Genomic DNA, 57,671 nt, shown 5'->3' with positions numbered 1-57,671 from the left:
GAAGCAGCAGAGTTTGCAGACGCGAGCGCTTCATCATTTTTTGAGGAGCGTGCGATCAAGGAGTCACCGCTCATAGACAGTGAAGACTGGCTGAGGGTTTCAAATCCTGGATTGCTACAGTTTTGATAAAACAAAATTAAAACAGATACTGAGACTGCAGTAAGAGCCCATTTAAATCCTTCTTTCATACTTTTCCCCCCTCGGATCAGGTCCGAGTCTGGCTTTTCGGAGAGCACCTCATGAGTCTGAAGATGGTCTTTCAGCGATAATGTGTCTTAAAGAAAAAACATAGAGATTGTCGCTGGCATCGAACTCAAGATTTTCTAAATATGTGAATAAATCTGTGTTTTCGCGAAAAACACAGAAAAGGCCACCGAAAAGACAATTGATCTCGAGATCCTTTAGCGGGCCCCCGATAAGCATGAGTGGTTCCAATAGGAAGGGTCGCTTCCATAAATGCGAAGGGAGTAGTATTTGCGCGGGGTATTCAATTTATTAAAATCGATGGGTATCTTATTAAAAACGGTGGCCGCATTGCCGTTGGTAGGATGTTCATTGGATGCGACTCTTGTAAGTTCTGAGAGTCTTAATAAGTTGCCGATTAGCTGGACTTCAGAGCCCGTCATCAATATTCAAAATCCAAATACGGTCACGGTCGATGGTTCCTGCAAAGAGGGACTGGAATCCTTTGAAATTTTGAATCCTCCGCCCAAAAAAACCGTGCAGTGTAAAGATGGAAAGTGGCAGGTTGAAGTCTCCATTGACCCAATGACACCTGACGGAACCATTGAGGTGATTACCGACCTTGAACACCCAAAAACGGGTGATCGCGTGGTTATTCCAGTGACCAAGGACACACAAGCTCCGGTCATTGACAATGTTGTTGTTGCCGGCGGCAAAGCGAAAATTAATATCACAGAACCGACGGTCCAAATCATTTCCAGCGCGACCGATATTCATGAGGTTCTTTTTTCTGAGGGCGCAGGCTGTGGTGGGACCGGTCCGTGGAAGTCTTTTCAGAGTCTTAGTTCATTCGCGCTTTCGGATGTTACTGATGGAAATAAAAATCTTTCGGTGTTAATTCGAGATCGAGCTGGCAATACTTCCAACTGTGTGAACAAGTCTGTTCTTTTGGATCGAACAGCGCCTGCGCCGACGATCACCTCCTTGGTTTCAGCGAAGACAAATGCATCCCCCATTGCTGTGACGGTCGATTTCGGGGAGCCTATTCAAGAGCTTCTCGCATCGGATTTTTCTGTTGAAAATGGTGTTGTGGGCGGGCTTGTGGACTTAGGCGCAGGCAAATACAATGTAAGTATCACGCCTGTCTTAAAAGGATCGGTGAGTATCAAAGTGGATGCCGGTAAAGTATTGGACGAAGCCGGAAATTTCAACGTCTCTGGGAATCAATTGTTCCGCGAGTATGATTCTGAAAAGCCCTCGGTGACAATTACGACGGACGCCGGCGACAAAACGAATGGAATGTTCGACGTCACCATCAAGTTTTCCAAGAAAGTGACTGGCTTTGTCAGCGCAGATGTTCACGTCGCCAATGGGACGCGACTTTTTTTGAGTGGATCTGACGATGAATACAGATTCACAATCAACCCTATCAGCAGTGGTATCCCTGTGAAAGTCTACTACGCCGAAGATCAGGCACAAGACGAATTTAGTAACTACAATACCGCCTCCAACTGGCTAACGGTGGACTATCTGGCGGGATCAGTATCTGCGACTTTAGAAACCGAGGTAACGGGAACCCACGTTGCTGGGGCTTTTCCGGTCTCTCTTAAAATGTCGCGTACAACCGATATTGTGAAAGAAGATCTTGAAGTGACGAATGCCACTATTGAAATGTGGACGCCCTCGTTAGATAAAAAAGAAATTACTTTCAATGTCGTTCCCTCGGCCGTCGGTAACGTGCAGTTGCAGTTATCGTCCGGGAAAGCTCAAGACGACTATGGGAATTTCAATTCAGACTCGAACATCTTAAGTGTTGTCTTCGACAATGTTCCCCCGGGCGATCCACAGAATATGTCGGTAACTCCGACTTCGCCAGCCAAAGGAAACCCGGTGGTCAGCGGAAATGCGGAAGCATTGGCTAATTTTAAAGTATATTCGAATGCTATTTGTACGGCAGAGCTCACTTCAGGCGTTGTTGACTCTTCTGGAGATTTCTCTAAAGGAACAATTGTTCCCGCCAACACGACAACCCACTTGTATGTGCAAATTGTAGATGCCGCGGGAAATAAGTCCAACTGTGTGTATGCGGGAGCATTCACCGAGGATTCCACGCCGCCCAAGTTAAGTATTTTTTCTAAATCTTCGGGCGAGCAAGACGATGATCTCAATAGTCGGTTGGTTATCGAAGGCGGATGTTCCGAAGAGGGCAGGACAATCACCTTTGTCGGAAGTTATGTTCAACCCGTAGCCCCAGTACAATGCCAGGGAGGACGTTGGGAAGCACAATTCATTTACTCGGGATATTTACCCTTGAAAGTTCAGCTTCAGGATGCTGCAGGAAATGCGGCCGAGGTGACGTGGACCTATGACTCGCGAAGTATCGCAAAAATGGGTGATGGAATTTGGGGGCATGCGTTTCTTCGTCCTGACGGTTACGTAGATATTTGGGAGGACCCCGGATCGGGAAGTTCATTTGCCTACTTAGACCCTGCACTTAAAAATCCAAGTACTCAAGTGATACGAGTTTACGGTGCGAAAAAGTGTGGGGCTGCCATAACCGAAACGAACGCCATTATTCGTTGGCAGGCCGACGGTTCACAAGGCCAAGATGACTCAGTATATAGATGTGAAGTGGCTCCGTCAGGAGGAGCTTTAAGTGCAAGCAAAATATTTAACAATGCGACTTCTTTCGCTGCGCTACAGCTTGGCGGTTCTGTTCTGACTTGGGGATTAATAGATACTGGGGGGGATCATCTGCATGCAACTTTTGGCGTGAAAGGTGGAACCGTCACAAGTGGGGTCAAAGCCATCTACAGTGGTGAAGAAGCATTTGCAGCCATCAAAACAGATGGCTCCGTGGTCACCTGGGGGGCCCCAACTCGCGGGGGAAATCATACCCATGCAACCTACGGGGCAAAGGGTGGAAGCCTGTCCTCAGGCGTCGTTAAAATTTTTTCTAATAAATTGGGCGGCTTTGCTGCACTGAAGTCCGACGGCTCGGTTGTCACTTGGGGAGATCTGTGGTCTGGAGGAGATCACACAAATGCGACCCATGGTACCAAGGGAGGAGCACTCACAGGTGGAGTGAAGCAGATCGTTGCCACCTATGCCGCGTTTGCGGCATTGAAATCCGATGGCTCTGTTGTGACCTGGGGAACCGCTAGTTATGGCGGTGATCACACTGATGTGGTTCACGGCTACGGCGCCAACGGCGGCACCCTAGATAGTGGAGTCATAAAAATATTTGCCAACAAAGCAGGTGCCTTTGCCGCCTTGAAGGCGGATGGCTCTGTGGTGACTTGGGGAATAAACTCATTGGGTGGAAATCACACTCATCCCACTTTCTTTGGGGCAAAGGGTGGCGTTTTAACTTCGGGGGTTGTCCATATTTACGAAAACTCGGAATTGGATGGTTCTGATAATGTTGGTAACGGCGCCTTTGCGGCTTTGAAGTCCGACGGATCCGTTGTCACTTGGGGAAGTGACAGTGCTGGGGGTGATCATTTGAAATCAGGCTACGCGAATAAGGGAGGAACGCTGACCTCTGGAGTGGTGAAGCTTTTCCCGAATGGTGACGGGGCCTTTGCTGCGTTAAAGGAAGATGGCTCAGTCGTCACATGGGGAAAACCGGCGACAGGAGGAGATCATACTTCGGTGACCTATGGGGCGCGTGGTGGTTCCTTGACTTCGGGAGTGATCGACATTGCGACTAGCAAGAGGGGATTCGCAGCTTTAAAATCCGACGGCTCAGTCGTCACCTGGGGCCAGGTAGAAGATTACACGCAAGGGAACTCGCCGGGACTGGCTTCCGGAGTTCAAAAAATCTATAGCACCGACTCAGGATTTGTGGCGGTCAAAGGGGCCAGTCAGTATCACTTCTGGGGATGGTCAGGCCCAGGATATTAATAGACGATAAAGCATCCTGTGTTTCGATCATGAAACACAGATTGTTCCCGCAACTCCTCAAATTTTCTTTATAAAATGAAGATGCTGTCGATGAGAAGACAAAGTGAGGTATGCAATGAAAACAGCAATTCTAAGTCTTGTTATTCTTATGTCAACATCGACCCACGCCAAAGAGGCCAAACCCACTGCGAAAAAAGATCGTGATATAGCTTTCGTACGCGACAGTGGAGAGTTTTTTTGCAAATCTTCCTTCGAAGATGGATCGGGTCAAATTTTTAACTTCAGTGTTGCGGACTTCTTGAAAGAAAGCTGCGATCTGAATCGTCCCTTTACTGTTTTCCCTATGGACCCAAAAAAGGATGTGCTTCAGGTTTGTTGTACTCATAAATAATCCCGTAAAAGCTTTTACGGCCGTGTCTTTGTCATAAACACAGTCAATCCTAAATAAGATTCCCGGTGTGATCTCAGATCTGGCGAGGCAGGCTCTTTTATGCGAGATTAGGGCAAATCGTAAACGGGAGTCTTCCTATGAAAAAAATGCTTATCTCTCTTCTTGTGGTATGCAGCGGCCTTCAGGCGCTGGCGGCAAGCTCTGAACAAAAAGATCTATCCGAGGCGAAAACGCTTCTTTGCGTGTCTCCAGGCCTGGGTAACTTTGCTTTGGTTAAAATGAAATCCAAGGCACCTAAATATATTTCCAGCCGCAGCAATCCTATCGAAATTATAGAACAATCTTCGTCGGAAGTGACCTATCGCCTTTTGGCGACGGGACGTGAATACACTCTGGCATTTGCTTCTGCGCTCGAGTGGCACGAAGACGTCGATGGTCGTCTATATCCGGTTCTGGTCGGAGAATTTATCAACGGTGACCTCAGATCGCCGATTAAGTGTACGATTCAAGATTAATTAATAGAGTGGGTCGCATTTCCCCTCCCGCGGCCCCTTTTTCTTGCTACTCAGCTTCTGAAAAGATCGGGGAACTTGACGTGTTAATCGTCGCTACTGAGCTTTTCCATCTTCGGTCGTTTAAAGAGTAAAATCGGATCGCAACCTGGTCCCCATCAAAAACCTTAATTCCCGCTAGAATATCCTTCTTTAAGACGCGAGCGCCATTAAGTGACACTTCCAGCGACTTGTTGTTTTTAAACTGGTCAAATTTCAAAAGCAAAGAACGGGGCTCTTTTTTTACTGGCGCCAGCGAAGCGGGGACTCGTTTTTTTGAAGTATCGTCGTCGACTTTCCAGAAAAGATATCCTCCGAAAAGAACTGCGAAAGACAGAGTCAACAGTGATCGATTCAATGACGAAGTCCTTGGTTTTTCCGTCAAGACTTCGTAAAGAGTGATGTGCTGTTGCATGGATGGCTTTTTTTCACTGATCTCGGATTGTGCTGTCAGACTTTCTGTGGACTGATTTCCTTTGCTGAGGTTGAGTCCAGAGGCGCTTTCACCAATATACTCGCGAAGCGTTGCTGCAAACTGATCGACCCCATAATGCGCATCCAGACTTTTCAGAGACGTTTCAAAAACCGCCGCCAGTTGCAAGGCAGAAACTCGGCGTTGTGGATCGGGATCCAACATCGATTGCAAGATCCGAGCATCTTCAGTGCCCACATCGAGAATTCGTTTTTGTACCTCTTCAAGAGACCACTGTGAAAGAGCTTGGATGGTTTCTAACTCAGTCGAGGTTGAGAAAAAACGTTTTCCTGTCAAAAGCTCGTAATAAATAATCCCCAGGGCAAAGATATCAGAGGCGGGCGTGACGTTTTCCCCGCACAATTGCTCGGGACTCATGTAGGTGTATTTACCTTTGATGGTTCCCGCTTGTGTCAAAGACTCACTATCTGAAGACTTAGACACACCGAAGTCGATAATTTTGACCTCACCACCGCGACTGAGCATGATGTTGTGAGGACTCAGATCGCGATGAAGACAAATCTGCTGATGGCTTTGCAAAGAAATATGCCCATGCATGTAAGAAAGCCCCAGAGAGACTTTCGCCATGATATAATAAACCATACTTGTGGGAAAAAAGCGTCCCAGCAGGGTGACAACGCTCATAATTTCTTTAAGATTCACGCCTTCGATATATTCTTGAACAAGATACAAATTTCCTTCATGAGTGCCCATTTCCAGGGTTTGCACCAGGTTTGGATGATTCAAGGAAATAGATAGTTTCGCTTCTCTTAAAAAAAGTTTTGAATAAAACCATTTGTCGTCGGCTTGTGCGCCAATTCTTTTAATGACGAAGAGTTGTGAAGAAGGATCGCCAATTTTTCGTGCAAGAAAAATATCCGCCATGCCACCAGAAGCCAACGATCTTAGAATTTGAAAACGGCCGATTTGCTCCATTTTGGTTCCTTTTATTAACTGTCGGTCGAATTGAAGTGTGTACTTATAAAAAAACACAGTTTGTAATACTTGGGTAGCCATACAACCTCTAGAAAACGTCTAGTGCAGACGATGAGACCTGTCTATAGGGGGAAGTATGAACTTTATCTCAAAAAGAAAAGTGCAGTGGAGCTTTGCCGCATTAGGAAGCGGCGTCGTGATTATACTGGCTTTTCAAAACTGTGCTCCACAACAGTTTGGAGCCATGAATGAAGCATCTCTGTCTTCCAATGGTCAGGCATCTGGCATTCCCATATTTTATGGGGAAGGATCCGATCGTGGGGATATGAATCAGGGTGGGAGTGGTTCGCCCCCTTCGCAAAATCAGGGCAATGAGCCCGTTGCTAATCCTGCCAATCCTTCAACACTACTCAACAGCGCTATCGTCGCGACAATCTATAGTGAGAACGACCTGAAGACAGGTCTAAATCAGTGTGCGACAGCCGCCAATCCCGCTGCGGCGAAGGTGGGTTATTGGGATCTGGGTAACTATTCTTATTGTGATCAGAACAATATTCCTCAATGTCGAAATGGTTCCCAAAAAGTCGTGTGGACTCAGACGGAAATGAACACTGTTTCTAACGGTGCTCCTTCTAAAAAAATTGTCTATCACACAGTCTGTGTGAAAGACAGTGCAGAGCAGGGATTTCAAATCGTTTCAACGGCCTATAGTGCCTCAACTGACGGAGTGAATGTATGTGCGACAGCTCAAAATGCGGAATTGAAAGCCACGGGATATTTTGATTTAGGAGGGTATTCTTACTGCGATAGAGACCAAATCCCCATGTGTGCAAAGGGTTCTCACAAAGTCATTATGTCGGCAGTGCAGATTCCAAACACCCGAACTGTGAAATATCACACGGCGTGTGTAGTTAATGGAAGCACTAAGTCGCAAATCGTGTCTACGATGTACAGCGAGACGGAATATCCAAGTGAAAAGAACACGTGCATCTATCCGAATGATCCCTTGGCCTTAGCGCAAGGATATTTTGATGAAGAGGGTGTGGCTTATTGTGACCTGAAAGGTATTCCTCAGTGTGCTGGAGATGCCAAGAAGGTTATTTTGAGTGCAACTCAATCTAACAACGGGAACAGTATCAAGTATCAAACAGCCTGCGTGAAAAATTCTTCGGCTGGAACTCGCATTGTCGCGAGCATTTACAGCGAAGGATCAGCGGCAGGAGTGAACACCTGCAGAACAGCGTCAGAGCCACTGGTCGCGCAAGCGGGATACTTCGATGTCGAAAATTACGGGTATTGCGATTCAAAAAATATTCCGCAATGTCGTAACGGCTCTAAAAAGTTGGTTATGTCGGATGCGATGCTTCCCGATGGAACCATTAAATATTCAACTGTGTGTGTACAATAATCTTATGGAAGTGCGGGAGTCATCCCGCACTTTTCTTCGCATCTGGAAAGAGCCATCATGAATGTGAGATCGAAAGATAGAGGGCGTCGCGGGAGCAGCCTCATACAAGTTCTAATTGCCTTGGGTTTAACGACGATGTTGGCTTTGGGAATTGCCACGGCATTAGGTGACGGTTTCAAAGGCCAAAAGGCCCTTTCCATAAAGTCTTCGCTGATACGTTTAGATACGCTTATCAATCTGCAGTTTTCTTCTTCCGAAAATTGTACGCGGGCCTTGGTGGGACAAGTCGTTCCGACAGACGCGGCTCCCAATGTCACTGGCGTGATTATTAAGGACCCGGCGGACGGTCTCAAAACGTGGCTGCAAACGGGCTTTAGTGAAGATGGATACACGATCAAAAAAATTTCATTCGAAGGTCGCCAGGCAATGTTAGAAAACTATATTTTAACAAAGCTTTTGATTCACGCCGAAGTGACTGCCAGTGCGACGATGTTGGGGCCCAGCTCTTTCAAACCCATCGTGATTCCACTTATTTTAGAAGTAGAGCCTGGCACGAATAAAGTAAAAAGCTGCGGCGGAGAAAGTTCCGTTGACTACACCTGTGTGATGCAGGGAGGAAGCATGCTCAATCTTTGGGGCGGCATGAACTCCCAACGGCGATGTTTTTTTCCTGGTGATTTAAGTGGCACGGTTGTCTGGATGCCAGCGCAGCAGAAGTGTCAGTACCCCGATGAAGACGTCAGCATTAAAACGAATGTGGCTGCGCGCAGCCCCGCTTATTGCCACGGGGAGGCGGTTCCTTGTTGCCGCAAAGGCTTCAAAAGAACCCGCCTAGGCGAAGCCAGTGCGGGCGCAGAAAAGACCTATAGCTGTTACTTCGTGAAAAAGAATTTCTGTCTTGAGGCCGGTCAAAATGGCTGTGAGTGCAATTAGTAACGGACCGTCTGCTGGCAGTCGAAATTGACTCGAGAGAGCGCCATCGGATACGGATTTAAATAAAAGACATTCGAGTCTATAAAAGCCATCGAGGCTTTCAGGGCAAAAGTTCCAGTAGGAATGGGGCCTGCGGTTTCTACTTCGGGAGCTCCTAGTTCCAAAAAGATCGCGTCAAATTCAAAAATATTGGAGGGGCTTCCTTGAAGCTCTAAAAGAGTTCCCGACTTCATATCCTTCAACTCATAGGCTTCGATACCGCTGACCTTTTTGCCCAGACTATCAAGACCTTCCACGCTCATAAAAATTTGGGGGGACGGCAAGGCCTCTGAGAATGAAATCTTCAGGGAATGTATTTGGGAAATACTTCCTGTGGATGGGCCCGCCTCAATCGTGGTCGGACCCTGTGGCGTGCAAACGGTTTCGGTCGTCATGGCAGGGGAAAACAACGGAATCCACATCAAGAGTGATACAAAAAAATAATTATTCATATATTTCCTTTACAACCGAGGAATGTAGCTGAGATTCGATGGCTCTTAAATTGAGAAGTTTTTCTGCGGCGACATTTACAGGGTTGTGCGTTCTTTGCACAACACGAATATTAGTTTTGTAACCAGGGTGGTGTGTTTTTTTTAAAAAACACAGTATGTCGTGAGCACTTCTATTTTCAGTAAAAAAAAATCTGACCCGAACCGAAGAGTTGTTAAAGGTTCTTGATGGAATGTTTTAATGGGAGAAGATAGGTGCTTCGAACACTATTCTGTACAGCACTGGTATCGTTTGCTCTGTGGGGGCTTTCTGGCTGTGTGATTTCTTCAGAAATGGGAATCTCGGCGGTTGAGAAGGCGCCTTCTACTCCGTCTGTGGAACCAGCTCCGGAAGACGAAAAAATCACGGCGACTCTTCCGCCATTCCAAATCAATGAAAATACTGATAGCACGATAGTCCTTATACTAAATCATCCGGTACCGGTGGAGACCCTTGTATCCTGGGAAATTCAAGAACCAAGCGCCGTCGATTTTTTTCAAAAGACGTCGGGCAGCTTTACCATCGCCAAAAATGGCAGTTCAGGGACCTTCAATTTGAAGCCGATCAACGATTTAGTCTTTAAAGGGGATCACATTTTCTCTATTAAGCTGTCATCCTCGCTACCGCAATTAACTTTTGAAGGAAGTGGCAGCGGAAAATCTTTTCCCTTTGATCTTTTGGAAGATGAAGTAAAGCCTAAAGTTTCTTTTAGTGTCGCCTCTCAAAGCGTCAGCGAGGGCTACAGCACGGGGTCCGTCCGTATTTCTATGTCAGGTGTGCTAGCTGATGCCTTAGCCATTTCCTTTTCGGTGGGTGGTACGAGCACTTCTTTGACCGATCATGATCTTAGTTCGGGCTCGGTGCAAATCCCGGCCGGCTCCACTTATGTGGATCTTCCTTTTACTATCCATGATGACGTGGACATTGAGGGGACTGAAAGTCTTGTGATCACTTTGCAGAATGTCGGTTCTTCTTTGGCAAGTTTGGAAGGAGAACTTGTTCATACTGTCGTCATCACAGACAATGACTTTCCTGAACCTCTGCTTTTGTTCCCGGCTCAAATCACCCTCGCGCCAGGGGAGCAGACGACATTCACGGCCACCGGCGCCAGTCCACCTTATGTGTTTTCATTGATAGGGGATCCCGCCGCAGGCACGATGGACCCTGCAACCGGCGTGTTTGTCGCAGGAACTTATTCCGGGGAAGTACAAATTCGAGTGACCGATGTTGGGGGAAGCACCCAAGAATCCACGCTCACCGTTTTTTCGCCGACCCAGTGGGGGACTTTAAAATTGTGGTTGAATGCGGGAACCTTGTCGTTGACGGATGAAACGGCCGTTCAAACCTGGAGTGACTTTTCAGGGACGGGGAATCATGCGACCAATGGGACTGTCGCCACACGTCCTGTATTTAAAACCGGAGTTTTAAACGGCCGATCTGTCGTGCGTTTTAATGGCTCAACACAATTCTTGGAAACAGCGACGTCTCCAGTAAGTGGCGCCGCAGCTCGGACGACCGTGACCGTGATTGCGAATGGCGATATTTCTCTTGGTGATCGGCAAGTGATTGCCGGCTATGGCAATACTTCAAGTTTTTTAAACTATTACGGTCTAGCTTTTGCCAACAAGGCAGAGCATACCAACCGAGGCGCCGGCATGGGAAGTTACTATCATTCCAGCAGCGACGCGAGTTACACATATCCAAGTCTCAATAGTAACGGTTCGATGTCATCTTCGATTTTCGGTTCTAGTGAAGCGATGATTTTGGTGCAGCAATATGATGGAACGACGGACCGTCTCTATCTGAATGGAAAGCTTTTGGAAGAAAAAGGCGTGACGTTGACTACGGCGGCGTCCACAAAAATACAAATCGGTCGTCTGCGTGCTGCCGATGGGTATTTTAAAGGGGACATCGCGGAAGTCTTGGCGTTTTCTGATGTTCTGAACCTGACTCAGCAAAAGCAGCTGGAATGTTATCTGGCGAACAAATACAAGATCACTTTAGACGCATCGGCCACTTGCCATTCTGGTCCTTTGAAACTGAGTGCAGTTCCGGGTGTGAATCGTGGTAAAGTCGTGAACACCTCAGGCCAATATTCCTTTAAAGCGGCCGGAGGCAGCCCTCCGTATCAGTACAGCCTTGTCTCTGGCGGCGGCAGTGTCAACGCCGGGACGGGAGTTTACACTGCGTCTTCTTCTGCCGGAACCGCGACGATTCAAGTGACAGACTCATTGGGCGGTGTCGCGACTCAAAGTATCTCGGTCGTACCACACGCGCTGCCGATGGCCTGGTTTAAAGCCGACAGCCTTTTAGATTCTTTGGCGAATGATAGTAAGGTGACCCGCTGGGAAAATATGCTCGGCGAAGGGTTCGACTTTTCACAAATTTTAAGTAAGGCACCGACACTGAAAACAAACATTCTGAATGGTCAGCCGGTCGTTCGTTTTACTGGGACCGAGTGGATGGGGTCTGCCGTGATGCCGCCACTGCAAAATAATCCGCGCTCGATCATTGCGGTGATTGCCAATGGAAATTCTTCCATCGCTAAAACCCAGCACATTGTCGGATATGGAACGAGCTATCAAAATACGAAACTTTACAGTCTTTGCTTCCGAACCACGGATCAAAGTTTTATAACGATGAACTATCAGAATTCGTCGTCGATCTCTGCGGCGGCCTCGTCGGACAGCCCCCTTTTGATTTCTTCGATATACAACGGTACGAGCCAGGCGCTATATATTAATGGCGTTTTAAGCGTCACCAATTCACCCGCCGTGGATACCGCCAACGCAGCGATCGCTCACGGGTTGAATATAGGTAAAGACTTCTTCGGGGATATCGCCGAGATCATGGTCTTTAATCGCGATCTAACCTCGGAAGAACGCCAAGAAATCGAGAGCTTGCTGAAGGCGAAATACGGTTTGCCCTGATTCGATTTCCTAACCGTATTGATGTGGTTAGGATGAAAAACACAGTTTGAAATCCTCGATCCTGTTTTTGGTTGATTTTTTCTCACATTTAATGCTACAACGCGTCACGAAGATATTGCCTCTATGGCAAGGAGTTCTTATGAAGAAAGTATTTTTGACGTTAGCGTTGTCGGTGTTTGCTTCCTCCTTCGCGTCTGCCGAAACAATCACCTATGCGAATAGTGAGGGATGCCAGATCGAAGTGGAAAATCGCCGCAACGGCATGGTGCTTTATATATCGGCAGATGGAGATCAGGAAATCATCGGAGTGACTCATGATCGCACAAAAGGCAGCTTTGCTTACTGCGCAGACCAGGCATTACAGGTTCACTCTTATGCGGGAAGTGCGGGTGAATTGATTATGTTGTCGTGCAGTGCTCATAAGAATGATCGAGCAACCACACGAGGTCGCGCTGACATTGAATTTATCGGTGAGGAACTAAAGTCCGTGCGCTTGGAAGGACATGTTAAAAAAATGTTCGGTTGGAAAAAAGACGCGCAAATTAATTGCGTGGATTTAGAACGTCAATAAAGATTCCAAGAATCTGGCAGTGCCTATGCACTGCCATCCACCTTTCGGGTTAGTGGCACCATTCCCATTGTAAGCTGATAAACTTCCGTTTTTTTAGTGCCATCTCGACTTAAAAATTGTTGCTGTTCTTTGATGAAATCCACCATTTTTGTTCGAAGATATTCGAAGTCACTCGGACACATCGCAATCACCATCGAGCTGAAAAATCTTTCTTCGAACGAAAGTTCCTCGACGGTGGATTCTAGTTTGGAAATATGACTTCGTCCTTTTTTCAAGGTCGCTTTTCTTAAATCACCTTCGCTGATGTTTAAGGTATTATCGAAGGCAACGGACAGTCGGCCAAATTTGTTGTACCGAATTTCTCCGATAGCTAAAAGGTTATCAATGGCGGCCTGAACTTCTTTTTCCGAGATGCCAAGACGTGCGGCCATCCACGCAGAGTCCTCGCGGAAATCATCAGTGCTAATCAGTTCTAAGAGAGCTTCAAAATACCACTTATTAGAAATCTCAGTCAGTTGACGATTTTCTGCAAAGAAGAGTTTGAATTTTTCTTTATCATGAGACCTGAGGACTTCCTGAAAATGAGTATCTTCATGGAAAAGATCTTTGATTTTGCCCAGTGTTTTTTTCGATAAAGCTCTTTTCCCTTTTAAGATTTCATTCAGCGTGGAGGGCGCCATACCCAGTTGCGCGGCAAGATCTCTCTGCGAAAAGGACGGGTGCGTTTCCTGTTTTTCTTGGAGGACTCTTTGTAAGACCTGCTTGATGTCGTATTTGAAAATTTCTGACCAATTTTCCATCTAGTCTCCATAGTTGAGAATTCAAAGTGGGGCTTCAAAAAATGCTAAATTCTCTAGGGAGTCAATTTAAAGAGGCGGGGGCATATTGCATCAGTGTGTTTTTTTTTGAGAACACACTTTGCTCGCGTGAAAGTTCAAACCCGCTCAAAGACCTGCCGAAATAGTAAATTCAATGGGGGATTTGATGAGAAGAACGATTATCAAAATGGGAATTCTTTGTATCCTTATTGCGGGGTTTCAAAATTGTGCTCCGGGTAATTTTCAGTCAGATAACCTTAGTGGTACTTTCAATAACTCATCAAATCTTGAAACGGGAACGACCAATGATCAAGGTCGCCCTCAGTATGTGACCCCCACCTTCCAAGACCCTGTTCCGCAGATTGTGAATACGCCTTCTTCTCCTTCTGCGACACAGGTTGATTTAAATTCATGTGCTAATGAGTTTGAAGAGGCCAAAGCCTACTGCGATGGGCTTTTTGCTCAAAGTAAAACAGCATGCAGTGTCGTTGCCTCAGGGCAAACTGTTTATAAACTTCATGGCTTTGGGCCCGCCGCCGTCAAAAACATTACGTGCGGAGTGCAGGCCGTTCCGCCAACAAGCAGTCCGCCCGTTGTGACTCAGCCACCAGTGGTGACTCAACCATCGGCAAGCACTCCCGCCAGCCAGGGGCTGTGGAGTCCTAATATTCATGCAAATCCTATGATTATCGTAACCGATCAGACCGCGAAAGAGAATGGTGGACTGAGTTCTGTGACAGCCGTTCCGGGATGTATTAATAAATCTGTTTTATCTAATGGGGGTTCCTGCCAAGAAAGCGGCGTGTACAGAGCGACGGTAAGCGGAAAAAGTGTGAATATCGCCTTAGAGCCGGGGACGATAATCAGTATTCGCTATCGCCTCAAGAGCACGAGCTCTGGAGCCACACAAACTTTCTCTTTGCGCAATATGTACGGTGGCAGTATTGCCCGAACTGTGCGCATGTCCTTCAGTGCCGTTCCCGGAGACATGTCGCCGACCGGGGCACGTTGCGCTGTGCAGGGGGCGGGAACTCTGAGTTTAGGCGTTGCATCGCCGAATACCTGCGTACTTCCGTCATCGGCAGACGGCTACTATTATATAAATTTGCAGGCTTTGGAAACCGGCCTATCCTTGGCAAAATCGCTTTATCTTGAAAAACGCGGGACTTTGTTTGATTAAAATATCACGCTATCAGGAAGGCCCAAGCGGGCGGCAATAATACGAACTATTTCCGACGCGTTTTCTTCTAAAGCGCGTTCGGTCACATTAAACACCGGCCAGCGACGGTTCTGCTTAAAGATCTTTTCGGCGTACTCAATTTCCTTGGCGATATGGGCCATCGAAGCGTATTCGCCACCAGGATCCTGCCCGAACTTTTCCAACCGACTTTTTCGGATTCTTTGGAGCGAGTCCATATCGATGATCAAACCCACAATACGACGCTGATCAATTTTGAACAGCTCTTCGGGCAGGGGCGTATCTAACACTAAAGGCACGTTGGCAACTTTCCAGCCCTTGTGGCTCAAAAAGATAGAAAGCGGTGTCTTACTGGTGCGGGAAATTCCGACCAGCACGATGTCGGCTTTATCTAATTCTGCAAAGGTCTTTCCGTCATCATGTTTCACGGTGTATTCGATCGCTTCGATGCGTTTGAAATAGCGTTCATCGACCGCGCGCAAAGCTCCGACATGGGACTCGGAGTGTTCTCCGAAGAAGGTGTCCAAGGTGCCTAAAAGCGGACCTAATAAATCAAAATAGGGAAGGCCTTTTCCTGACGCCATCTCGCGAATTTTGTTTCGCAGTAGTTGGCTCGCCATCGTGTACACCAGCATCCCGCGACGCTCAAAACATTCTTCGATTATAGCTTCGGCTTGAGTTTCCGTGCGCACGTTTTTACAACGAATGATGTTGATGTCTTTGGACGAGTATTGCACCAAAGCCGCACGAATCATCGTGGCAGCGGTTTCCCCCGTAGAGTCAGAAAGAATATAAATCGTGTAGGTTTTGTTTTCGCTATCGCTCATTAATCGGCAAACCCATTAATCAAGGCGCGGCGTACGTTTTCGATATGCTCTTTCAACCACAGATCCGCAAACGTTGAAAAAAGAATGAAAGCAAAATCAGGACTAGCCTTGATCAGCAGGCAGGTTGTTTTGTTTTCGTGATCCAAATGCTGCAACTGCAGTTTTTCGAGCATGGCCCGCGCGTCGGTTTTTAAGACTGACAGCATCGTCATTGCCGGAATTTTCACAATGGCTTTGCCGTTATTTTTTAGAAGTTGAGTGGTGCCTTTGCAAAAGGAAGCCTGCGCCTTCCATTGTCCGTCGTGATTTTCCAAGAGAACGCCCGCCTCAAAGAGCATCGCCAGACGCGAAAAAACCACGATGGCGCGATCGATGTGATCTTCCGGAAGACCTTGCGAAATTCCGCGCACCAAAGACAGATCGCGCGAAGCCTCAAAAGCAGCGTCGTTCTTTTCGGATTCTTCCACTTTGTTTTCAAAATCGTTATCTAGAAAAGATTCTAGACGTCTTTGCACTTTTGAAATTTTTGAAACCAGTGTTTGAGATAGTTTTTCCATGAATAACGCTCCTCACTTTCATTGTGAGAAAGAAAAGGGCGTTAATCAAGCACGACCGTGAAATCTTCGAAGCTGTGATGGGTTTGCCATTCTTGTTGAACTCTCCCAGCACTTTGTCCAGGAGGAAGAAAAAGACGCAAAGAAGGCTCTTTCAATTTATGCCAAATTTCAAAGCCTTGAGTGATCCAGGTATTTAAATCATCTTGCCAAGGAATGATCACAACCCATTTGTTGGGTAAAAGCTCTTCTGAAGAAATCATCAAAGGTTGTGTGGTCTTTACCGCAAATTGCGGAAGTTCGGTCTCGGTTAAAACTTCTTGAAGATAAGAGGGGAGTGCTGGAGACACGTGCCGAGAGGCCTTAGAAACTTGGAAATTCAAATACCAATCCAAGCGAGCCGTCCACTGTGACTTTTCCAGATCAGGCACGATCCACAGCTCGGCGCCGGGATTGAAGGCACTGGCCTGGGAAAGCACGCTCAATGCCATTAGTGGGCCTTACTCACTTGATCAAGCAAGCCATTGACGAAGCTTGCGGATTCAGTGGTGCCAAATTTTTTGGCGATCTCAACGGCTTCATTGATGGCGATATTTTCTTTGATGGGATCTGCAGCGAACTTCATTTCGTAAACCGCGACGCGCAGGATATTGCGATCAATCGTCGCCATGCGCTCCACTTTCCAGTGGGCGCTGGAGGCTTGAAGTTTAGAGTCGATCGCCGCTTTGTGAGATTGAACACCTGTCACCAAGAGATCGGCGTAAGAAATCACTTCCGGATCCACGGACTGTTCGAAAACATCAAGAAATGTTTGGTAGCTGATCTGAGGTGCGAACTCAGTTTGAAAGAGGATTTGGAGTGCGAGTTCGCGGGCTTGTCGTCTTGCTGTCAGTTTCATTATTCGGCTTCTTTTCGTTTTCTACAAAGTTCATCGCTGTCAGACTTAATTGTGGATTATTTGCATCGACAAAATCAAGTAGTTCAGCATCTTCCAAAGTCTCGACAAATTCTTGAACGTCTTTGAAAGTTCGGTACACACTCGCGAAGCGGATGTAAGCCACGTCATCGAGTTGCTTAAGTTCGGCCATGACCTTTTTGCCAATTAAGCGTGAAGAGATTTCTGATTCCCCACGATTCACCACCCAAGCAGAGATTCTTTCCACCACTGCATCAATCTGCGCCAAGCCCACAGGGCGTTTTTGGCAGGCCGCTTGAAGACCTTTTAGGATTTTCTCTTTGCTATAGGGTTCACGGCGTCCGTCCTTTTTGATGATGAACGGAAAGGCAAGCATGATAGTTTCTACGGTTGAAAAACGAGCCTTACACTCAAGGCATTCACGACGGCGGCGGATGCTGCCATCTTTTTGCACTCGCGTGTCTAGTACTCTGTCATCAGCATGTCCACAGAAGGGGCATTTCATAGTCTTTGGTCCCGCCTTAAACTCGCCTGGAGATTAGGGAGACGCCGCTAGAGAGTCAATCACCAATTCACTGCGCTTGGGCCAGTCTTGCATGTCTTGATGCGTCATCCACTTAACACCACTGGTAAATGTTCGCTACACTGAAGCTCAGAAGTGAGGTGCGTGTGAAGACTTTTCTCATCATGATTTTGCCCTTGTTCATGGGCGCTGTCGCTCTAGGACAAGATTCTCAGCCGGTCGTTGGCAGGGAGGCTGCCGCGAAGTACTTCCAAAAGCGCGATCCCGCACAGAATTATGGTGGCTACGGGGGCGGTCCCCAGGATCATTATCTGGCTTTGCATGTCGGGCGCTACATGAGTTCTCAGTCGTATGATTGGGGAAAATTCGGGCAGGAAGATGACATCGGCAAAATGAATTTAGGAGTCACTTACCGCGTCGGCGAATGGCAGAACTCGATGGATTTGAACTTGCGCCTGGACTACACCGAATTTGACGTGGGTGGGGAAAAGCCTTCGAAATTATCCTTTTTGCCTCTTTTAACTTTTCCTGATGCTTCTTCGCGTTTCCCCCTTTATTTCGGGGCGGGGATCGGGCTGGGAGTTTTTTTCAAACAAGCTTCCAGCAAATCGGCCCTTTCTCTCGATTATCAACTGGTGGCCGGGGCCCGTTTCTTCGATATTTTTGAAAACACTGGCTTCTTTGTCGAAGCTGGATTAAAAAACCACATTCTTTTGCTCTCTTCAGGCCAGTTTAACGGAACTTTCCTTGCTGGCGGATTGGTATTTACGTTTTGAAAATTCATAAGCACTTAGTTGGAACCATTATCGATGCCCTTGATGAAGTCTTTGAACAAGGACAGTACGCTGACAAAGTAATTCAGCGCAATCTGAAAGCCCAAAAACAATGGGGCTCTCGCGATCGTCGCTTTTTCGCCGAAAGTATTTACGAAATCGTTCGTTGGGAACGTCTACTGGCGTACCTGGTCGATGACAATGATTTCTGGAAAATCTGGGCCGCGTATTGGATTCGCCAGGGGAACGAACTTCCTGACTGGGACGAAGTCGCTGATGTGGATGTGAAGCAGGTGCAGGCGCGACTGAAGGACATTCCCTCCTTCGCGATCGCGCAGTCCATTCCTGATTGGATGGCCGCCCGTTTGGAAAAAGAGTTGGGACCGGAATACAAAGAGACTGTGCGCGCTTTGAATCAGCCGGCAGAGGTTTTTCTTCGTACCAACACTTTGAAGACGACACCAGATGCGCTTTTGAAAACTTTGACCGAAGCGGGCATTTCTGCCACGAAGGTCTCGGCGGATCTACCTCACGCCTTGAAGTTGACGGAACGGAAGAATGTTTTTATCACGCAACCTTTTAAAGATGGCTTGTTTGAAGTGCAAGACGCCGCTTCGCAAATGATTGCTCCTTTATTGGATGTGCAACCGGGTCACCGTGTGGTCGATGCCTGTGCCGGGGCCGGAGGTAAAAGTCTGCACATGGCTTCGCTGATGCAGAACAAAGGTAAGATCATTTCTTTGGATATTCACGAGTGGAAATTGCAAGAGCTTAAAGTGCGGGCCCGCCGTGATGGTGTGGACGTGATTGAAACCCGCTTGATTGATACCACGAAAGTCATTAAGCGCATGTATGATTCGGCGGATCGAGTGTTGTTGGATGTTCCTTGTTCAGGCATCGGAGTTTTGCGCCGCAACCCTGATACAAAGTGGAAACTTTCAGATGAGGAAATCGATCGTCTGCACGTTCTGCAATATGAAATTCTGACGAGCTACGCTCCCATGACTAAAAAAGGTGGTAAGCTGGTGTACGCAACCTGCAGTCTGCTGCCGAGTGAAAATGAGAAGCAGGTCGAGAGATTCCTTGCAGAACATGGCGACAACTGGACCTTGATTAAACAAATGCATCTGCGTCCAGAGGTTGAAGGCTATGATGGCTTCTATGCCGCGCTTCTGCAGCGTAAATAGCAGGTCTTGTCGGGGATGCGAAGGATGTAACTTTATTCTTCGCAGAACTCTTCCGATAGAGGTTCGGTGAAGAATCTGTTTTTCGTCCTGATAGTTTTGATTTCTGGTAGGGGAGGGCTTGCCTATCGGGGCCTAGCTTAATTACGATCTCGCAACCTATACCAAGAAGACCGTCGACAATGGCGAATCCAGTTCTTCAAACTTAAAATTCTGAATATTTCCAATGTTTCTGCTGACAGAAGAGTGGTAACGCAATGCATACCAATTTCTTTGGCACGCTTCTTTTTCATTTGAAAGCTCGTATTCACCTTGATAGAACCCTCGCAACAATTTAAGGGGGTCCATAATGATTCGTTCTCTAGTAGCAATGGCATTGACTTTGGGGATGGCTACTTCTGCTTTCGCAGCAGACAACGCGTATTTCGAAATCAAAAAAGTAAAAGTAACTGACGTGACAGAGCAATATGCTCAACAAGTTGAATTGTTCGCTAAAAACGCGAATGGTTTGAATGCAGATTGCAACTCTTCACAAATGCCTTTGGCGCCTAAATTCACTGGCGACAAAACATTGGGTTCTGTGAATCCTCTAGACGCTGTTGAATTGATCGTAGATCAAATCATCAACATCGGTAAAAAAATCTTCAACGTGATCAATGCGGGCCGTCCTGTTGTGAACATCAACTTGGATACTGCGAACGCTCTTCCTAAAGGTTTGACTTGCTGGTCTGATCTTTCTGGCTGGAACATGCCTCAATCTAAAGTTTACAACGTTCAATACGAAAACGGTTTCGGTATGACGGTTGTCGACTTCACTTACCGTGTGACTTACACTGCCGGCGGTTCTGCTGACGGTATCGGTAAATACATCACTAACGCGACTTTCCAACCTGCGAACGTATCTGTTGGTTGGGGCTTCCAATTGGATGCAACAGCTGTGATCCCTTCTGTATTCAACACAGGTTCAAAGCGTGATCCTGTTGCGGGAATGCAAATGAACATGGAATGGAAAGTGACTTCGCCAATGGCTCACGAACAGTCTACTGAGACTTATTTCGTTAGCGGCGAAAATAAACTCGTTCACATGGAGTAGTTGTTTTCATGATGAAGGCGGGCGTCAGCGCTCTTCTTCGTTGCGGATAAGGAGCTCTTGAGTTTCCTGATGCAAATTGAAATCCGTTCGCGGAAATAAAAAGGGCCCTTAAGGGGCCCTTTTGTTTTTGCAGCATCTAGAAGTAGATTTTTAATCCTGACCTAATCCCTTGGCGATCGGTGACCGTGTCATCCGCCGCCGCAGGGATTTTTGTTTTCTGGTTCTCCTTATACCAGGCACCGAAAATGCGCACGGCTTTAAAGTCTATAAAAAGCCCGGCCTCGGTGTAGCTTCCGCCCACATCTCCTAATTCATCCGTGGAAGTGGGAAGGAAATAACGATACTTTCCATCGATTCCAAAATACTTTGTTAAATAAACCTGAAGAGACGCCTGGCCAAACTGTTGGGAAAGACGGCCGTGGGTATTACTTTCGCGAGTCCGCTGACCATAGTGAATCGTGAATGAGGTGTTTTGAATGGAGTTGCCGAGCAGACGGATGTTCAGCATCCCCGCAAGGTCATGGAAGTCTTCTTCGGTGTTGTTTTCATATTCCGCTGTCAAACCCACAAACTGAGCGTAAGCCGAGGCCTCTCCGGCAAAGGATGTGTAGGAATTTTCTACGCCCGAGTCCAAAACTTCGGTTTTGAACGAGTTGTAGGAACCTCCCAGCATAAACTCATAAGGCGAGGGCGAGTTCATGGAAAGCCACATATCCATCATGCGATTGCGTTGCTTCATTTCCAACCATTCGGTCAGGGACCAGCGGCTTTTTTCGCGATTCGCGGCTCGTTGTGTGAAGTCGATACCACTTCCCCAGCGAGATCTGGATTGCGCCTCGGAGATGCCTGAAAAGGCGATAATGCACAGTAGAAGCAAAGATGAAAACCTAGACATACCCTTATTTTCCCGCTTTTATAAGCTAACGTCTAAATATTCCCACGTTGATACATTTTTAACGTCTCAGAAAAGGATACGTTGTGGTTCATGATTTCGACCCGTTTGCGTTAAGAATTTCCGGTGATTTTGGCATCCGTTGGTACGGTCTTTCCTACATGATGGGATTCATTTGTGCTTACTTGTTGATTCGTTGGTTGGCGCAAAGACAGCGTTCGGGGCTGGCACCAAACATGGTGGGTGATTTTATCACCTACGCGGCGATTGGAACTTTGGTGGGCGGGCGCCTGGGATACGTGTTCTTTTACGGCATCGATCTGCTGTGGAAGTTCAAGCCCGAATTTCCTTTCTGGGGAGTCCTTGCCGTCAACGAAGGTGGCATGGCCAGTCACGGTGGGATCATCGGAATCGTCATCGCCTGTATGTTGTATGCGCGAAAATATGGTGTGAATACTCTTTATCTTTTTGATCTTGTGTCTGTCACTGGGCCTCTGGGCGTTTTCTTCGGTCGTATCGCGAACTTTATCAATGGCGAGTTGGTGGGGCGAGAGTGTGATCCTTCCTACCCATTAGCGGTGAAATTCCCGCAGGATATTTACACGTGGCCTAATCAGAACTTTGCGAAGCTGGGTGAACTCACTCCTGTTATGGAGAAAATCGGTGTCGCTCGGGATCAATGGTTGGAGCTCGTCGAAAAATATCGTTTCGATGGCACGGCCCGTGAACAGGTGTATTCCTTGATGACGAAGGCGATCGACGCCATCCAAAATGGCAATGAGGCCGCGAAAGAGGCCATTGCGCCTTTGTTGACACCTCGTTATCCCTCCCAATTGTTTGCGGCTTTTGGCGAAGGCTTATTGCTTTTCGTATTGCTTTTCCTGCTTTGGAGAAAACCACGCAAGCCGGGGTTCATCGCGGCCTGCTTTATTATTTTTTATGCAATTGTGCGTATTGCCGATGAACAATTCCGGATGCCCGATGCGCATATCGGTTTTCAATGGCTGGGTTTGACTCGTGGTCAGCTTTTGAGCATTGGTATGTTGATCTTGGGCTTTGTGATGATGTTCGTATGGACTCGTGCAAGTTCCTTAACGATTCCAGGCTGGGGTCGTGGACAATCGATCAAGTTGAATCGTAAGTAGAGTTTTTAAAAGAAGATTTTTATCGACATCGTTATCGTGGCCATCGATTCCCATCGACCGCCACGGTGACGGCAAGCAAGTGCGTTGGCTTGATATAAAAAACTCCCCGGAGGATAGTCCTCGGGGAGTTTTCTGTTTTTAGCGCCACAAAGCAACGACAGTGCCGGATTTTGCCGACTGGTTGCCGGCGGCATCAACGGCCGTGAACTGATAGTTGTAGTAAGTATTCTTTTTGATATTGCCATCACTGTAGCTCAGGGATGTCGTTTCAGCGATTTTCACCCCGTTACGATAGACGAAGTATTTCACGACTTTGACGTTGTCCGTAGAAGCCGCCCATCCCAAGTTGAAGCGGGCCGATCTGTTGCGGTTGGATGTCGTCAAAGACAGCGTCAGGTTTGTAGGAACAGAGGGCGCAATCGTATCAACAACAGGTGTTGGAGTCGGGGTTGGCGTCGGCGTCGGGGTTGGTTCCGGCGTTGTTCCCGCCACCAAGGTGTTCGAGTTTGCATCCACCGTTAAAGGGACGTTGGCCGCTGATAACAAAGTATTCCCCACACTTGGATTGACAATGTTGAAGGCCGAAGTTGTCAACGCACTTCCTGCCGTGGAATCCTTCATCGTTAGGTAGAACTTTTGCGTATTGATGTCGGTCGCCGCTAAAGAGGATATATCAAAATAGAAACTTCCCATTTTTTCAGCCGTCGTTCCATCAAAGGCGTAGTTACCGCCACGACTTGCAAAGGCAAAAGGCGCCCACGAAGCCGAAGGACTGCTGGCTGTGTTTGCCGAAGAGCCAAATTGCAACGCCATCTGTGTGCGCATCGCATGCGACATCTTTACTTCAGCTAGCAAGCGCGGAGTATAAGACGTGTAAGTGGAATAAAACACGAGACCGCTTTGGGTAAGCTGGATTCTGCCCGTCGGCGCAAAGCCGGGAACTGTGGAGGTGGCGCGGAAGGCATCGTAAGAGGCCCAGATATAACCTTGGTTTTTCCAAGAAGCTCCGAACGAGTTGGCGATTTTAAATGCACCCAGCTCGGCGGCTTCGACAACGCCATTCCCATTGATGTCTGTCCAGATCGTATCATCGTAACCGACGATGACCATGGCATGGCCCGAAACGGTGCCGTTAATATGAGTGGCAATCGCTTGTCCCACAAATGGATTTGCGGCGGCTTGCGGATTGGCTTGCACCGTTCGATACACCCAGCTGTTAATGTAAGTTCCGAACGAAACGACATGGCCGTTGGCCAGGATTTGTTTCACTGTGGCCATGTCGGCATCAGTATTGATGCGCGCATAGCTAAAGGGTTTCATCCGAGAGTTGATCGCACGCTTCCAATGTTCCGAGTTCATGCTCCACGCACGATAGTCGCTGTCATAGGGAAACTCGGTCAAAGTTGCGGCGCCATGTTTTTCCATAACGGCGAAAGCATCAGACAAGGATGAGCCATTATCGACTCCGCCATTGATCATATTGTAAGTCCACTTTGGCGAATAAAGACGCGCACTTTGAGTTTTATTGTCACAGCCCAGCGTCAAGCAGACCTCATGACTCATGAGATAGTAAGTGGTCGCAAAGGCCACGCAGGAACCCAAAGTTCCCTGGCTGACAATGGGTGGGAAAGAAGGCAAAGCCGAGTTATCCACTTGAGCAGGAGCGGCCCCCAGAAGAGAGTTTGCTGCACTTTCAATAGAGGGAGAAGGTGCGGCAGCTTGAAGAGAGTCCTCAATATCAACTTCAGGTTGGTTGGTCGGCACTTGCAAAGGAGCTTGCCCGCGACGTTGTCTTTCTTTATTAACGCGTTCCAACCCTAGACGGTTGGGGCGAACTTTTTTAATTTTCCGGCGTTGAAGTTTTTGCTGCTCTTCCTGAGTCATTTCTTTCAGGCCCGGGCGAAATCCCGGATTTTGTGCCAGAACGGTGGAGGGAGAAACGTGCAGAGTGAGTGTCAGCGCAATTATTCCGCCGACAGGTTTTAAAAAATTTTTCATTTCTTTTTCTCCAGAGGTTTTTAGATCCGCATCCGCGATAGACGGTGCGACTTCGTCACAATGTTAAGTAGCAGGGACGCAATTTCCCTAAAGAAATGAACAGCGCAAATACGAATGCGAGGTCATATACTGGAGATTTGTCGATAATTTCTGCGAGAAATAAAAAAGAAAACGGCGGAAAGAATATTTCCGCCGTTGAAGCTCAGTCTTTAGTCGAAGTCTTTGACAGGACCTCTATTTGAAATCAAAGGTCGCCAGATCGGCGCGAGAGATTTCTTTTTGTTCTCCGGTTGCGAAGTTTTTCACCGTTACGGTTTTGTTTGTCACTTCGTTACCGCCTAAAATCAAAGCGTAATGCGCGCCGATCTTGTTGGCCTTTTGCATCTTCTTTTGCATTTTTCCGGAAAGGAAGTTTTCAGTTTTAAATCCGCGCGAACGAATCTCGTGCGCCACTTTTACGCTTTCTTCTTCGCCCAGATCGTCAGCTCCGACGACGGCAATGATGACTTCTTTTTTGGTCGCAAGTTCTTTCGGAGTCAGATCGGCCAAGCGATCAATGCCGGCAGCCCATCCCACGCCGGGAGTTTTAGGGCCCCCCATTGTTTCAATCAGGCCGTCATAGCGTCCGCCAGCAAGCACGGTGCCTTGGGCTCCCAATTTCGTTGTCGTGAACTCAAACACAGTATGGCAGTAATAATCCAGGCCACGAACCAGGTGGGAATTTACGTTGTAGGGAATTCCCAGCTTCTCAATTCCCGCTAAAACTTTTTTGAAAAAATGTTGGGAAGTTTCATTAAGATATTGTTCCAATTTCGGCGCCAGGGCATTGAGCTTTTTATCGCCCTCATCCTTGGAATCCAAAATCCGCAAAGGGTTTTTCTCTAAACGCATTTTGCTGTCGGCGGAAAGCTGATCCTGATGCGCGGTGAAATACTTCACCAGTGCTTCGCGATAAGCGGCTCGGCTTTCGCTGTCGCCAAGAGTGTTGATTTCCAAAGTGCACTCGGTAGAGATTCCAATTTTTTTTAAGATGTCCCAAGCCATGGCGATGCATTCAACATCGGCCAGGGGACTGTCATAACCTAAACACTCTGCGCCCAATTGATAAAATTGACGGTAGCGTCCTTTTTGGGGGCGCTCATAACGGAACATGGGACCCGAATAATAAAACTTCAAGGGCAGGTTCTGCATCATTCCTTCAGAGATAAAAGCCCGCGCCACGCCCGCAGTCCCCTCAGGTCTTAATGTGAGGCTTTCTCCTCCACGGTCGGTAAAATCATAAGTCTCTTTATTCACGACATCAGAGGTTTCGCCCAGAGTGCGATGAAAAACGTCAGAAAATTCGAAAATGGGGGTTTCAATCTCTCCATATCCGTACAAAAGAGCCTTTTCATAGGCAGATTCTTCGACAAAACGGAAAAGAAGACTGTCCTCGGGAAGCAGATCTCGGGTGCCGCGAACTCGCTGAATTTTATTGCTCATATTACGTCCTCAATACTAACGGAATGACCTCTAGGTTATATCAGAGCGCCGGGCAGTGCGCAAAGCTATTGCATTTAGGTAGGTCCGCGTTTTTAATAGAAAATGACATGGAATCAGGACAGAAAATGAAAAAATGGGTATTTGCAGGAGTGGCCGTTTTAGTCGTCGTTATCGGCGCGGTGGTCTATCAAACGATGTTCAGTCGCAGCGCCGCTTTAACCGGTGTTGAGGTTGATTGGCGCCTTTTAGGTGAAATGGACTACATAACCGGAAAGTCGTCATCAGAACTTCAAGCTCTGCACGGAAAGGGTGTCAAGATTCCGGGCTTCATGGTCCCCTTGGAAGATGAGCAACGTGACGTCGTGGAGTTTTTGTTAGTCCCCAGTCCCCAGGCGTGCATTCACGTGCCACCACCACCGCCGAATCAAATGGTCTACGTGAAAATGAAGAAAGGCACAGAAGTGGCCGTCGGTCCGATCTGGGTCTATGGTACTTTGAACCTGGTCACCAAGAAATCCATGTACGGAGACGCGTCGTTTGAACTTATCGGCGATGCCGTAGAACCCTACAAATAATTTTCTCGAAGGAGTTCGTATGATTAAGATTCTTCTGCTTTCGACAATGCTTTTTGCAGCCCGCGAACATGGGGCCCACGTTCACGGTGCGGGAAAAGTCAGTGTGGCTTTTGATGGAAAGAACGGAAAAATTGAACTTCATGTTCCTGCGGAAGCCATCATGGGGTTTGAACACCAGGCGAAAACCAAAGCCGACAAACAGAAAAAAGAAAAGGCTTTGGCCAAATTGGAAGAAAAAATCGCTGAAATGATTGTTTTAGATCCCGCTTTGAAATGTGCAATTAAAAAAGACATATTTGAAGTGAACCAACAGGATTCTCACGCCGAAATTGAAGCTGAATTCAATGTAACTTGTGCGACTCCCGTGGCCGGAAGTACTATCACCTTTAATTTTACCAAACAGTTTTCCCGTTTGAAGAAGGTTCAAGTGGATGTGCTGGCGGATGGCGTGCAAAAGTCACTGCAGGTACAGAAGAACGGAGACAGCGTTGAGCTCAAGTAACATCCTGATTGAGGTGCGTGATCTGCAATACACCTATCCGGGCCAATCGCAACCGACATTGAAGATTCCCGAGTTTTCGGTCTTGCGCGGGGAAGAGCTTTTTCTTTATGGTCCCAGTGGCACTGGTAAGACCACGTTGTTAGAGTTGTTTTCGGGTGTTTTAAAGCCGACGCAGGGAAGTCTGAAAATTTTGGGGTTTGATTTCGGAAAGATGACCGATGCCGACCGCGATGCTTTTCGCGCGGAGCACATGGGGTATGTCTTTCAAAACTTCAATTTGATTCCGTACTTGAGTGTTCAGGAAAATATCGAATTGCCGTTACACCTTAGCCCGGCGCGGAAAGCGCGTCTGGGAAGTGTTGACACCGAGATGGTGATCCGCGCGTTGTGTGGCAATCTGGGAATTGGTGATCTTCTGGGTAAAAAAGTGTCTCAGCTGAGTGTGGGACAACAGCAGCGGGTCGCGGTGGCGCGGGCTTTGCTGGGAAAGCCCGACTTGATTTTAGCCGACGAGCCCACTTCGGCCCTGGATACAGATCATCGTGAAAAGTTTCTGAAGCTGATGTTTGAATTGGCGGATCTCTATGGAACCACTGTTGTCTTTGTTTCGCATGATCGCACCATGGAAAAACTTTTTAGTCGCAGCATCTCGTTAGACTCCATCAATAGGGTTGGATAATGGTCTTTCTTAAACTTGCTATTAAATCTTTAAAGAATCGCGCTTTTGCAACGACCTTGACCGTGCTTTCAATTGCCTTAAGTGTGATGCTTCTTTTGTCCGTGGAAAGAGCAAAGCGGGCCGCTGAAGAAGGTTTCACTCAGACGATCAGTAAGACAGATTTGATCGTGGGCGCCCGCAGTGGTTCTTTGCAGTTGATTCTGTATACGGTTTTCAACATGGGAAACGCCACTCACAATATTTCCTACGAAACTTATCAGGATCTTAAAAAGCACCCTGCGATCGAATGGACGATTCCGTACTCGTTGGGCGATGGTCATCGCGGTTTCCGCGTCGTCGGCACGACGGAAGATTTTTTTAATCACTATCATTTTCGCGGCAATCAAAAAGTACAACTTGCCCAAGGGGCCGTCTTTAAAGACTTGTGGGATGTAGTCATCGGTGCGGATGTTGCGCGTAAATTGAAGTACCGCTTAGGGGATCGTATTGTGGTCGCTCACGGAGTCACTAAAGGGGAGGGCATTCAGAATCATGCCGACAAACCCTTTGTGGTGACGGGAATTATGGAAGCGACCGGAACCCCTTTGGATCGCGCTGTTTACATGTCTTTGGAAGGCATGGAAGCCCTGCATATTGATTGGGCGGATGGGGCGGCTCCGACGGCGGAAAAAGCGATTCCTCGCGAGCAGTTGCATAAAGAAAGTTTGAAAGTTCATACGTTGACAGCTTTTTTCGTGGGCGCAAAGTCACGCATTGAAACTTTGAAGCTGCAGCGAGAAATCAATAACTACAAAGAAGAACCTTTACTGGCAGTCATTCCGGGGGTCGCCTTAAGTGAATTGTGGAATGGTCTTTCTTATGTCGAAGGCGTTTTAAGAATTATCTCTTGGATGGTGGTTCTTGTTGGGCTTGTTTCGATGCTGATTGCCTTAACGACAACCTTAAATGAGCGTCGCCGGGAAATGGCGATCCTGCGTGCGGTCGGGGCAAAGTCCTCGCAAATCGTGGGGTTGTTGGTATTTGAATCAGCTTTGCTTACGGTGGTTGGTATTGTCTTGGGAACACTTTTTTCTTGGACTTTATTGGCAGTGCTGCGCCCGTGGATCGAAGGGGAGTTTGGTCTTTATCTGGTGGGGCCTTGGCTCACCAGCATGGAACTGCTTTATATTCTGATCACTTTTGTCGGTGGAACTTTGATGGGTTTGATCCCCGCGTTGCGAGCGCAGGGATTGGCTTTGAAAGACGGCCTGAGTGTGAAGCTTTAAGCGGCCTTGACTTTAACTTTGTCGGCCGCCTCGGCTTCGTAATCCGAATACGGTGTTTTCACTTCAACGAGAGTGCCGTCTTCGGCGCGGTAGCCGCGAACCTTGAACATCTTAAGAGCTTCAGAGCGACCTTTAACCTCGGCGGCACCAGCCAGTTCGGTTTTAAAATCTTCGCCAATTTTTTCTATCACGGTATCTGAGATCAACAGATCCGCACCGAAGGCTTTGGTTGAAGCTTCGATACGAGAGGCCGTGTTCACGGTATTGCCGATAACGGTATACTCCATACGCTCGTCAGAACCGATGGTTCCTGAAATTGCCAGTCCGGCATGCAGCCCCATTCCGATGTTGATCGGAGGCTGGCCTCGGCCAATGCGTGTCTCATTCAGAATTTCAAGGGCACGACGCATTTCCAGACAGGCGCGAACCGCTTTGTGAGCGTCCCGGTCCGAACTTTTCGGAGCCCCCCACACGGCCATGATCGCGTCTCCGATAAATTTATCGACGACACCGCCGTGTGAGTTGATGATCTTCACCATCACTCCGAAGTATTCATTCAGCATTTCCACAACTTCTTCTGGCGAGCGCTTTTCCGAGAAGGCGGTAAAACCACGAATGTCCGAGAAGAAGACGACCACGTCTTTGGATTGTCCACCGACACCAATGTCTTTACCGATCAAATCCTCCGCGACGGAAGAGCCGTGGAACTTCGAGAAAAGACTTTTCACTTTGTCGCGTTCTTTAAGACCTTCGGTCATGTGATCAAAGGCTTCGGCCAAATCACCCACTTCATCGTGGGACTTCACCTGAGTGCGGGCTTTCACATCGAAGTTACCCTTAGAAACCAGATTGATCATATCCGCCAGTTTTTCGATGGGCGAGGTGAGGGTCATAGAGAACAAGAAGATAAAGAAAATCGCCATGGATATCGCCGAACCCGCCACGAAAATCGCTCGGCGTCGTACTTCGCGCGACACTTCCAGAATTGTTTCTTCGGAGGTCTGTGAAATCACTGTGGCGCCGAAAGAAGTTTTCACCGAGGCGCCGAAATAGTTCTTTTCGAAATCAGGATCGATAAATTTTGTCTGGTATTGAGGTGATTTTTGCGCAAGAGCCTTTTTTACAAAAGGATTGTTGCTGACATTCAACCGCGCCATGGCTTTTTGTTCATCTTTGTGCGCCAAGAGTTCGCCATAACGATCCACCAGATACTGAGTTCTTTCAGAAGGGTCGGTGAAGGGCTTTTCCAAAGGAGCCAGCGTGATGTCCGCCAAAGCCACGTGAGTGATTTTTCCTTGGGCATCACGAATCAAGGGAATACCGATCGTGATCATCGCGGGGGCTTTCGGATAAGAGGCGTTTTTAAGTTCGACATTCCCTTGGGCAACATTGCGGATCGGGAATTTCTGCCAGGAGCGAACATTGATGATGTAGTTGCTGCCCAAATTATAGGGGCGTAGAACATCTTCTTTCACTCTGCGAACCACGGTTTGTACCGCAGTTCCATCAAGTTTCAGAATTTCTAAAGAGACAAAGTTTTTATCTTTAGTGAAGTTGAATTCAAAATCATTGCTGGCGGCATTTTGATCAGAGGTGTCTTTCATCAAAACCGAGGCCGTGACACGGGTTTTGTCGACCAACGAACTGACGATGTTTTCCACTTCCTTGGCTTTGGCCGCTGCGGACTCTAAGTTCGCGATATCGACCTGCTCGGAAGCCTTTTTCTCGAAGTAGTCCGAAGAGATCCAGGTGATCGTTCCTGTCGCCGCGACCAGGATCAGGATTGTCACCGTAATGAGTTTTGTCGAAATAGGTATTCTCATATCATCTCCCAGAGCTTAGAAAGCCCACTCCGCGAAAATATTTAGATAGTTTCCGACGATGGTTGATTCATTGGTATCTCCGTCTACGGCGAAATTGTCTGATGCCGGAATCGCTTTGTAGCTCATTTTATCTTCCCGGCGGGCGTATCCGACCAAACCGGTGAAAGTCGGGGTGAAGCGGTAGCTTCCCAAAAATCCATATTGCGTCGACATCGACGGGGTCAATGGAGCGCCATTGGGCGTGCTGATTTTTAGAAGAGACACATACATGTGCGCGTTGATCTGAATGCCCAGTTTCGGCGTTAAAGAATACCAGTATTCAGCGCCAAAATGTGGACCTGCTGAAGTGATTTTCAAATCTTCTGAATTTCCCGAGAAGGGGTCACCAACGGTTTCAGGAAGTTCTTTATAGTAAGGTCCTACTTGGAAACGGACTTCCCCGCGATCACCCAGATTTTTGCGATAAACAGCATTGGCTTCGGCAGAGGCGAAAGTTTGAGTTTTACCGTTGAAAGTGAAGCCGCTCATATCCAAGATGGCCAAAAAGCCCCATGGTGTGCGATCGCCAAACCAACCCAGTCCCAATCGGCCCGTTCCCCCCAAAGCACTGTAGGCCACTGCGGAATTCTTTTCTGGATTTTTTCCGCTGAACTGCATTTCCGTAATAAGATAGCTGGCCACGGCATACCATCCCGTCACACGGTCGATGGATTTGCGCACCAGCGCGGTGTATTCCGCCGCGGGGGAGCGGTCTCCGTGGCGTACGGCGAAACTTTGTTTGGCCAGTTGCGAGCTGGGGCGCAAGTTGGATTTACCGCGAACCACAACCTGATAGCGGCCGCCCGGCCAGGTTTCATCAAAAGGCAAAGATTCGTCTTGAGTGTTCTCGACGACTTTATACTTTTCCCATTTTTTATCTTTTTCATTCAACTTTAAAACGAAAACATCAAAAGAAGTGACATGCTTCGGGCGAGTCCACTTGACCTCACGAACAAATTCACTTTCCGGTTTTTCAATTCTGGGATTTTCCAATGCCTTTCCTAAGACGGAAAATTGTCCGACAGAGGTGGCGTCACTGCGAATGCCCTCTTCGGTTGCTGCTAAAACCTTCCAGGTATAATTGCTGGCAACCGGCAGGGACGCTTTCATTTTGGTGTCGCGAACGACTTCACTGATTTGGGTTTTTCCGTCCTCAGAAGTCAGAACAAATTGATACATATCCGCGCCGCCGACAGGCTTCCAGGTGAATTCCATTTTCACACTGTCGTCTTCTTTGCTGGCGATTTTTGCGCGCGGGGCGGGGAATTTCAGAACGGCGGCCTCTAGGCCCACGTTGAAATCACTTTCGGGTGACCAGTCACCAGGGACGCCACGGTAATCGCGGGCACGCAATTTCATGAGATATTTTCCAGGGGTCAAGCGCCCATTCCAGGCCGCCTCTTTCACTTTGAAAGTAAAGGTTTTGGCATTCTTCGGATCTTCTTTGACCTGGCGTAATTCGATGTCATAGCTTTTTGCGCCCTCGATGGCGTCCCACTCGAAGTTCACCAAACGGCGATAGGGCGCCGCCCAGACCGAGCCGGTCCAGAATGTGAAAATCAGAATTACAAAGGCCATCAGCAAACGCATCAATTCACCTTGATCTTTTTCAACGTCGGCGCGCGCAGATTGGATTTATCTGGCACCAGAAGCTTTCTTGCCGGAGCGACCTCACTGCTTCGGCCATAGTTGTCCATAGCCGACAGTTCGATTTCGTATTCTCCAGGAAGAAGATTTTTTAATGCTGTCATATTGTTTGTGTACTTCGAGCGTTTCAGCTCTTTGCCATCCTTGCGGATGGTGAGCCAATATTCTTTGGCGCCATCCAATTTCGTCCACTCTAATTGTGTGCGGCCATCAAGAGAAGCCTGCAGCAGACCCTCGGTGGGAACGAAAAGCGGCGCTTGCAGCAATGGCAGTGGCGCCACCGTCAAAGGCTGGGATAATTTAGTGCCAAGAATTTGACCTTCTTTGTTCACCGCTTCGATCGAGGCAATGTAGCGGCCCGGCTTCGCGACAGGGGCTGAAAACTTCGTGTCTTTCACTTCCAAGCTGGTGGCCGAGTTCGGGTCGGCATTTTCTTCCAAGAGCTTGACGCGATAAAGGGCGACGTCCTCGGTCTTATCCGCTTTCCAAGTCAAACCCACTTGCGGTTTTTCCACGTAATACTGTGTCCATTGATTTTCCGGCATGGTGAAGTCGACGTTGACCGGAATCAAAGGAGCCCGTTCCACTTTGGCCTGCACTTGCTCTGCCGGCTTCACTGTGAATTTTTGAACTTTTCCTAAGACGGGTTTGTCGGACTCAATGTAGTAAGAACTCAGGCGCCAATAATAGGTACCGGCTTTTAAAGACGGCAGTGTGTAACTTTCTTCGTTTGCGAAAGATTGAGTCGCAATCTTTTTTTGCAAATTCGCATCGGACCAAACTTCCAAAGTCATTTGGCGTGTGTCGTCGCCTTTTTGCCACTTAAAAGTCATGTCATACGGTGTTTTCGCCGCAGGGATATCCGCATCGGCTGTGGGGAAGACGACCGTGGGGGCATATCGCGCCAAAATCTCGGTTTTATAAATGGGGCTTTCCGCAATCACATTCCCCAGGGAAGAAGTCCCCACAAGTTTCCAGTAGTGACGTCCAAAGGGAAGTGAAGCGAGAATTTGGTTTTCATTCAAGGGAGCTTTCATCAGCTCTTTCAGTTGTTTTCTGCTAGAGCCTACCCACAACGAAACTTGCGTTCCTGAGGGAAATCCTGTCCATTGGAAGGGCACCGGCTCTGGCGACTCAGCATCCATGGCAATCGGTTTTTGCGGCAGGGGCGTTAGAACTTTAATGATTGTCGTCGAACTTAAATCTTTGCTTTGCCCATCGTTGCCTTTAAGTGAGGCTTTACCCTCTAAGACTTGGACATCGACGGCATTGCCACGCCCCTTCGATAATGAGGCGGAAGCTTGCGAGAGGTCGACTTTACCATTGGCAGAATTAAGAACGAGACCAGGTGCATTTGCTTCCGCACCTCCGGCCTTGGCATTGACGAAAAGACTACCTTCCATTAAATCCAGGGCGATTTCGCCTTCTGATTTTTTAATGACGATCAAAGACTCGGGTTCCAGATCCAAATAGCGATCCGAATCCACAAACTGAATGCGCACTTCACCACGCTCGCTGGTCCGAATGGCTTCGCCATTGTAAAGAGGTTCTCCGGTATTTACGAGCTGCCAAAGAAGACGAGAAGCGGGACGCCGTTGAATGTCTTCGACGACTTTACCAACGTAAGCTAACGGTTTTTCATTACCATAAGAGGAGTTGCGATTTTCAGTCGTCTGATACCAGTACCAGGTCACAGCGAAAACTGATGATGAACTGAGTGCTGCGACAAGCAGCCGTTTCCACTGTTTTTTCATGCGATCCTCCTCAATAGTTTTTCGGAGAATTTCTCTGGATGTTTAATAGCGCTTAAGTCTAGGACCGGCCCTTGTCGTTAAAAAATATTTATGAGGTGGGGAAAAACGGACTGGAGACTTTCTAGCGAATGGTCTAGAGTCTTGCCTATGGATAACAATAAGAACTACATCACCCCCGAAGGTCTAGCAAAACTCAAAGCCGAGTATCACGAGTTGATGCACGTGGAAAGACCAAAACTTGTGGAGGTGGTCGCCTGGGCGGCCAGTAATGGTGATCGTTCAGAGAACGCAGACTATCAATACGGAAAGCGTCGTTTGCGAGAAATCGACAAGCGGGTTCACTTTCTGACCAAGCGAATTGAAGATGCGGAAGTGGTCGATCCCAAGGCCATGAAGGGACAGACCGTCCTTTTCAGTGCGACCGTCACCCTGGCTGATGAAGAGGGAGAGGAAGTGGTTTATCAAATCGTCGGGGAAGATGAGTTTGACCCCAAAAACGGAAAGATTTCGTGGAAGTCTCCCGTTGCCAAGGCTTTACTTGGCAAGAAGGCCGGAGATGAGGTTCGCATCGTGAAGCCCGCCGGTGAAGAGTATGTCACTATAGAAAAGATCGAATATAAGTAAGATTTTAAATTGAGCGCTGTTAATGCGCTTTATAAAATTTACAGCGTAGCGTCGACAAGGAAACTTTCCACCCCATTTTTTTATTTTTGAAATTGTCTTTGTGTCTTAAAGCGGCCACACTCTGTCCTCATATCCCGGGGGGGACTAATGAATATGAAATGGGCTGTCGTTCTTAGTGTTGTCTTTGTTCTATCTTCTTATGAGACGGTTGAAGCAAAACGTAAAAATCGTCAGGAAATCAATCCGGTTTCTGAACAAATTGAAAATTCACAATCTTCGTTGATCGATGAAAAATCCAGCGATGCGGATATTGTCAGAGCCATCAGTGATCAACGTCGTGTTGATTTCGTCGAAGGTGGCAGCATGGTTGTCGTAAAAATCTTGCCCGATGACAACAATGGTTTAGCTCATCAAAAATGGACTGTCCGTCTTTCCAATGGCAAGAATATGCAAGCAGTGTATAATTCAGACATGTGCCCGCGTGTTCCAGTGAAAGTGGGCGACGTCGTGGCAATGGGTGGCCAATTTATTTGGACAAATAAAGGTGGCTTGTTGCATTGGCTTCACCATGACCCTCGTGGCAAACGCCCTGATGGTTATGTTTTCGTAAACGGGAAATTCTATTGCAAAGATTAGATTTGATTCCATGTAAAGCTCCCTTTTGGGCCGACAGCGGCCACGGGCAGACTTTATGGTCTCATTTTTTAAAATCTCCCGAGCTCACACATTTTGGCAATAAATTTGAAGTCGATCTTCCGGATGGGGATCGACTTTTTTGTTATCATCTCCCTGGCATTTCCGACACCGTGGTCAGCATCTATCATGGACTGTCGGGGGATGTGACTTCAGATTACATGCAAAGAACGGCCAGGGTCTGTCAGCAGTTGGGACATTCGGTGGTGTTGGTGAACCATCGGGGGGCGGGTGCCGGGGCGGCTTATGCGCGAAATCCCTATCATTCCGGTCGGGCCGATGACATGTCCTGTGTCTTAAAAAAGCTTCGCGAATTGTTTCCTGGTAAAAAGCAGGTGGCGGTCGGCTTTTCCATGAGTGGAAATATTCTGCTTTGTCTTTTGGGCGGTTTTCGTGGAGAAGAAAAGCCCGATGGAGCTATTGCGGTGAATGCGCCCATCGACCTTTTGCAGGGCTCTCAGCTTTTAAAAACAGGCTTTAATCGCCTTTATGATTTGCGCTTCGTCTTACGATTGCGAAAGAACGTGGAAGAAAAATATCGCCAAGGGTTGATTCCGAAAAGATATGACATTCCGGCTTGGTCGACTATTTGGGATATGGATCAAATCTACACCGCACCTGCAGCGGGTTTTAAGGATCGTTTTGACTATTATCAAAACTGCTCGGCCATTCACTATGTGCCCAAAATTCAGACGCCGACGTATGTGTTGACGGCTCAAGACGATCCCTTCGTTTCGGTAGAAAGCTATATGAAGGCCTCGTTTTCCAAAAGTACGGTTTTGCATGTCGAGGCGCGAGGCGGGCACATGGGGTATTTAGCTAAGCAAAAAACGCCCTTAGGTTCGGTGCGCTGGCTGGATTATTATCTTCATGAAGCCTTGCTCGCATTGAAACAGGTTTTATAGAAGGCTTTTCGCAAAAAGATTCCACCGAGCTTTTACGAGTCCATAGGACAGAGATGTTGCTCCTGAATCCCAGATCGGAATCTCCAGAATCTTTTCGCCACTTTTAGAAAAAGCTTTGTGCAGGTCCGGATGTAAATACCACCCATTCAGTTTTTTCGGAAGATGCGGTTCTATTTCGTTCCAAGCTCGTTTCGAGAAGCCACCTATTTCGCAGAAGGGGTCCAAAGAGCCGAAGCCTCGTTTGATGTCTTTAAAAATTCCTGTGAACAAGTGCTCGACCGAATGACGGGGCCCCGTTCGGCGATGAAAAAGGCTGTCTTTCTTAGAGACCCGCTCGCCCCAGCACATCGCCACCGAGGTGTCGGTCATAAGATTTTGCAGAATTTTAAAAAGATCTCCCAAAGGAGTCGAGAGCAATGGGTCTGTCACTAAAACAAAGGGCGCTTGCGACTTGGTGAAGGCTCGCCGTAAACTTTCCGCTCGCCCCAAATATCTATCATTGTACAAAATCTGAATGTGTTCTCGAGAAGAAGACTCTGTCTGCGCCGACTTCATAATGTTAAAGGCCTCTTTGGCATTTTTTTCGATGACCGCCACCACCTCGTAATTCAGTGGGAATTTCTGAAAAAAACTGCGCAGATCTTTGATGAACGTAGGAATGAAGGCCGCATCTTTATGCAGATAAATCACGAACGAGCAATGCAAGGTTGACACTGAAGAATCCATCTTTAACGATAGTTAACAATGAAATTTGCAAAGGTCACGCAATACTATGGGGCTCTGTTATGGGTAGCACTACTGCTGTTGACAGTCGTGACGCGTTTTTATGACTTGGGCAACAAGCCTATTCACTTTGATGAAAGTATTAACGGCTGGTTTGTAATCCAGATGCAGGCCCTGGGGTATTACAAGTACGACCCCACAAATTATCACGGTCCGCTCTTGTTTTACCTGATTCAATTCTTCGAATTTCTGTGGGGCGCCAGTGTGGAAACCCTGCGGGCGGTGCCGGCAACCTTCAGTGTGTTCAGCATCATGCTTTTCTTTTTTCCCTTGTTAAAGAAGGGCACGGTCTTAAATACGATGGCCGTGTTTCTGTTATTAAGCCCCGCCGTTCTTTTTTTTGGTCGGTCCGGGATTCATGAATCACCCTTTGTTTTTTTTCAATTGCTATTCGCCATGGGGTTCTTGCGTTGGTTTGAAAAACCAGACGGCAAAGCCTTCGCCTTGGTGTTGACGGGAGTTGTGGGAATGATGGTTCTGAAAGAGACCTTCACCGTCACGGGCTTTTGTTGGCTCTTGGGGCTTCTGTCGTTGGGGCCAGCCACATTGCAAGAAATCTTTGCCTGGTCAAAACTGAAGTCCGCCTGGAGTCAAAAGTTATCCTGGTTGACCTTGATTCTGGTGATTCTCTTTGTGCAACTATTTACCGGTTTCTTTAAAAACATGATGGGGCTGGCTGACTTCTTTAAAGCCATTGTTCCTTGGCTGCAAACAGGTGTGCACGGTAAAGGACACGAAAAAGAGTTTTTTTATTGGCTGAAGGTTTTGTGGCAGGCCGAGCCCCTGGCTCTGCTGGGTGTGGCCCTTTCTGTTCCCGGGATGTTTTCCAAAAACAAATCTCTTCGTGTCGTCAGCGTCTTTTCGCTTTCTCAACTTTTTATTTATTCGCTGATTCCTTATAAAACGGTCTGGTGCATCCTGTCTCTGGTTTGGGGATTCTATCTTGTCTTAGCATATTCCCTGCAGTCGTTTTTCACGCGTGCCGCGCTGAAGTGGGTCGCTGTGTCTGTCGTCGCTGTTTTAGCGTTCTTCAATCTTCGCAGCATGTACCTGTCTTCGTATGCACATCCGCTGGATTTTGCGCATCCGTATATCTACGTGAATTCCACCTATGAGTTGGAAAAACTGCAGGAGTATATTCTGGAGGAAGTTCGTAAGAACCCCGAATTATTTTCGCAGCCCGTCCAGATCGGTATGAAAGAACAATGGCCTTGGCCTTGGGTTTTGCGTTCTTTTACAAAACTGGATTACAATCTGTGTTCGAAAAGCTTGTTGCCGGACGCGATGATTTATTTCTGTGATCCGATGGATTCAACAGATGTTGATGTTGTCGTAAAAGAGGCTTATTGGAAATTACAAATTGTTTTCCGTCAGGCGCGTGAGCCCTCCATTGTGTATTTGAAGAAATCTGTTTTCCCGAACCTTCCTTTTGAAAACGCGGAAGTCGTCGGAGGTGAGGAGTGAAAATGAAAACGACAGTCTTTATGACCACCTTGCTCTGCAGTGCCACCGTTTTTGCTCAGGTGCAGAAGGTGGACGTCTTAAAGGATCTGAGTGCCAAAAAAAGTGTCGATCTTTATCAGGCCACTTCGCATAAGAAAACGAAACTATCGCCACTATCGCAGTTGAAGGACTACGAGATACATTTGAAATGGGCCGAGTGCGTGAACCTGGCTCCGTCGGTTTTTTCTACGCAAAAAGATTTGCGCGGGTGGGTGGCACAAACCTGGTTGCATTGTTTGAATCAGGCGCAAAAAAAGAAAACCAATTTTACGGCGGTGGAAAAGGCTTTGACGACGATTTATAGTCATAAAGATCTTTTTCAGGACGGCCCATGGTCAGACACTGTGACGGAAAACTGGGTGGCTTTACGACTGGCTTATCTGGAAGATCAGGTCACTCAGAAGCATCACAAGGCGGGTCCTCTTTTAGAAGATCTTCTGGGCAGCGGTTTGAAACTGAGCAAAGAGCAGAAATCCACGATTTTCCAATTGCTCGGAGATCTGGCGCTATTGAAAGTGAACTATGGCGAAGCGCAGTTTTTGTACGAAGAGGCGCAAGATCAGAAAGATTCAAAATATCTTCAGGATAAATTGGATTTCTTGCTTAAGGCGAAAGGCGTGACGGCCCCAAAACTGGCTCCGGAAGCTGCGGTTGAGGTGATGACGGAAGAGATGAAGATTGAAGAGCGTCTGCGCCAATCACTCAAGCAGGACGATTCTATTTCGGCGCTCAAAGATGTGATCACGATTTTAAATCAATATCCCGGCAGTCGTTCCGCAAAGCGCCTGCGCGACAAGCCGTTAGAAATTTACAACGCACTTTCCGAAAAGCTGGCCAAGATCAAAGCGCTTGACGAAATGGAACAGGCCGACGGAAGTCGGTTGATAGAATGGGCGCAAAATCTGCATCGACGCGGTGACTACAGTGGTTCCATGTCTTTGGCGCAGACCGTATTGCAGAAAAATCCCGGCGGATTGCAATCGACCAGTGCTCTTTGGATTGTCGGTCGTTCGGCGCATTTTTTGGGGCAATACGACCGGGCTTTGGAAAGTTTCGCGGCACTGATGGCTTATCATAATGGGTCCGACGAGGCGGCCGAAGCGATGCTGCGTTCGGCGCTGATTCATTTTCGCCGCAAGGATTATTCTTCGGCCAGTGCGGTGCTGGAAAAATTGCTTCTGCAAAACCGGGATCGCTATGATCTGAATGCGCGGTATTGGTTTGTGCGCAGTCTGCAGCAGACAAATCCTGAAAAAGCGCAACAGGTGGCGGCTGAACTCATCGAAAAATATCCTTTTTCGTACTATGGACTGCGCTTAAAAGCAGAATCACAAAACGGCAAACTGACGTGGCCAGACCTGAAGGACAAAGCGCCCAAGTTACAAAGCGAATTGTTTTTAGCGGGCCCACAGAAAAAGATGTGGAAGCGATTTAAGTCTTTGTCCGATGCGGGGTGGGTCAGTGAAGCACAATCGGAATTGGCGGCACTGCCTTTCATGAAGGACCCGACATTGAAGGTCGCGTTGGCGGAAAAGTTGGCGGACCGTCAACAGTATATGATGGCGATTCGTCTTGTCGGATCAGCGATGGAAGCGGACCCTCGCTTGCGTCGGGAGCAGTTTGTTAAATTGGGGTATCCTGAAGTTTACACGTCGCTTTATCAGGCGGAAGCGGAACGCTATGGCATCCATATCAACTTTCTGCGCAGCTTAACTCGTCAGGAAAGTGCATTTAATTTGCAGGCGGTGTCCACATCCAACGCATTGGGATTGATGCAGATGATTCCGCCGACAGCCCAGGAAGTTTCTAAAAAACTCGGGATGAAAGTCGAGCTTCCCGAGGATATGTTCCGCCCCGAAGTAAATATTCCGATGGGATCTTTTTATATTTCCCAGATGTTGGACCAGTTTGAGAATAATGTGCCATTCGCTTTGGCGGCCTATAACGCAGGACCCTACCGAATGCGGACGTGGATGGAAGGTCGGGTGGAGATTTCCGAGCTGCTGTCCCAAAAATCAAGCAATGTGCGCGACGAAATATGGTTTGATGAGTTGCCGTGGAATGAGACGAGCTTCTACGTGAAAGCCATTCTGCGTAATATTTTGCTCTATGGTCTCGTCGAGGAGGGCAGTTTCACTCTGAAACCCGTCCTATGGCAGGATGTGCAGAATAAAAAGGCAAAATAAGGGAGATACTTTATTGAAAAAAGGCTCTGAGTTTTGTAGCCTGAAATCTGTGTGTCAGATAGGAGAGGACTCATGAGGAGACTTTTAACATTGAGTTTGGTTCTGGCCTTTATGGCGGGATGTGCGCATAAAGGCAGCACTGGAGCAAACGGTGCCGCGGGAACCCGGTCTGGTGATGGAGAAATGAAAGATATCGGTTCATTCCGTCTTTCAGATCCTGAAGGTCCCAAAGTGGTCGACCAAGAATTGGAATCCATTCCCACAGAAGTGAATCCTTTGGTTGAAAAATGGATTGCCTACTTTCAAGGACGCGGACGTCCTCATATGGAAAGATACCTAGCACGTTCGACACGTTATGAAAAACTGATGAAAAAAGTTTTGCGTGATAACGGACTTCCTGAAGATCTTTTTTACATCGCTCTTATTGAATCCGGATTTAGTTCAAAAGCGACATCGCATGCTTCCGCTGTTGGTTACTGGCAGTTTATTCGTGGAACGGGTAAACGCTACGGTCTGGATATCAATGCGTTTGTGGATGAAAGACGTGACCCTGTTTTCGCAACTCAGGCAGCGGCGGAATACTTCAAGGGTCTTTACAGTGTCTTCGGCTCTTGGTATTTGGCGATGGCTTCTTATAACGTCGGCGAAAACCGCGTGAAGCGCGAAGTGATGAATCATTACACGCGTGACTTCTGGGAGTTGGCTCGCAAAAGAAGACTTCCTGCCGAGACAATCAACTACGTACCAAAATTTATCGCTGCGAAGTTGATTGCCAAAGAACCGGATAAGTACGGCTTTGGTGAAATCGACTATCTTCCGCCAATCGAATTTGACCACATCACTTTAGATAAACCCGTCAACCTTCGTGCAATGGCAGACAAGTTGAACCTGAACTACGAAGACTTCAAAGCCTTGAACCCGAAGTATAAAGGGGAAGTGGCTCCGGTGAAGGGATCTGAACTGGTTCTGCGTATTCCTCCAGGGACATCTGAGCAGGCTTTGATCGCCGCGAATGAAAGTGTTGTGCAAAACGTGCAATTCGTGGCTGATTCGGGCGACACTCAAGTCTATCGCATTCGTCAGGGCGATACCTTAAGCACGGTGGCGCGTCGTTACCGCACAACGGTGGCTTATCTTCGTGACTTGAATGATCTTCCTCGTCGCAAACCGTTGCGCGTAGGTATGAGAATCCAAGTTCCCGATCGCACGCCTTTAAGAAGTCGTTCGGCGTCGCAAGTGGCGAAACAGTCAAAAACAGAAACTCGCAGTGTCAGCGTAAGTACTGATGGACGTTATTACATCGTTCAGTCCGGTGATTCTTTGTTCACGATTGCGCGCAAATATTCTACCAGCGTGTCTGAACTTCAGCGTTTAAATCAGATCAAACGCGGTCGGACTTTGAAGGTTGGAATGAAGATCCGAGTGCCAACTCCAGACAGTTCTTCCGCACGTGAAGCAACAAAGTCGGTGGCTAAAGCCAAGGCCAAAGTGCATGTCGTTAAACGCGGCGAAAATCTTCTTGGTATCGCGGAACGCTACAACGTTTCGATGTCTGATATCAAAGAAAAGAATAAAATCCGCAACCCCTCTTCTTTAATGGTGGGCGCGCGAATTCTTATTCCGGTGGCCGAAGCCAATCAATAAAGATTTTAAAATTCATTTGAATGAAAAAGGCGATCGCAAGATCGCCTTTTTTATTTGCGATATTCGAAGTTCAAATGCGTGATCGCCTCTTTGATTTTTCGAATGGCAATATTTCTATCTGGTGTCGCCGTCCCCTGAATGATCGACTGATGCCGTCCCTGATAAAGATAATACAAGTAATCTTGCAAAGTCTCTTCCCGAATGTCGTCATGTTGAGGCGCCCGATTGCGAAGTTCTTTAAGCAATTCCGCAGCAAAAGCCAAAGTCGCGATGGCCGCGTTCCTGGGGTATTTTAAAGTACCTTTCGTCAGTTTATATTTTTCTTCGACCGAGTCGGGAATGTCTTTGATCTGCGTAGGGCCTCGGCTGTTTTCGTCGGTATCAAAACCGTTGCCTTTGGCGATCGAGACAAGCACGGGAATGGACTGCTTCAGCTGATACTTAAGGCTTTGGCCATAGTTTGTCTCTGGAGAAAGAACACCATACGCAAACTCTGCCAGCATATTGTATTCATCGTCCTCTAATTTAAGGAGTTGCATGAGCGATTCTTTTTCCTTTTCCAGGGTCCTCACATAAGTGCGTTTGAACTCATCGGCTTCGTCGACGCTATAAGTGATCTGCAAACTTTGCGGATTGAAGGGAGAGTAGTTGAAAGCCTCCCGGTTGCGCAGGACCTGTGCGGCATTAAAGGTCAGAATGTGATTGCGAATGCGGAATTTGTGGTCATCTGAAGCCGGCAGAACATAGACAAAGACACCCGAGGGGATTTGCAACGAGCCCTGAAACACGCTGCGAACCTGGGCATCTTTTTGCGCTTTCAAATAGTGGGTGCCAGAGCGCTGTCCTTCATAAACGTAAATTCCCGCGCCCCCCTGATCGAGTTCATCGCCGGATTTAACTTTGATGACAGAAGAAGTAAGCACTTCACCTTGGGCGGAAAAATAGGTCGCGACCTGCTTTTTTTTATCAACAATCACATAAGGGGCGTGATGAAACTTTTCGTGGGCCGTGCGAATGACACTTTGATTGTCTGTTGCATTGATCCTGTTTCTTTCTTCAAAATAGGCCCGAAAGTTTTGTGCCTGGACGGGCGGCGCCAGGACAAGTAATAGCAGTAGGGGTAGGGTAAAGAAGGTCTTTTTCATCATAAAAGAAGCCGTGCAAATATGCGACCTTCTGAGACTGAATCTATTGAATTTCGAGCGAAAAAAATGCCACGGGGTTAGTCACTATGACAATTCCGGTCGCTTTTTCGCGATCCGTGTAAAACTGTTCTACAGCTGGGATTGGCAGACATTTTCATAAGATCAAGCAGGATGTTCGCTATGCTCTCTGGACCGTGGCACAGCTCTCGCAATGCTTTTGAGTGCATATAAATAAAAGGAGAGAACTATGAAACTCAAAGCTATTGCCGGTGCCCTGTTATCTGTGACGACAAGTTTAACATCCCTTTCTGCCCACGCGGCCAGCATGGTCCTGGCGGTGGAAAAAGTGAGCTGTGGAGCCACTGTTTCCATTGAAAAGACAGAAGAGACCTTGTTGGTTCTTCGCCTGGACATCGCGAAGAACAACGTCTGTGGCAAACAAATGATCCTGGAAATCGAATCCCAGGATATTAAAGGTGTTGTGCAAAACACGGCGGGTTCCTTGGAACTCAATCCCCACATGATCGGTGATGTTTTGCCTATTAAGATCGGTGACGAAACCATCCTGATGAGACTTTCATCTTCCGCTCAAGCGCAAATTCGTACGGCCAACACGCGCAGTGATCTTCAGGCTAGTGCGAAACGCCAGGACGAAATTCAAAAGCGAGAAAAGGCTAAGGACGTTGCCACTGGTGCGGCGGCAGCCGGAGCCCTTGTTGTCGGTGGAGCGGCGGTAGCCGCCGCAGCTGCGGAACAGTCTGAAAGGTAATTTCTTAAAATGAAAAGTGCTCTACTCACTTTCTTCATTCTTTTTTCATCCTGCCTGGCTTTTGCCGGGCGGGCTGTTTCTTTTGAAGAGACTCAACAGCTTCAAAACAGTGCCTTGATAGATCGGTTGAATCTGATTCTGGCACAACGAGTTTCTTTGTTGAAAAATTGTTCCGCTTTTGACTTCCATGCTAAAGCGGTCCCATTGACGGGATACCTGTCGCGAACTTCCTTGGAAAGTCCTGAGATTCTTTCGCAGCAGCGAAAAATTATTTATGAACTTATTGGCGGCATTAAAAACTCTCTCAGCGTGGAACAAAAATGCCGTGGGACTGCGCAGATTCAGTCCATTCGCCAACCTTTCTTTTTCTCTGAAAATACTGAAAACGTCAGAAATCCTCTCAATCGCCTTTGGTGGAAAAGCCTAGAGCCTTCTTGTTATCGCGTTCGCCTAAAAGGGGAATTGTCGAACGTGGATTCCAACGCCTGCTTTGCCGGGGACCGTCTGGTTTTGAAACAATTTGAAAAGCTTCAGAAGCCATTGACGCCAACGTCTTTAGATTATTCTTATGCTCTTTTAGCAAAACTTTCTCGAACCGTTATCGGTGGCGAATTGAAGCTGGAAGAAGCGTTCCTAGAAGAGTTCCAGCAGGACAATCCGGCTTTGCTTCTATCGGCCTTAACCGTCATGGGCAGCAGTGGCCCTTCGGGTTTAACGGGCTGGTTACAGGGGATTGAGGATCGCCTTTTGGTGCAGGATTTGAATTCGCCAAAATCCAAAGAGCAGATCTTTGCTGAGTTTTCAGATTTACAAACCGCCAAATACAACTACATGGTCTTTCGCTCGTTGGTCGACAAGAATCAGATCAAAATCACTCTGTATGGCTACAGCGTGAATGATTGGAACAGGCACAATATCATGGCGGCCTTTTTAGGTTGTTCACAAAAAGCCAGTTTCGGCGCTAAGACGGCGTCCTTGGTTTATTTGACGGGCATGGCTTACGAGGCCAAAGACTTTGTTTCTCACTTGAAAGAGGGTGTGGGCTTTCTTCGCTCACGACAGAATTTTAAAGAAGATACCAATCGCTATAAACTGGCGGGTGCATTCGGCTATTCTATCTGTAAATAATTAGAAAACGAGATCCCCAAAAACAAAAGTGCCTGCGAGGAATCGTCATTGATAACTCACAGGCTAAGGGGAATGAAACCAATCCTTGTATGTATTGATACCTTCCATATGCACACCTCTGATTCCTCAGGTGACTCACCTTTGGCAGCTGGCTGGCGTGGACGAACCGACACCCCTCTAGCTTTGCGTCCCGCCGTTTCCGACGGTTTGCCTTGAGGCAAAGGAAGGATCTAAATCCTAACGAGTATAACCCTAGGAACCTCCTTATGAGTTATTCGATAGATCCAACCAGTTCATCATTTTTTTAAGAGGCCTGAACCCGGAACCTCTGCGTAATAATCCTGGTGACGCCTCGTCACTTCGGTGGTTCATCATGATGATCGTGAATACGATTCTTCATCTGTGTCCTCCTTAGCTGGCCCTAAAGCATTCACTTACTCGAAGGTAAGTCTTCCGAGCCCTGCGGTTTCAACTCTTTTAGGATAGCTCGACCAAAGTTTTATTTTCAAGGGGGGCACTTTCGATTCTCAAAATACGTCGGAATCCCGTTTCTGTCTGAGAAACAGCAAGACTTTTTGTTTTAGGATGAAACGATTTTGGCCAGAAAAAGAAGGTGAAGAGGAAGAAGACCTCTTCACCGATGAATTTTTTTAAGGAAGAATTTCGCGAATATTGTTGGCAATGGCCATGAACTCTTGCGCCTCAGCGCCGTTGCTGTTGGCTTCAACAATAGGAATGCCGGCTTCGCAAGCCAGCCCCACGGAAGGATTGAAAGGCACAGCTCCCAATTTCTTCATTCCTTTGGCGTGAGCATAAGTGTCCATTTCTCCCTTAGGGAACAATTGGATTTTTTCACCGTTCGCAGGATTGATCATATAAGCCATGTTTTCAACCATGCCTAACAAAGGCACACCCACACGCTCGAACATGTCGACGGCTTTTTTTACATCAAGCAAGGCCACGTTCTGCGGAGTGGAAACCACAACCGCGCCACTGACTGGAACCTTTTGGGCCAATGTCAGTTGAATGTCGCCGGTGCCAGGGGGAAGATCGACAACCAGATAGTCCAGCTCGCCCCAGTTTACATCGCGAAGAAACTGATCCATGGCTTTAAAAAGCATCGGGCCGCGCCATACGACAGCCGCATTTTCATCGACTAGGAAACCGATGCTCATCAACTTAATTCCGTACCGAGTGATCGGCTCAAGTTGGTTCGTTTCGGGATTGATTTGCGGCTTTTGTCCCAAAGTTCCTAACATGCGAGGAATACTTGGACCGTAAATATCCGCGTCCAGCAGACCCACACGGCTCTTTTTGCCTAAAGCCATAGCGATATTGGTCGCGACGGTGCTTTTGCCGACGCCGCCTTTGCCTGAAGAAACGGCAATAATATGTTTCACTCCGGGAATGGGGGTCTGTTTCTCGAATGGATTTGGTGCAGCCATGAAGGTGACTCCTTGATAAATTTAAGCTCCCAACGAATAATAGAAAGTGGATGAATAGCCAAGACTTTTTGACATTGAATTTAGTGGGAGCAGGAGCTTTTGTCTTCTGGTACTTGCTCTCGCGCGGGGGATCGCGCCGTCCAACGCAGCTCAATATGGCAGCGAAGGACAGCGCGCCATCTTTAATCACTTCTGAGGAGCCGCCTCAGACTCTCGAACCCTCGCGTCGTCACCCTGACGTAGAACATAAAAAAGTAAAGTCTTTAAATGTGATGTTTAATTACAATGGCCACAGCTGGGATGCGTACGAAGTTCTGGGGGTGCCTGCGGGAGCTTCCATCAAGTTGGTCACGGAAGCCTATCAAACAGCACTTCGGCGTTGTGACCGAGAATCCATCGAGTTCATTGAAACAGCTTACAAGACTATTTTGAATAAGTAGAGATTAGTTTTCGCGGGCAAACAGGCAACTGAAGCCCCGTCCGTTCTGGCTATGTTCCCAAAGAAATTTTCCCGTTTCATCAACGATCACCGTGTCTTCCTGGGAAAGACTGACAGAGTTGTTGTTATTCATGAAGATGATCGTCTGATTTTTATGAATCATATTTTCTGATTTTGTGACTTCCGAAAGAATGCGTTTTTGCCCGCGTTCGACTTTTTCAAGCTCGGTCTGCGGACCTTTATTAGCGTGGCAAAAGTGTTGAGTCCGAGAAGATGTGGTAGACACTGCATTCAGCGTGAAGCCCTGGCATTCCGCCACCCACTCAATGCGAGTCGGGCAATCGTCGGTGCCACTGACCAAAGAATAAAGGGCTCTTGCCGTTGGCTGAAGGCTTTGCGGCGCGCGCGCGATATCCGTCGGAGAACTCAGAAGTTTTCCGACCCAGATCAGTCCCAAAATGAGAAATAATGCGGCATTGCCTAGCATGAGGCTCCTTTGCATATCGTTTTCTAAAGCAAGGCGCGTGCTTTGTGGGAAAGGGCTGAGTTGGACTTGAAGTCGGTGTTCTCAAATTGAAATGTTGAACTTAGGCCTGGGTGACAAATTTAGTTCGTGGATTTTTTCGAAGGACGGGTCCAGATAAAAACCAAAACCGCGGCGCAAATCAGTCCTGCACACCATTTGGCGTAAAGGGGGACTGCTCCAAAGAAGAGCGATAGGCTGACCAGCGGCACCATTAAAGAAGTAGCCAGAATTTTGGCGCGAGGGCGTATCACCCCATGAAACTGCCAATCTAAAATCAGAGGACCCAAGTGCGGTTGATTGATCAGCCAACGATGCCAACGCTCGGAACTGCGGGAAAAACAAAACGCCGTCAGCAAAAGAAACGGCGTGGTTGGCAAGAGCGGCAGAAACACCCCCATCATCGCCAGCGCTAAAAAGAGCCAGCCCAGAACAAAATACAATGTTCGCTTCGTCTGTCGCATCATTTTGCGGGCACCGTCGTCGGCGGTGTGAAGTCGTCATCCAACTTGTGGGTTCTTTTGCTTTCCAAAGGAGAAAGCATTAAGTACAGCGCCGGCACGACGAACAAAGTTAAAAGTGTCGAGACAATCGTTCCACCGATAATGGAAAGGCCCATGGGAATGCGGGTCTCTGAGCCAATACCAGAGCCGATCACCAGTGGCAGAGCCGCCGCCACCGTCGCCACCGACGTCATTAAGATAGGGCGCAGACGGACGGGGCAGGCCTCCAGAAGCGCCTTGGAAATGTCTTTTTCCCCACGATGACGAACTTGGTTGGTAAATTCCACTAGCAGAATCGAGTTCTTTTTGGCGATACCCATCAGAACAATCAAACCAATAAAGCTGAACAGGTTCAATGAAATATCAAACATCCATAGGGCGACCAAGGCTCCCGTCACGCTGAAAGGCAAGGCGACCAACACTGAAATCGGATGAATGAAGGAATTGAACTGTACGGCCAAAATCAGATATGCGACCAAAATGCCGACCATCATCGCGGAATACAGACTTTTGAAAGAATCCGCAAAACCGGCCGAAGCCCCTTCCAAAGCGAAAGAATATCCGGCAGGAAGAATCTCTTTGGCGATCGCACTAGCGCGATCAAGCACCTGGGCCTGGGATTGCCCGGGAGACAAGTTCCCGAAGACCGAGATCGCTCTTTGTCGGTTCACGCGCGAAATTCCTTGAATCGCTTTTTCCTCTTTAATGTCGACCAACTGCGAAAGCGGGATGAGGTTGCCAAAATTATTGCGCACATACAGACGCTTGAAATCTTCGGGCTTTTGGATCTGTTCTTCTAAGAACTTAAAGCGAATGTCGTAACGTCTTCCGTCGGCAGTGTAGCGACCTTCACGCTGTCCACCCACGCCAGCAGAAAGAATTTTTCCGACATCTTCGACGGACACGCCTCGCGCGGCCATCGCACCTCGCTGAGGCAGAAGCACCAGTTCCGGAATCCCCATGCGGAAATCCGTGTCTAGATCCACCGCGAGCTTTTCGCTTTCAAGGCGCGCCATCAGTTCGTTGGATTTTGCGAAAAGGACGCTGAGATCCGGTCCGCGCAGATTGATCGCAAGCGGATTTTGCCGACCGGTGGAAAGATTGCGGGCCGAAATGTCGCGCATGGAGATGCGCATGTTCTTAAGTTTTTTAAATTCCTGGCGCCATCTGTTCATGATTTGCAAGTGTCCCTCGGCGCGCTCAGCGCGAGGCTTTAAGGCCACGGGAAGAAAGAACTGATTGACGTTTGAGCTTCCGCCGCCGCCGCCCACGGAAATCACAAAGCCTTCGACGTTGGCGTCTTGTTTAATGATCGCTTCAACCTTAGTCGCTTCAGCACTGGTTTTTTCCAGGGCCGTTCCCGGCGGCATCTGGCCATTGATAATGATGAAATTTTGGTCCTGGGCAGGAACGAACTCCTGACGAACTTTGCTGACCAGAATCAAGGAAACGACAAAGAACACCAAAGAGCCACCCACGATGACGTATTTAAAGCGCAAAGTTCCCTTAAGCACGCGTTGATAAGCGTGAGAGAATTTTTCAAAAAGAACATCTAAAAAATGTTCCAGTTTAGAAACTTTGGGTTCGGTGCTGAGCAAGGCTGCGGCTCGCATGGGAGTGATGGTGACCGCTTCAAGCAATGATAGTGAGACAGCGGCGCTCATCGTTACGCCAAACTGAAAGAAGAATTTTCCGATAATACCATCCATGAAAATCACGGGCAGGAAAACCGCGATGACCGCGAGGGTGGCGGCAATGGCTGCCGGCAAAACTTCCTTCGAGCCATCTGAAGCCGCGCGCGCCGAGCCTTTTCCCATACGATAGTGGCGCACGATGTTTTCCAAAAGCATGATTGCATCGTCGACGACAATCGAAATTGAAAGTGTCAAAGCTAAGAGTGTGAACAGGTTCAGAGTGAATCCGGAAAAATAAAGTATAATGAAAGTTCCAACGATGGAGGTCGGGATTGAAAACAAAATATTAACAGCGGCCTGAATGCTTCCCAGAAAAAAGAAACAAACCAGAATGGTGATCAAGGCGGCAACCCACAGCTTTTCAATCGTCAAGTGCACGGTGGCATCGGTCGGAAGGGTGAAGTCGACGTTCACTCGAAAGTTGAAGCCTTCAGGAAAGCTGCCTTTGATGGATTCCAGTTTTTTACGAACTTCCTGAGCCACCGTGACTTCGTTGGTGCCGCGTTGTTTTTTTACCGAGATTGAAATGGCCTGGCGCCCATCCACGCGGGCGACACGGCGAATGTCAGAAAGACCGTCTTCGACCCGTGCGACATCGCGGATATAGATATTTCTGTCATGGATGCGCTGACCACCGCGGCGAAGAATTTGGATATTGCCGACTTCATTGACGTTGGTGGCTTCACCCAGCCAACGCACGCGCAGTTCGCGTTCTTTTTCAGTGAATTGCCCGGCAGCGCTTTCGATGTGTTGAGAGCTAATAGCTTCAATGACATCCGCGAGGGTCAGGTAAAGAGCTTCCAGTTTTTTCGGGTCCACCCAGATGCGCAGATTTCTTTGACTGAAGCCCTGGATGCTGACCTCCCCAACGCCCGGTAAAAAGCGGATCTGATCCAGCAGGTAGTTTTCAGTCCAGTTGATCATCTCGCGTAGATCGGATTCGCCATAGATAGAGAGAATAATGATGGGATCTTCTTCAGGATTTTGTTTCCGGACGGTGGCCGGGTCCACGCCCGGAGGCCAGCGCATTCGGCTGAGGGCGGTTTGTACTTCCTGTAGAACCACATCGACGTTGCGATTGATGTCGAACTCCAGAGTCACTGAGCCAGAGCCTTGGCGGGCGGAGGAGCGCATTTCCTTGATGCCTTCAATAGCCAAAAGTCTTTCTTCGATGGGATCAATCAACTCGGCCTCAACAATTTCAGGAGCGGCACCTTCGTAATCGACAGAAACACTGATGACCGGAAAGTCGACGTCTGGCAATTGGCTGATCCCCATTCGGTTCATACAGATGGCGCCAAAAACAATAAGAGCAAACATCAGAACCCAGGCAAAGACGGGGCGGCGAATTGAGAGGTCTATCAAATTCATGGTGGTCCTTTCGCGCACGAATATTTTTACCTATAAAAACCGAGTGTCAATAGGCGGGCATCGGGCCGATGGAATTTAGACGGCGTAGGTGGCAAGTAGGTTCGAATTATTTTTTAAGGAAGTTTCATTTCGCTATTGAGCTTTGGCAGAGACGGGCTCTTTATAATCCGGCATAAGTTTCCCACGATGACACATGTAGCAGGTGGCCGCGGGGCCTTTTTTTCCGTCGAAGCCGTTTTCTTTCAACATTTGAGTCAGCTTCATATGTTCTTTGCTGACTTTGAAAGATTTTTTGGAATCATTGCGGAAATTTTGAACATTGTGGCACTCAGTGCAGGTCACGCCCAGTTCGCGGGATATGACAATCATCTCTTCGCGGATCTTTTCCTCTTTTGTAACAAACTTTGTGACAGATTCAGAGTGCGCCTTAGGTAAAAGGAGCAAAAGACCTAGTAGTAAAAGGGCATGATTTTTTCGGATGCACTGCATGAGATTAGCTTCGCTGACCTCAGGTCCTTTAGGCAAGCAGACCCTGTTTCCTTGACTGCTTCTGGACCAAATGTAAGAGTACATAACTGGTATTTCTTACCTTTTTTGGAGCCCAGCATGAAAATTAAGCACTGTGAAGACCTCAATACTGTTGTAAGTCTTAGCAAACGTCGTGGTTTTGTTTTTCAATCGAGTGAAATCTATGGGGGTCTAGCTAGTTGCTGGGATTATGGCCCTTTGGGTTCTTTGATGAAGTTGAATGTGAAGCGTGCGTGGTGGAATGCCATGACTCGTCGATCTGATATCGTGGGGCTTGATGCGGCTATTCTGATGCATCCCACGGTGTGGAAAGCCTCTGGTCACGTGGACGGATTCAGCGATCCTTTGGTGGATTGTAAAGAGTGTAAAACGCGCTTCCGGGCTGACAACACCGAATCTTATCTTAAAGACAAAAAGTGCCCGAACTGTGGTAGCAAGAATCTTTCTGAGGAAAGAAATTTCAACTTGATGTTCAAAACTCACATGGGTCCGCTGGAAGACTCTGCCAGTGTGATTTACTTGCGTCCGGAAACGGCGCAAGGGCACTTCGTGAATTTCCAAAACTGTCAGCAGTCCTCGCGTTACAAGATTCCTTTTGGTATTGCGGCTATTGGTAAATCTTTCCGTAACGAAATCACGCCCGGAAACTTTATTTTCCGTACGCGTGAATTTGAACAGATGGAAATGCAATATTTCGTGAAACCAGGAACGGATGAAAAATACTTTACCGAGTGGAAAGAGACCCGTTGGAACTTCTACATTAAATATGGCATTCGTCCCGAGAATTTAAAATTCAAAGATCACGATAAGCTGGCGCACTATGCGCGCGCGGCGGTGGATGTTGAATATAAATTCCCTATGGGTTTTTCAGAGCTTGAAGGTATCCACAATCGTTCCGATTTCGACTTGTCCCAACATTCGAAGTTTTCCGGTAAAAATCTGGAGTACTTCGACGAGGCGAACAAAGAAAAGTACATTCCTTATGTGATCGAAACAGCCGTGGGTTGTGACCGCCTATTCCTGGCCTTTCTTTGTGATGCTTATCGCGAAGAAATCACGACGGATGAAGCGGGTAAAGAAGATGTGCGCGTGGTTTTGGGTCTGCATCCTGATATCGCGCCATTTAAGGTTGCGGTGTTGCCACTGTCTAAAAAAGAAGAACTGACTTCGATTGCAGAAAAACTGCGCAATCAGTTGGCGGAAGACTTTGACGTGACTTACGACGAAACAGCGTCGATCGGAAAACGCTATCGTCGCCAAGACGAAGTGGGAACTCCTTATTGTGTGACAGTCGATTTTGATACGATCAATGATCAGGCTGTGACCGTTCGTCATCGCGATAAGATGACTCAAGAGCGAGTGCCAATGAGTCAGTTGAACGCCTACGTGGCCGCAAAATTGAAAACATTTAATCAGTAGTCCTTAGTGCAAGGTGCCGCCAGGTTGTTGCGGCGCCTTGTGATCTCAAAGTCGCTTGGGTGGCTTCTTTCACAGAAGCTGACACGACAGCTTTAAATCCCTTCGTCGTTCCGCGAACATTACAGATTAAACTGCCCGGCGTTTTACAGAATTATGACAAGTAAAAGTTAAGTTTTTGTAGTTAATAGGCCGTGTCAATGTGCATTTCGCTTTGCAAACCCCTAGACCATGGTCTGTAATCTTTGGCGAATACGTGAGTAAGTCGTTCTTACCACAAACATATTGGAGGGGAAATATGGAATTCCTAACGAAAGTTGCCCAAGCATTTGAACACGGTGGATTCTGGATGTGGCCGATCTTGCTCATCCAAGTAGCATCAATCGCTATTATCATTGAAAGAACTTACGCGCTTTTCGTGCGTCGCAAGTTGAATCAAACAGCATTTGCAATGGGCTTTGAAGAGTCTATTCGCCGCGGAGAAATGGATGCTGTGATCTCTAAAGCGCAAGCAGGTGCGACTGAAAATCCTGTCGCTCGTGCTATCGCTGCGGGTGCATTGGCTGCACGCAACTTGGGTGGCAAAGAAGAAATCCAAGGTAAAATGGACGAAGTTCTTCTTGAAGAAAACGGTCATCTTGATTACCGCACAGGTTTTTTGACGATGCTTGGTAACGTCGCAACTTTGACAGGTCTTCTTGGTACTATCACAGGTATGATCAAGTCATTCGCCGCAGTGGCATTCGCAAACCCAGCGGAAAAAGCATCTTTGCTTTCTGCCGGTATCTCTGAAGCGATGAATGCGACGGCTTACGGTTTGATCGCCGCGATCCCAGCTCTAGTTGCTTACGCAATTTTGCAGAACAGAGCGAATCGTTTGGCTGAAGATTTGAATCAAGGTGGTTTGAAAGTTTACAACTGGTTGAGCTACTCTTACGACCCAATGACATCTTACCAAATCAAAACCAACAAGTCTGAGCGCCACACTGAAGTGAATGCGTAAGCTTAAGAGGGTTTATGAAACACTCTAAAAAGCATTTGGATTTTGAAGTTAACCTTATTCCGTTCATTGACTTGTTGTCAGTGTCGATCTGTTTCCTGTTGATCACCGCTGTGTGGTTGAACGTGGGATCGATGGACGTGAAACAGGCCGTCGGTGGTCAGGCGCAAGAAGACACGAAGAAAAGTCCTCTTGTGTGGATTCGCATGACGCCTGCCGGAGACTTGGACCTTGAAGTGCAACAAAGCTCTTTGGTTCCAGCGGGTCTTCGTAAGTTTCGCGTGGCGCAAGTTGATAAAAAGGTGAATTACGAAGGTTTGGAAAAAGCTCTGACAAACTTAAAAGCTGTCGAGCCTTCTCTGAATACGGGTTTGATTCAGCCGACGGCAGCGACTTCCTACGAAGAAATTATCGACGTTATGGATCAGCTGAAGAAGAGCGGAATGAACGATTTAGGCGTTTCTCCTTTATAATGGGGGTTTTGTGATTTCTGATGGCATTTTAAAGACATCAGTCTTAACGGGGACTTTAGAGGGACACTCTATTATCAATCCTCGTGGAGCTAAAGGAAAACGCAACATCGCGGCTGATCTTCTTTTGACGGCCTTGATCGATGCGTTCTCTATCCTAGTGATCTTCCTTCTTATGAATTTCTCCAGCACTGGTGAAATCCTGATGATTGGCAAAAACCAGGAGCTTCCGAAGGCCCATCTTGGCGCTGTTTTGGAAAGAAATCCGGTAATCAAAATCGACGAAGGCAAGATTTACGTTGAAGATAAATTAGTCACCGCAGATACGATCACTGCGGAACTTTTGGAACTTCGTAAGAAGTACCAGGAGCTTCACCCGAATGAAGCCTTCCCGGGGGTGGCAACGATTCAAGCTGACCGCCGAGTGAAGTATGAGTTCCTGAACCAGGTCATACTGGGGATGAACCAAGCGGGATACAGCGATATTAAATTTGCAGTTGTGCTGAAGTAGTTTTAGGGACGGAGGGGGTCTCGATGATGAAAAAAGGACTTTTAATTTTCTCTTTGTCAGTGGGTGTGGCAGCGTCAGCGCAAACATCTGCGACTCAATCAGGGTCGACTCAAGACCTCCTAATTCAAAAACTAACTCAAGTGCAATTGGGCTTGGCTCCGGCAGATCCTGCCAGAGCCGGAGTTCTTTTGCGTTTGGCGGATCTGCATGCCGAACGCGCTCGTCAGCTTTCGATGAAAGAATTGAATGACGGTTGCGTGGTTTGTAAAGCGGGTGAAAAAGACCGCGAAAAGGCTCTTTCGTATTACACAGAGGCTTTGACGAAGGTTTCGCCAAACTCTGTGGCGAAGGTGCATTTACAAATGGGCCATCTTTATGAGCTTCAAGGCCGCAATGAGCTAGCGGAAAAAAGCTACCAAGCGATGTTAAGTTCCTCTTCATCTCCGATCGAGATGGCCGAGGCCAATCTGTCTTTGGCAGAAATGGCTTTTAGAAAATCTGATTTTAAAAAGGCCCAAGAACTTTACGGAAAAGTTTTGGCAACGGAAGGCGCGAGCTCTCAAGGTTTGGCTGCATACCGCGAGGCCTGGTGTTCTTTCCGTATGGGGGATCTTGAAACTTCTATTGTGAAGCTTCAGGGGATTCTTAAAAATCCAAAATTGCAGTCTCGCATGGTGGCTTCTCGCGGTGTTGCGGACGTGCAGTTCTTGGAAGAGGTTTCGCGTGACTTGGCGACTTTCATGGCCGCACGTGGAATCAAAGACGGCGATGCCGAGACTTTATTTGCACTTTCTCCAGAGCAGTTCAAACTTCAGCAAGTGACAATGTTGGCTCGCGAAGGTCTGCGTTTGGGGCAAAAAGAGCCGTCTTTAAAAGTGTGGGATTTCGTTTATCAAAAACAAGCTGATCCTAAAATGCGTCTTGAGGCGCAAGTGCGCATGGCTCAGTTGAATTTCGATCTTAAAAATATTCCGGCGGCTTTCAAGGCCTACCAAATGGGCTTGAACCTTTGGGGGGCGACGGATTGCACGGCGACGTCGTGTGAAGAGTCCGCAAAAGGACTTCGTCAATTCGTGGTCGGCTGGAATCGCATAGAAAACAGCAAACCTAGTGCCGAGCTGCTAGGCGCCTATGACGAATATTTCAAAGTTTTCCCAGAAGATGAAGATATGTACGTTTGGGGTTCTCAGGCAGCGGCGACCGCAGGACAGTACGCGCAGGCGGCTTTGTGGACGGCTTCAGCGAATAAAATGATTTTGGCAAAATACTCTGCGGAGAAAGATTCGGCTCAGCAGAAAGTACAGGCTGAAAAGCTTGAGAAGAATTTGCTTTTGGGGATCGAAAACGCGGAAAAATCAAAAGACGAAAAGCTTTTGCTTGCGGCTCAAGACGATTACTTGAACAAATCGGTACTTAAACAAAAGTCTTTCGATGTTCAGTACCAAAAGGCCTATGCAATCTACCAAAAGGCTGATTACGCAGCGGCAGCGGTTCAGTTGAACGACTTGGCGATCAATGGCAAAGGTTCCAATCAGATTAAAGTGCAGGCCGCAGAATTGTCCTTGGATGCCTTGGCTCTCCTTAAAGACGATGCGCGCATTCAACAATGGTCTGCTCTTTATGCTTCGAAATTTGTCGACAAAAAAGGGGAGTTCCAACAGATCCACGAAAAGTCCGTGTTGACTCAATCCGCGAAATTGGCGGAAGCCCAACCGGATCAAGCTTTGGCAGTTCTAGCAAGCTTCAACATGGCATCGGCGACACCTGAAGACAGGAAGATTTACCTAAAAAATAAAATCTTGCTGAATGAGAAGTTGAATAAAATCACCGAAGCCCGGGTTGCGACGGAAGATCTTTTACGTGAAAAAGCCTTGACCACAGAAGAGCGCGAATTT

The 57,671-nt window shown here is 47.7% G+C and carries 53 protein-coding genes and 1 riboswitch (2 of these 54 cut by a window edge); of the genes, 30 read left to right on the top strand and 23 right to left on the bottom strand.

What is annotated here, in order from left to right; translation table 11 throughout:
- Positions 1–188: the 5' end (the start) of a hypothetical protein gene (locus OM95_RS03545; protein ID WP_041870352.1), read on the bottom strand. The gene continues 436 nt to the left of window position 1, outside the view; the window shows 188 of its 624 coding nt (coding positions 1–188); its start codon is at positions 186–188; the stop codon falls past the left edge of the window.
- Between the two features lie 316 nt (positions 189–504).
- Between OM95_RS03545 and OM95_RS03535 the strand changes: the two genes are divergently transcribed.
- The 3 genes from OM95_RS03535 (at position 505) to OM95_RS03525 (ending at position 4,995) form a co-directional block, all read left to right on the top strand.
- Positions 505–4,089 carry an Ig-like domain-containing protein gene (locus OM95_RS03535; RefSeq protein WP_291515513.1) on the top strand — a complete coding sequence of 1,195 codons (3,585 nt, stop codon included), beginning with the start codon at positions 505–507 and terminating at the stop codon, positions 4,087–4,089.
- Positions 4,090–4,204: 115 nt separating this feature from the next.
- Positions 4,205–4,480, top strand: a complete 276-nt coding sequence (locus tag OM95_RS03530) for a hypothetical protein (protein ID WP_041870343.1) — start codon at positions 4,205–4,207, stop codon at positions 4,478–4,480.
- Between the two features lie 137 nt (positions 4,481–4,617).
- Positions 4,618–4,995: a hypothetical protein gene (locus tag OM95_RS03525; protein ID WP_041870340.1), complete on the top strand. Its 378-nt coding sequence runs from the start codon at positions 4,618–4,620 to the stop codon at positions 4,993–4,995.
- A gap of 46 nt (positions 4,996–5,041) precedes the next feature.
- Here OM95_RS03525 and OM95_RS03520 read toward each other — a convergent pair whose 3' ends face one another.
- Positions 5,042–6,520, bottom strand: a complete 1,479-nt coding sequence (locus OM95_RS03520; protein WP_291515512.1) for a serine/threonine-protein kinase — start codon at positions 6,518–6,520, stop codon at positions 5,042–5,044.
- Positions 6,521–6,575: 55 nt separating this feature from the next.
- Between OM95_RS03520 and OM95_RS03515 the strand changes: the two genes are divergently transcribed.
- Together OM95_RS03515 and OM95_RS03510 are read left to right on the top strand one after the other, a co-directional pair.
- A complete protein-coding gene (locus OM95_RS03515) occupies positions 6,576–7,847 on the top strand; it encodes a hypothetical protein (protein ID WP_041870333.1) in 1,272 nt (423 codons plus the stop codon).
- Positions 7,848–7,904: 57 nt separating this feature from the next.
- Positions 7,905–8,780 carry a hypothetical protein gene (locus OM95_RS03510; RefSeq protein ID WP_041870330.1) on the top strand — a complete coding sequence of 292 codons (876 nt, stop codon included), beginning with the start codon at positions 7,905–7,907 and terminating at the stop codon, positions 8,778–8,780.
- On the opposite strand, the gene OM95_RS03505 is transcribed toward OM95_RS03510, so the two are convergent.
- Positions 8,777–9,271, bottom strand: coding sequence for a hypothetical protein (locus OM95_RS03505; protein ID WP_041870327.1), 495 nt, complete (start codon positions 9,269–9,271; stop codon positions 8,777–8,779). The two genes, OM95_RS03510 and OM95_RS03505, sit on opposite strands and share 4 nt — an antisense overlap.
- Before the next feature lie 252 nt (positions 9,272–9,523).
- Here OM95_RS03505 and OM95_RS03500 point away from each other — a divergent pair, with 252 nt between their 5' ends.
- The gene (locus OM95_RS03500) at positions 9,524–12,238 is read left to right on the top strand and encodes a Calx-beta domain-containing protein (RefSeq protein WP_291515511.1); all 2,715 of its coding nucleotides are present in this window, start codon (positions 9,524–9,526) and stop codon (positions 12,236–12,238) included.
- Positions 12,239–12,377: 139 nt separating this feature from the next.
- Entirely contained in the window at positions 12,378–12,809 is a 432-nt protein-coding gene (locus OM95_RS03495; protein ID WP_041870323.1) for a hypothetical protein, read from the top strand.
- Positions 12,810–12,832: 23 nt separating this feature from the next.
- Here OM95_RS03495 and OM95_RS03490 read toward each other — a convergent pair whose 3' ends face one another.
- Positions 12,833–13,609, bottom strand: coding sequence for a DUF4423 domain-containing protein (locus OM95_RS03490; protein WP_041870321.1), 777 nt, complete (start codon positions 13,607–13,609; stop codon positions 12,833–12,835).
- A 184-nt stretch (positions 13,610–13,793) separates the two neighbouring features.
- Between OM95_RS03490 and OM95_RS03485 the strand changes: the two genes are divergently transcribed.
- Positions 13,794–14,807, top strand: a complete 1,014-nt coding sequence (locus OM95_RS03485) for a hypothetical protein (RefSeq protein ID WP_041870319.1) — start codon at positions 13,794–13,796, stop codon at positions 14,805–14,807.
- Here the strand turns inward: OM95_RS03485 and OM95_RS03480 are convergent.
- The 5 genes from OM95_RS03480 to nrdR are packed head-to-tail and all read right to left on the bottom strand — an operon-like array spanning position 14,804 to position 17,627.
- Positions 14,804–15,652, bottom strand: a complete 849-nt coding sequence (locus tag OM95_RS03480; protein ID WP_041870317.1) for a pyruvate, water dikinase regulatory protein — start codon at positions 15,650–15,652, stop codon at positions 14,804–14,806. The genes OM95_RS03485 and OM95_RS03480 overlap by 4 nt on opposite strands.
- Positions 15,652–16,209, bottom strand: coding sequence for a hypothetical protein (locus OM95_RS03475; protein WP_041870315.1), 558 nt, complete (start codon positions 16,207–16,209; stop codon positions 15,652–15,654). The genes OM95_RS03480 and OM95_RS03475 overlap by 1 nt, the downstream gene beginning before the upstream one ends.
- Positions 16,210–16,250: 41 nt before the next feature.
- Positions 16,251–16,697 carry a hypothetical protein gene (locus OM95_RS03470; protein WP_041870312.1) on the bottom strand — a complete coding sequence of 149 codons (447 nt, stop codon included), beginning with the start codon at positions 16,695–16,697 and terminating at the stop codon, positions 16,251–16,253.
- A complete protein-coding gene (gene nusB, locus OM95_RS03465) occupies positions 16,697–17,104 on the bottom strand; it encodes a transcription antitermination factor NusB (protein ID WP_041870310.1) in 408 nt (135 codons plus the stop codon). Before nusB ends, OM95_RS03470 begins: the two co-directional genes overlap by 1 nt.
- Positions 17,043–17,627, bottom strand: a complete 585-nt coding sequence (gene nrdR / locus OM95_RS03460) for a transcriptional regulator NrdR (protein ID WP_041870308.1) — start codon at positions 17,625–17,627, stop codon at positions 17,043–17,045. Before nrdR ends, nusB begins: the two co-directional genes overlap by 62 nt.
- Positions 17,628–17,791: 164 nt before the next feature.
- On the opposite strand from nrdR, the gene OM95_RS03455 reads away from it, so the two are divergent.
- Positions 17,792–18,421 (top strand): hypothetical protein, encoded by a 630-nt coding sequence (locus tag OM95_RS03455; RefSeq protein WP_291515510.1) that lies wholly within the window; start codon positions 17,792–17,794, stop codon positions 18,419–18,421.
- Entirely contained in the window at positions 18,418–19,605 is a 1,188-nt protein-coding gene (locus tag OM95_RS03450) for a methyltransferase domain-containing protein (RefSeq protein WP_041870306.1), read from the top strand. Before OM95_RS03455 ends, OM95_RS03450 begins: the two co-directional genes overlap by 4 nt.
- Positions 19,606–19,761: 156 nt before the next feature.
- Here the strand turns inward: OM95_RS03450 and OM95_RS03445 are convergent, their stop codons facing one another.
- On the bottom strand, positions 19,762–19,950 hold the full coding sequence (locus tag OM95_RS03445; protein ID WP_041870304.1) for a hypothetical protein: 189 nt from the start codon (positions 19,948–19,950) through the stop codon (positions 19,762–19,764).
- Position 19,951: 1 nt separating this feature from the next.
- Here OM95_RS03445 and OM95_RS03440 point away from each other — a divergent pair, with 1 nt between their 5' ends.
- Positions 19,952–20,695, top strand: a complete 744-nt coding sequence (locus OM95_RS03440; RefSeq protein ID WP_041870302.1) for a hypothetical protein — start codon at positions 19,952–19,954, stop codon at positions 20,693–20,695.
- Positions 20,696–20,831: 136 nt separating this feature from the next.
- Here the strand turns inward: OM95_RS03440 and OM95_RS03435 are convergent, their stop codons facing one another.
- Positions 20,832–21,590 (bottom strand): hypothetical protein, encoded by a 759-nt coding sequence (locus tag OM95_RS03435; RefSeq protein ID WP_291515509.1) that lies wholly within the window; start codon positions 21,588–21,590, stop codon positions 20,832–20,834.
- A gap of 83 nt (positions 21,591–21,673) precedes the next feature.
- Here OM95_RS03435 and lgt point away from each other — a divergent pair, with 83 nt between their 5' ends.
- Positions 21,674–22,732 (top strand): prolipoprotein diacylglyceryl transferase, encoded by a 1,059-nt coding sequence (gene lgt, locus OM95_RS03430; RefSeq protein ID WP_041870299.1) that lies wholly within the window; start codon positions 21,674–21,676, stop codon positions 22,730–22,732.
- A gap of 138 nt (positions 22,733–22,870) precedes the next feature.
- Here lgt and OM95_RS03425 read toward each other — a convergent pair whose 3' ends face one another.
- Both OM95_RS03425 and hisS read right to left on the bottom strand, forming a co-directional pair.
- The gene (locus OM95_RS03425; RefSeq protein WP_041870297.1) at positions 22,871–24,730 is read right to left on the bottom strand and encodes a C1 family peptidase; all 1,860 of its coding nucleotides are present in this window, start codon (positions 24,728–24,730) and stop codon (positions 22,871–22,873) included.
- A 234-nt stretch (positions 24,731–24,964) separates the two neighbouring features.
- Complete coding sequence (gene hisS, locus OM95_RS03420) at positions 24,965–26,212, bottom strand: histidine--tRNA ligase (RefSeq protein ID WP_041870294.1); 1,248 nt, start codon at positions 26,210–26,212, stop codon at positions 24,965–24,967.
- Positions 26,213–26,337: 125 nt separating this feature from the next.
- Between hisS and OM95_RS03415 the strand changes: the two genes are divergently transcribed.
- The 4 genes from OM95_RS03415 to OM95_RS03400 are packed head-to-tail and all read left to right on the top strand — an operon-like array spanning position 26,338 to position 29,233.
- Positions 26,338–26,787, top strand: coding sequence for a DUF3299 domain-containing protein (locus OM95_RS03415; protein WP_291515508.1), 450 nt, complete (start codon positions 26,338–26,340; stop codon positions 26,785–26,787).
- 19 nt (positions 26,788–26,806) lie between these two features.
- Entirely contained in the window at positions 26,807–27,289 is a 483-nt protein-coding gene (locus OM95_RS03410; RefSeq protein ID WP_041870292.1) for a DUF2796 domain-containing protein, read from the top strand.
- Positions 27,276–27,968, top strand: coding sequence for an ABC transporter ATP-binding protein (locus tag OM95_RS03405; protein WP_041870291.1), 693 nt, complete (start codon positions 27,276–27,278; stop codon positions 27,966–27,968). Before OM95_RS03410 ends, OM95_RS03405 begins: the two co-directional genes overlap by 14 nt.
- The gene (locus tag OM95_RS03400) at positions 27,968–29,233 is read left to right on the top strand and encodes an FtsX-like permease family protein (RefSeq protein ID WP_041870289.1); all 1,266 of its coding nucleotides are present in this window, start codon (positions 27,968–27,970) and stop codon (positions 29,231–29,233) included. The genes OM95_RS03405 and OM95_RS03400 overlap by 1 nt, the downstream gene beginning before the upstream one ends.
- On the opposite strand, the gene OM95_RS03395 is transcribed toward OM95_RS03400, so the two are convergent.
- The 3 genes from OM95_RS03395 to OM95_RS03385 are packed head-to-tail and all read right to left on the bottom strand — an operon-like array spanning position 29,230 to position 34,496.
- Positions 29,230–31,056: an adenylate/guanylate cyclase domain-containing protein gene (locus OM95_RS03395; protein WP_041870288.1), complete on the bottom strand. Its 1,827-nt coding sequence runs from the start codon at positions 31,054–31,056 to the stop codon at positions 29,230–29,232. The two genes, OM95_RS03400 and OM95_RS03395, sit on opposite strands and share 4 nt — an antisense overlap.
- A gap of 15 nt (positions 31,057–31,071) precedes the next feature.
- Positions 31,072–32,685 (bottom strand): hypothetical protein, encoded by a 1,614-nt coding sequence (locus OM95_RS03390; protein WP_041870285.1) that lies wholly within the window; start codon positions 32,683–32,685, stop codon positions 31,072–31,074.
- A complete protein-coding gene (locus OM95_RS03385; RefSeq protein WP_041870284.1) occupies positions 32,685–34,496 on the bottom strand; it encodes a hypothetical protein in 1,812 nt (603 codons plus the stop codon). The genes OM95_RS03390 and OM95_RS03385 overlap by 1 nt, the downstream gene beginning before the upstream one ends.
- Before the next feature lie 147 nt (positions 34,497–34,643).
- Here OM95_RS03385 and greB point away from each other — a divergent pair, with 147 nt between their 5' ends.
- The 3 genes from greB (at position 34,644) to OM95_RS03370 (ending at position 36,718) form a co-directional block, all read left to right on the top strand.
- Positions 34,644–35,120, top strand: a complete 477-nt coding sequence (gene greB, locus OM95_RS03380) for a transcription elongation factor GreB (protein WP_041870282.1) — start codon at positions 34,644–34,646, stop codon at positions 35,118–35,120.
- A gap of 147 nt (positions 35,121–35,267) precedes the next feature.
- Positions 35,268–35,756, top strand: coding sequence for a DUF3465 domain-containing protein (locus OM95_RS03375; RefSeq protein ID WP_291515507.1), 489 nt, complete (start codon positions 35,268–35,270; stop codon positions 35,754–35,756).
- Between the two features lie 2 nt (positions 35,757–35,758).
- On the top strand, positions 35,759–36,718 hold the full coding sequence (locus tag OM95_RS03370; protein WP_291515506.1) for an alpha/beta fold hydrolase: 960 nt from the start codon (positions 35,759–35,761) through the stop codon (positions 36,716–36,718).
- Here the strand turns inward: OM95_RS03370 and OM95_RS03365 are convergent.
- Positions 36,713–37,444, bottom strand: a complete 732-nt coding sequence (locus OM95_RS03365; RefSeq protein ID WP_291515505.1) for a hypothetical protein — start codon at positions 37,442–37,444, stop codon at positions 36,713–36,715. The two genes, OM95_RS03370 and OM95_RS03365, sit on opposite strands and share 6 nt — an antisense overlap.
- An 18-nt stretch (positions 37,445–37,462) precedes the next feature.
- Between OM95_RS03365 and OM95_RS03360 the strand changes: the two genes are divergently transcribed.
- The 3 genes from OM95_RS03360 (at position 37,463) to OM95_RS03350 (ending at position 42,834) form a co-directional block, all read left to right on the top strand.
- A complete protein-coding gene (locus tag OM95_RS03360; RefSeq protein ID WP_291515504.1) occupies positions 37,463–38,965 on the top strand; it encodes a TIGR03663 family protein in 1,503 nt (500 codons plus the stop codon).
- 2 nt (positions 38,966–38,967) lie between these two features.
- The gene (locus OM95_RS03355) at positions 38,968–41,190 is read left to right on the top strand and encodes a transglycosylase SLT domain-containing protein (protein ID WP_041870276.1); all 2,223 of its coding nucleotides are present in this window, start codon (positions 38,968–38,970) and stop codon (positions 41,188–41,190) included.
- 72 nt (positions 41,191–41,262) lie between these two features.
- Positions 41,263–42,834, top strand: coding sequence for a LysM peptidoglycan-binding domain-containing protein (locus tag OM95_RS03350; RefSeq protein WP_041870274.1), 1,572 nt, complete (start codon positions 41,263–41,265; stop codon positions 42,832–42,834).
- A 50-nt stretch (positions 42,835–42,884) separates the two neighbouring features.
- Here OM95_RS03350 and OM95_RS03345 read toward each other — a convergent pair whose 3' ends face one another.
- Positions 42,885–43,982 carry a hypothetical protein gene (locus OM95_RS03345; protein ID WP_291515503.1) on the bottom strand — a complete coding sequence of 366 codons (1,098 nt, stop codon included), beginning with the start codon at positions 43,980–43,982 and terminating at the stop codon, positions 42,885–42,887.
- A 244-nt stretch (positions 43,983–44,226) separates the two neighbouring features.
- Between OM95_RS03345 and OM95_RS03340 the strand changes: the two genes are divergently transcribed.
- Positions 44,227–44,748, top strand: a complete 522-nt coding sequence (locus OM95_RS03340; RefSeq protein WP_041870272.1) for a hypothetical protein — start codon at positions 44,227–44,229, stop codon at positions 44,746–44,748.
- Positions 44,749–44,757: 9 nt separating this feature from the next.
- Positions 44,758–45,876: a hypothetical protein gene (locus OM95_RS03335; RefSeq protein WP_041870270.1), complete on the top strand. Its 1,119-nt coding sequence runs from the start codon at positions 44,758–44,760 to the stop codon at positions 45,874–45,876.
- Positions 45,877–46,016: 140 nt separating this feature from the next.
- Positions 46,017–46,098: riboswitch (cyclic di-GMP riboswitch) on the bottom strand.
- 428 nt (positions 46,099–46,526) lie between these two features.
- On the opposite strand, the gene OM95_RS03330 is transcribed toward OM95_RS03335, so the two are convergent.
- Complete coding sequence (locus OM95_RS03330) at positions 46,527–47,321, bottom strand: Mrp/NBP35 family ATP-binding protein (protein ID WP_291515502.1); 795 nt, start codon at positions 47,319–47,321, stop codon at positions 46,527–46,529.
- A 50-nt stretch (positions 47,322–47,371) separates the two neighbouring features.
- On the opposite strand from OM95_RS03330, the gene OM95_RS03325 reads away from it, so the two are divergent.
- Entirely contained in the window at positions 47,372–47,761 is a 390-nt protein-coding gene (locus tag OM95_RS03325; RefSeq protein WP_041870269.1) for a hypothetical protein, read from the top strand.
- A 3-nt stretch (positions 47,762–47,764) separates the two neighbouring features.
- On the opposite strand, the gene OM95_RS03320 is transcribed toward OM95_RS03325, so the two are convergent.
- From OM95_RS03320 to OM95_RS03305, 4 genes are all read right to left on the bottom strand, one after another.
- Complete coding sequence (locus OM95_RS03320; RefSeq protein ID WP_291515501.1) at positions 47,765–48,247, bottom strand: hypothetical protein; 483 nt, start codon at positions 48,245–48,247, stop codon at positions 47,765–47,767.
- 119 nt (positions 48,248–48,366) lie between these two features.
- Entirely contained in the window at positions 48,367–48,750 is a 384-nt protein-coding gene (locus tag OM95_RS03315; RefSeq protein WP_041870268.1) for a YbaN family protein, read from the bottom strand.
- Positions 48,747–51,851: an efflux RND transporter permease subunit gene (locus OM95_RS03310; RefSeq protein WP_041870266.1), complete on the bottom strand. Its 3,105-nt coding sequence runs from the start codon at positions 51,849–51,851 to the stop codon at positions 48,747–48,749. The genes OM95_RS03315 and OM95_RS03310 overlap by 4 nt, the downstream gene beginning before the upstream one ends.
- A 132-nt stretch (positions 51,852–51,983) precedes the next feature.
- A complete protein-coding gene (locus tag OM95_RS03305; protein ID WP_041870264.1) occupies positions 51,984–52,340 on the bottom strand; it encodes a cytochrome c3 family protein in 357 nt (118 codons plus the stop codon).
- 117 nt (positions 52,341–52,457) lie between these two features.
- Between OM95_RS03305 and OM95_RS03300 the strand changes: the two genes are divergently transcribed.
- From OM95_RS03300 to OM95_RS03280, 5 genes are all read left to right on the top strand, one after another.
- Positions 52,458–53,798: a glycine--tRNA ligase gene (locus tag OM95_RS03300; RefSeq protein WP_041870262.1), complete on the top strand. Its 1,341-nt coding sequence runs from the start codon at positions 52,458–52,460 to the stop codon at positions 53,796–53,798.
- Between the two features lie 295 nt (positions 53,799–54,093).
- On the top strand, positions 54,094–54,798 hold the full coding sequence (locus OM95_RS03295) for a MotA/TolQ/ExbB proton channel family protein (RefSeq protein ID WP_041870260.1): 705 nt from the start codon (positions 54,094–54,096) through the stop codon (positions 54,796–54,798).
- A 14-nt stretch (positions 54,799–54,812) separates the two neighbouring features.
- A complete protein-coding gene (locus OM95_RS03290; protein ID WP_041870257.1) occupies positions 54,813–55,268 on the top strand; it encodes a biopolymer transporter ExbD in 456 nt (151 codons plus the stop codon).
- A gap of 10 nt (positions 55,269–55,278) precedes the next feature.
- Positions 55,279–55,776 carry a biopolymer transporter ExbD gene (locus tag OM95_RS03285; protein ID WP_041870254.1) on the top strand — a complete coding sequence of 166 codons (498 nt, stop codon included), beginning with the start codon at positions 55,279–55,281 and terminating at the stop codon, positions 55,774–55,776.
- A gap of 23 nt (positions 55,777–55,799) precedes the next feature.
- Positions 55,800–57,671: the 5' portion of a hypothetical protein gene (locus tag OM95_RS03280; protein WP_291515500.1), read on the top strand. Its footprint extends 1,122 nt past the window's final position; 1,872 of the gene's 2,994 nt are visible here — the first part of the coding sequence; the start codon lies at positions 55,800–55,802; the stop codon falls past the right edge of the window.

The sequence above is a fragment of the Bdellovibrio sp. ArHS genome, assembly GCF_000786105.1.
In the GTDB taxonomy this organism is placed as follows: Bacteria; Bdellovibrionota; Bdellovibrionia; order Bdellovibrionales; family Bdellovibrionaceae; genus Bdellovibrio.
Note: the sequence above shows the minus strand (reverse complement) of the source record. Positions and strands in the feature narration are given on the sequence as shown.

Excerpts from the sequence above, each read along its gene's own strand:
- OM95_RS03375 (WP_291515507.1), top strand. The coding sequence starts at position 35,268 with ATGAATATGAAATGGGCTGTCGTTCTTAGTGTTGTCTTTGTTCTATCT.
- OM95_RS03435 (WP_291515509.1), bottom strand. The coding sequence starts at position 21,590 with ATGTCTAGGTTTTCATCTTTGCTTCTACTGTGCATTATCGCCTTTTCA.
- OM95_RS03480 (WP_041870317.1), bottom strand. The coding sequence starts at position 15,652 with ATGAGCGATAGCGAAAACAAAACCTACACGATTTATATTCTTTCTGAC.
- OM95_RS03290 (WP_041870257.1), top strand. The coding sequence starts at position 54,813 with ATGAAACACTCTAAAAAGCATTTGGATTTTGAAGTTAACCTTATTCCG.
- OM95_RS03325 (WP_041870269.1), top strand. The coding sequence starts at position 47,372 with ATGAATAGCCAAGACTTTTTGACATTGAATTTAGTGGGAGCAGGAGCT.
- OM95_RS03530 (WP_041870343.1), top strand. The coding sequence starts at position 4,205 with ATGAAAACAGCAATTCTAAGTCTTGTTATTCTTATGTCAACATCGACC.
- OM95_RS03355 (WP_041870276.1), top strand. The coding sequence starts at position 38,968 with ATGAAAACGACAGTCTTTATGACCACCTTGCTCTGCAGTGCCACCGTT.
- OM95_RS03535 (WP_291515513.1), top strand. The coding sequence starts at position 505 with ATGGGTATCTTATTAAAAACGGTGGCCGCATTGCCGTTGGTAGGATGT.
- OM95_RS03485 (WP_041870319.1), top strand. The coding sequence starts at position 13,794 with ATGAGAAGAACGATTATCAAAATGGGAATTCTTTGTATCCTTATTGCG.
- hisS (WP_041870294.1), bottom strand. The coding sequence starts at position 26,212 with ATGAGCAATAAAATTCAGCGAGTTCGCGGCACCCGAGATCTGCTTCCC.
- OM95_RS03440 (WP_041870302.1), top strand. The coding sequence starts at position 19,952 with ATGATTCGTTCTCTAGTAGCAATGGCATTGACTTTGGGGATGGCTACT.
- OM95_RS03305 (WP_041870264.1), bottom strand. The coding sequence starts at position 52,340 with ATGCAGTGCATCCGAAAAAATCATGCCCTTTTACTACTAGGTCTTTTG.
- OM95_RS03310 (WP_041870266.1), bottom strand. The coding sequence starts at position 51,851 with ATGAATTTGATAGACCTCTCAATTCGCCGCCCCGTCTTTGCCTGGGTT.
- greB (WP_041870282.1), top strand. The coding sequence starts at position 34,644 with ATGGATAACAATAAGAACTACATCACCCCCGAAGGTCTAGCAAAACTC.
- OM95_RS03390 (WP_041870285.1), bottom strand. The coding sequence starts at position 32,685 with ATGCGTTTGCTGATGGCCTTTGTAATTCTGATTTTCACATTCTGGACC.
- OM95_RS03515 (WP_041870333.1), top strand. The coding sequence starts at position 6,576 with ATGAACTTTATCTCAAAAAGAAAAGTGCAGTGGAGCTTTGCCGCATTA.
- OM95_RS03415 (WP_291515508.1), top strand. The coding sequence starts at position 26,338 with ATGAAAAAATGGGTATTTGCAGGAGTGGCCGTTTTAGTCGTCGTTATC.
- OM95_RS03445 (WP_041870304.1), bottom strand. The coding sequence starts at position 19,950 with ATGGACCCCCTTAAATTGTTGCGAGGGTTCTATCAAGGTGAATACGAG.
- OM95_RS03365 (WP_291515505.1), bottom strand. The coding sequence starts at position 37,444 with ATGGATTCTTCAGTGTCAACCTTGCATTGCTCGTTCGTGATTTATCTG.
- OM95_RS03335 (WP_041870270.1), top strand. The coding sequence starts at position 44,758 with ATGAAAAGTGCTCTACTCACTTTCTTCATTCTTTTTTCATCCTGCCTG.
- OM95_RS03330 (WP_291515502.1), bottom strand. The coding sequence starts at position 47,321 with ATGGCTGCACCAAATCCATTCGAGAAACAGACCCCCATTCCCGGAGTG.
- OM95_RS03425 (WP_041870297.1), bottom strand. The coding sequence starts at position 24,730 with ATGAAAAATTTTTTAAAACCTGTCGGCGGAATAATTGCGCTGACACTC.
- OM95_RS03345 (WP_291515503.1), bottom strand. The coding sequence starts at position 43,982 with ATGATGAAAAAGACCTTCTTTACCCTACCCCTACTGCTATTACTTGTC.
- nrdR (WP_041870308.1), bottom strand. The coding sequence starts at position 17,627 with ATGAAATGCCCCTTCTGTGGACATGCTGATGACAGAGTACTAGACACG.
- OM95_RS03475 (WP_041870315.1), bottom strand. The coding sequence starts at position 16,209 with ATGGAAAAACTATCTCAAACACTGGTTTCAAAAATTTCAAAAGTGCAA.
- OM95_RS03300 (WP_041870262.1), top strand. The coding sequence starts at position 52,458 with ATGAAAATTAAGCACTGTGAAGACCTCAATACTGTTGTAAGTCTTAGC.
- OM95_RS03400 (WP_041870289.1), top strand. The coding sequence starts at position 27,968 with ATGGTCTTTCTTAAACTTGCTATTAAATCTTTAAAGAATCGCGCTTTT.
- OM95_RS03340 (WP_041870272.1), top strand. The coding sequence starts at position 44,227 with ATGAAACTCAAAGCTATTGCCGGTGCCCTGTTATCTGTGACGACAAGT.
- OM95_RS03295 (WP_041870260.1), top strand. The coding sequence starts at position 54,094 with ATGGAATTCCTAACGAAAGTTGCCCAAGCATTTGAACACGGTGGATTC.
- nusB (WP_041870310.1), bottom strand. The coding sequence starts at position 17,104 with ATGAAACTGACAGCAAGACGACAAGCCCGCGAACTCGCACTCCAAATC.
- OM95_RS03395 (WP_041870288.1), bottom strand. The coding sequence starts at position 31,056 with ATGAGAATACCTATTTCGACAAAACTCATTACGGTGACAATCCTGATC.
- OM95_RS03525 (WP_041870340.1), top strand. The coding sequence starts at position 4,618 with ATGAAAAAAATGCTTATCTCTCTTCTTGTGGTATGCAGCGGCCTTCAG.
- OM95_RS03315 (WP_041870268.1), bottom strand. The coding sequence starts at position 48,750 with ATGATGCGACAGACGAAGCGAACATTGTATTTTGTTCTGGGCTGGCTC.
- OM95_RS03520 (WP_291515512.1), bottom strand. The coding sequence starts at position 6,520 with ATGGCTACCCAAGTATTACAAACTGTGTTTTTTTATAAGTACACACTT.
- OM95_RS03360 (WP_291515504.1), top strand. The coding sequence starts at position 37,463 with ATGAAATTTGCAAAGGTCACGCAATACTATGGGGCTCTGTTATGGGTA.
- OM95_RS03320 (WP_291515501.1), bottom strand. The coding sequence starts at position 48,247 with ATGCTAGGCAATGCCGCATTATTTCTCATTTTGGGACTGATCTGGGTC.
- OM95_RS03505 (WP_041870327.1), bottom strand. The coding sequence starts at position 9,271 with ATGAATAATTATTTTTTTGTATCACTCTTGATGTGGATTCCGTTGTTT.
- OM95_RS03510 (WP_041870330.1), top strand. The coding sequence starts at position 7,905 with ATGAATGTGAGATCGAAAGATAGAGGGCGTCGCGGGAGCAGCCTCATA.
- OM95_RS03350 (WP_041870274.1), top strand. The coding sequence starts at position 41,263 with ATGAGGAGACTTTTAACATTGAGTTTGGTTCTGGCCTTTATGGCGGGA.
- OM95_RS03385 (WP_041870284.1), bottom strand. The coding sequence starts at position 34,496 with ATGAAAAAACAGTGGAAACGGCTGCTTGTCGCAGCACTCAGTTCATCA.
- OM95_RS03410 (WP_041870292.1), top strand. The coding sequence starts at position 26,807 with ATGATTAAGATTCTTCTGCTTTCGACAATGCTTTTTGCAGCCCGCGAA.
- OM95_RS03470 (WP_041870312.1), bottom strand. The coding sequence starts at position 16,697 with ATGGCATTGAGCGTGCTTTCCCAGGCCAGTGCCTTCAATCCCGGCGCC.
- OM95_RS03490 (WP_041870321.1), bottom strand. The coding sequence starts at position 13,609 with ATGGAAAATTGGTCAGAAATTTTCAAATACGACATCAAGCAGGTCTTA.
- OM95_RS03495 (WP_041870323.1), top strand. The coding sequence starts at position 12,378 with ATGAAGAAAGTATTTTTGACGTTAGCGTTGTCGGTGTTTGCTTCCTCC.